Genomic DNA, 55,566 nt, shown 5'->3' on the forward strand with positions numbered 1-55,566 from the left:
GGAACGCCTGAAGGAAGCGCTGGAAAACACCGGCGAGACCGACGCGCTCATCGTCATGGGCGGCGCGATCAAGAGCGTCAACGTGGTGGTCGCCTGCTTCGAGTTCGAGTTCATGGGCGGCTCCATGGGCAGCGTGGTGGGCGAGCGCTTCGTGCGCGGCGTGGAAGCCGCCATCGAGCAGAAGGTGCCGTTCATCTGCTTCACGGCCACCGGCGGCGCGCGCATGCAGGAAGGCCTCTTGTCGCTGATGCAGATGGCCAAGACCAATGCGGCCCTGACCCGGCTGGCCAAGAAGGGCCTGCCCTACATCAGCGTGCTGACGGACCCGACCATGGGCGGCGTTTCGGCCGGCTTCGCCTTCGTGGGCGACATCGTGGTGGCCGAGCCCAAGGCGCTGATCGGCTTCGCCGGCCCCCGCGTGATCGAATCGACCGTGCGCGTGAAGCTGCCTGAAGGCTTCCAGCGCGCCGAATTCCTGCAGACCAAGGGTGCCGTGGATTTCATCTGCGACCGCCGCGAACTGCGCGACACGCTGGCCAGGAGCCTGGCGATGCTGCAGCGCCTGCCGGCCGACGCAGTCGCCTGAGAATGCCCGGAGCCGGGCGACGGGCCGCACCCACGGCCCATTGACAGTTTGCTATAAAAACAATAGCTTCTCGCGCTTGATCTGCAAGCGCCAGCAGCTATTTTCATTGGCAGCGGAACCTGACGAACCCATCGGCACCGACGGTACCGTCAGCACCGTCAGCACCGTCAGCACCGACCCCCGTGCCGCTGCCCGCCTCAAGCCAGGCCAGGCCAGGCCAGGCCAGGCCAGGCCAGGCCAGGCCAGGCCAGGTCGGCCCGGCTCAGAGCAGCACCGCCATCTGCAGATGGCCCAGCACGATCATCACCACCTGCAGCAGCACCAGCGCCACCAGCGGCGACAGGTCCACGCCACCCAGCAGCGGCACGACGCGGCGCAGGGGCCGCAGCAGCGGCTCGCAAAGGCGGGCGATGACGTCGCTCAGCGGCGACTGCGTCTGCACCCAGGACAGCACGGCGTAGACGATCAACAGTCCCATCAGGCCGGACACCGCCACCCGCGCCATGCCGAACAGCGCGAACCATGGCACCCACGCCCAGCTGGCGCCCACACCCAGGCCGATCACCGCCCAGAGCAGCAGGTACTGCACCAGCTGCACCAGGAAGGCGCCCACCAGGCAGGCCACGTCCCAGCCGCCTACGGAGGGGATCACCCGGCGCAGCGGAATCACCAGCCAGTCGCTGAGGGCGAACACCAGCCGGCCGACCGGGTTGGTGAAGGGCACGCGCTGGCGCTGCATGTAGAGGCGCAGCAGGCAGGCCCCGGTGAGCAGCCCGCCCACAACGTCGAGTAACAGGGAAAAGATCTGGTAGAGCATGGATGGGGCCCGGAAGACGGGCGAAGGCAGAATGGGCGGGCAGCGTGCGGGCGCCCCCTTCGGGCAAAAGGCCGACGGACTGCCCGCGGCGGCCGTAGGATGATAGCGGCCTGCCCCCACGGAGCCCTGCTGCCATGTCCCATCCCCTCGCGCTGTCTTCGCTGCCGCTGTTCCCGCTCGGCACCGTGCTGTTTCCCGGCGGTGCGCTGTCGCTGCGCGTGTTCGAGGTGCGCTACCTCGACATGGTGCGCAAGTGCCAGCAGGCCGGAGCGCCTTTCGGCGTGGTGGCGCTGCGCAGCGGCGAGGAGGTGCGGCGCGCGGGCGCGCCCGAGGAACGCTTCCACGACGTGGGCACGCTCGCGGTGATCGAGCAGCTCGAATCCCCGCAGGCCGGCCTGATCCACCTGCAGTGCCGGGGCACCGAGCGCTTTCGCATCCTGCAGCGCAGCCAGCTGCCGCACGGGCTGTGGGTGGCCGACGTGGAGCAATGCGTGCCCGACCAGCCCGTCGCCGTGCCGCCCGATCTGGAACGCACCGCGACCGCGCTGGCCCAGGTGGTCACGCAACTGCGCCTGCGCGACCCCGACTTCGCCATGCCCACGCCCCAACCCGATCAGCTGGCCGACTGCGGCTGGGTGGCCAACCGCTGGTGCGAGCTGCTGCCCGTGCCGCCCGAACTCAAGCAGCAGCTGATGGCGCTGGACAACCCCCTGCTGCGGCTGGAACTGGTGGGCGACGTGCTGGAGCGCACCGGCATCGCCTCCTGAAAGCACCCTTCCGGCCGCCCCCACGGCCCGATACCCCGGCGACTGGATGCCTGCGTGCCGCAGGAAACTTAGAATCATGGGTTTTGGCCTTCCGCTCCGTACCGCCCCGGTGCGCGGCGCACCTTCGTTGCCCATGTCCGAACATTCCACGCCCACCGCCGCCCCAGACGACAACCAGCTCATCGCGGAGCGCCGCGAGAAACTCAAGGCCCTGCGCGACGCCCAGGCCCAGGGCAAGGGCGTGGCCTTCCCCAACGACTTCCAGCCGGCCCACCGCGCGGCCGACCTGCAGGCGCAGTACGCCGACGCCACCGCCGAGTCGCTGGAAGCGAACCCGGTCACCGTGAGCGTGGCCGGCCGCATGATGCTCAAGCGTGTGATGGGCAAGGCCAGCTTCGCCAGCCTGCAGGACGGCTCGCTCGGCACCACCGGCGGGCGCCTCCAGATCTACGTCACCCGCGACGCGCTGGGCGAAGAGCTCTACGCCGCCTTCAAGCACTGGGACCTGGGCGACATCCTGGGGGCCGAAGGCACGCTGATGAAGACCAAGACCGGCGAGCTGTCGGTCAAGGTGACCACGCTGCGCCTGCTCACCAAGAGCCTGCGCCCCATGCCCGACAAGTTCCACGGCATGGCCGACCTGGAGCAGAAGGTGCGCCAGCGCTACGTCGACCTGATGACCGACGACCAGGCCCGCCGCCGCTTCATCGCACGCAGCAAGGCCGTCTCGGGCATTCGCGAATTCATGGTCGAGCACGGCTTCCTGGAAGTCGAGACGCCCATGCTGCACCCCATTCCCGGCGGCGCCAACGCGCGGCCCTTCGTCACGCACCACAACGCGCTGGACCAGGAGATGTACCTGCGCATCGCGCCGGAGCTCTACCTCAAGCGCCTGCTGGTGGGCGGCTTCGAGCGGGTGTTCGAGATCAACCGCAACTTCCGCAACGAAGGGGTGTCGGTGCGCCACAACCCCGAGTTCACGATGATGGAGTTCTACGCGGCCTACTGGAACTACCGCGACCTGATGGACTTCACCGAGCAGCTGGTGCGCGACGCCGCCATGAAGGCCGTGGGCACGCTGGAGCTCAGCTACGGCGGCCGCGCGGTCGACCTGACCCAGCCCTTCAAGCGCCTGACCATCCGCGAAGCCATCTTCCAGCACACCGAAGCCGGCGCGCATGTGGACGATGCGGCCTGGCTGACCAGCGCGCTCAAGAAGCTGGGCTTGTCGGAGGAGAAGAACCGCCTCTCCACCCGCACGCTGGCCGGCCTGCAGGTGCTCTATTTCGAGGAACTGGTGGAAGACAAGCTCTGGGAGCCGACCTTCATCATGGAGCACCCGACCGAGATCAGCCCGCTGGCGCGCGCCAACGACCTGCGCCCCGAGGTGACGGAACGCTTCGAGCTCTACATCACCGGCCGCGAATTCGGCAACGGCTTCTCCGAGCTGAACGACGCCGAGGACCAGGCCGCCCGCTTCAACGCGCAGGTGTCGGCCAAGGACTCCGGTGACGACGAGGCGATGTACTTCGACCACGACTTCGTGCGGGCGCTGGAATACGGCATGCCGCCCGCCGGCGGCTGCGGCATCGGCATCGACCGCTTGATGATGCTGCTGACCGACAGCGCCAGCATCCGCGACGTGATCCTCTTCCCGGCGCTGCGCCGCGAGCACTGATCGGATGCCATCGGTGACCGGCCCCACGCCACCCGCTTCGGCCGCCCCCGGGGGGCCAGCGGACGACGCCCACGCGTTCTCGGTGCTGGTGGTGGAGGACCAGCCCTCGATGCGGGCGGCGCTGGTGGCCGAGCTGCGCCGCGCCAAGGTGCACGTGGTGCACCAGGCCGACTCCGCCGACCAGGCGCTCAAGCAGTTCACCCGGCACCGGCCCGACCTGGTGCTGCTGGACGTGCTCCTGCCAGGGCATGACGGCTACTGGGTCGCGCAGCAGATGCGCGAAGCCGAGCCCGGCGGCTGGACGCCGATCATCTTTCTCTCCGGCCTGGACAACGAGGTGGACGTCTGGCGCGGCATCGAGTCGGGCGGCGACGACTACATCGTCAAGCCGGTCAAGCCCGTGGTGCTCGTCGCCAAGCTGCGGGCCATGCGCCGGCTGCTGGACATGCGCCGCCGCCTCGTCGCACTGACCGAGGAACTGCACGTCGCCAACCAGCAGCTCAATGCGATGGTGGAACTGGACGCGCTGACGGGCCTGGTCAACCGCCGGGGCTTCGACCGGGTGCTGCACAACGAGATCATCGCCGCGCGACGCGAAGGCACGCCGCTCACGCTGATGCTGTGCGACCTGGACCATTTCAAGCGCCTGAACGACAGCGCCGGCCATGTGCAGGGCGACCACTGCCTGAAGGAAGTGGGCCGCCTGCTGCGCGAGGTGTGCGTGCGTCCGCGCGACGTGGCGGCGCGCTACGGCGGCGAGGAATTCGCGCTGATCCTGCCCAACACGCCGCGCTCGGGCGCCATGACCTTCGCCCGGGCACTGGGGCGCCTGCTGCAGAGCCGGGCCCTGCCCCATCCGGATTCACCGCTGGGCGCGGTACTCACGCTGTCGGGCGGCATCACCACCTGCCTGCCCGATGAAAGCACCAGCGCCGAGGCGATGGTGATGCGCGCCGACCAGGCGCTCTACGCGGCCAAGGAACAGGGCCGCAACCGCTTCTTCAGCTTCGAGATGCAGATGGACACCGTCGAGCAGCGGCCGGGCGGGGTCGGGCTTTGACGGCATCGGCCCTGCACGCGCGCCTGCAGGATTCCCTGCCCTTCTGGGTGCGGGACTGGCTGGACATCATCCTGCCCGGACTGCAGATCATCGCCATCGTGCTGGTGGCCATGCTGCTGCAGCGCGCGCTGCGCCGCCTCCTCTCGCGGGCCGGTGCGCACTACCATTGGCCGCTGGAGATGATGGTGCCGATCAACGGGGTGCTGCGCTGGCTGATCATGGGCAGCGCCATCCTGCTGGTGCTGGAGCGGCTGGGCGTGTCGGCCACCGTGCTGTGGACGGCCTTCACCGGCTTCGCGGCGGTGGGCGCCGTCGCCTTCTTCGCCGCCTGGAGCGTGCTGTCCAACCTCTTTTGCGCGCTGCTGATCTTCACCGTGGGGCCGTTCCGCCTGGGCGACTACATCGAGGTGCTGGACACCGCCGAAAAGCCCGGCGCCAAGGGCCGGGTGGTGGACATCAACCTGCTCTACACCACGCTGGAAGACTTCGGCAGCGAATCCGAACACCCGGCGCTGCTGCAGATTCCCAACGCGCTGATGTTCCAGCGCGTGCTGCGGCGCTGGAAGGGCGGCCCGCCGCCCGCGCCCCACACGCCGGCCGGTCCGGCACTGCCAGTGGCGCAAGACCCGGACCACCGCACCGAGCCCGCCGAAGTCCGGCCGGCCGGGGAACACCGCCTCCCCTGAGGCGCCACCCGCCAGCCCACGCCCGCGCGGGCCGGCACTCAGCGTCCGGATCCGCCTGCCAGCGTGGCCGGATGTGCCCACCCCGCGCCGCGCCGGCCCACTCAACTCAACTCAACTCAACTTAACTCAACTCAACTCAGCTCCACACCGCTCTGCCTCGCCCCGGGCCTGGCTCAGCCGCCGTGCGGGCGGTGGTGCTCGCCCTGCGGTGACCGGTGCTCCGCCAGGGGCGAGTGCGCTGGCGCATGGGGCGGCGGCTGCGGGTGCTCCTGCGGCCGGTGGGGCTGGACCGGCGGCTGAGACGCCTGCACTTCCCGCGCGCGCGGCGCGGGCTGCGGCGGCGCGGTGTGCGCCGCCTGTGCCTGCGCTGGACCATGTCCGTCCGGGCGATGAGCTTCGGCCGCTCGCTGGCGGAAGGCCTCTTCCCCCTGGCGGGTGAGGTCCTGCTGCCGAGCCGCCTCGGCCCGCGCAAGATCGCTGGCGTGCCCGGCGCCGCTGCGCCCTGCAGCGGCTTCATGCCACGTGTCAGCGCGCGGTGGCGGAGACGGCTCGCGGGGCTGCGGGCCAGGCGCTTGTTGCACCAGCTCCGGCGCTCCTGCGCCCGGGCGGGCCTGCACTTCGCGGCCCGATGTCCCGGCCAGGGCCTGGCGCAGCGGTTGCGCTGGAGCGGGCGATGCCACGCCGGGCCGCCGCTCTCCCGCCATGTCGCGCTCATGCCCCACGCCGGCCGCCTGCCACGGCCCCGGTGCAGCCATCGCTGCCGCGCGGCTCGCCCCGGAAGCCACGGCGACCGGTGGCACCTCGTGCCCGCCCGCTCGGCTTCCGGCAGGCCCCACAAAACCTTGCGCTGGCGCCATCTGCGACTGTGACTGCGACTGTGGCTGTGGTTGCGATTGCGCCCATGCGGCCCGCTCCGGCCGGGGCGGTGCGCCATGCGACTCGACCGGGCCGTGCTGGATCGGCGACAAGGCAGTGGCGAGCGGCAGCGCGCGCGGCGGCGTAGGCGCCACGGGCTGCTGCGCACCCCGCTCAGGCGCCAAGGCCGACAGCGCCTGCGCCACGGCCGGCGCGGCGAGCGCGGTGGCAGGTCGCAGCGCCGGCAGCGGGCCGGCCGCGCCGGGTGCCGCAGCCACCGCCGCGTGATAGCTGCCGTTATTGCTGCTGCTGTTGTTGCCGTAGTGGTTGTTGATGGTCGTGTTGTTCACGGTCACGTCGTTGTGAACGTTCTCGATCACCGTGCGGGAGCGCGATAGGTAGGTCGCCCCCCGGTACACCACCACCGGCTGCACGGCGGGAGGAGGCGGCGGACTGTTCACCCACGCGGCTGGCCGGGGCGGCCCCCAGTGCACGTTCCAGGCATTCCAGCCCCAGGTGGCGACGGCGCCCACCACCACGCCGGAGCCGAACACCAGCCAGGGCGACGGCTGCGGCTGCGCCGACACCACCACCGGCGGCGGTGCCACCCAGCGGTAGCCGGGATAGACGGCCACCGGCGTGCCGTAGACCTGCTGGGGGTCGTAGTGCGGCACATAGACGGTGGCCGGCTCGGCGGGCTCGATGGCGATCACCGTGGGCGGCGGCGCGACGCGGGGCGGCCCGGCATACAAAGGCACGGCCGGCGCAACGCTTGCGGGTGCCGGCGCCGGTTGCGCCAGCGGCGCGGTGGCGGTGACCACCCGCAGCCGGGGCGAGGTGCGCAGCGTGCCCGCCTGGCTGGCCCGCCCCCGCATCACCTGGATGGCATTCATCACGTCGGGCGCGTCGTGGAAATACGCCTGCCCCAGGGCCGTCGTCCATGGCAGGTTCGCCGCCAGCTGCTCCAGCACGTTGGGAAAGGCCGTCAGCGCCTTCACGCTCGGGTCCCAGGGCTGTGCATCGGCCGCCCTGGCAAGGGCGTCGCCCCGCAGCCCAGGGTTGCGCCCCAGCCAGCCTTCGGCTGCCGTGATCTGGTCCGGGTAGGTGGATGCGGCCAGCACCTGGGCCACCAGCCGGTCCGGGTAGAGGGCGATCGGCGCCACCATCTGGTAGAGGCTGTCGGCAGGCGGCGGGATGTAGGCCACGGGCGTGGCGGCAGGCGTGGCTGCAGGTGTGGCGGCTGGCAGGGACGTGTTGGCCTGGGAGGCCGGGGCCGCTGGCGCGACTGCCGCCGTGGGGGTGTCGGGCCCGGGCCGCTGGCAGGCGCTCAGCAGGCTGCCGGCCACAAGGGCCAGCACGAGGGCTCTGTGCCGCAGCAGGTGCGCAGGAGGGCTGAGAGTGCCCAGCGGGGATTCGGCGGATACGGGGTCGCGCATGCGGAGGCTTTCGAAGGCCACCACGGTGTGGCTGCCCAAGCCTGCAACGCGGCACGGCCGGGCCGGCGTTGACCGGCGTTCCGGCCGGCCTGCCGGGCTTTGCGGGGTCGATCCGTACAGCCGGGCCGGCAGTTTTCCGCCCCTCTCCTCTGAGCGGGCCCTGTGACTACGCGGATACGGGCCGGGAAATACGATTGCAATCGCGCACGGGGGTGACCGTCGGTTACCACCGCGCAACGGAGCCGATACGCAGCAGGACCGGCATGCACCCGCGTGAAACGCAGCGGGGCGCCGCCCGCTCGATCACGCGAGCGTGGCCATGCCCCCGTTGCTCATGGCAGGCATTCCAGCGCCGCCATGTACGCCGGCTGCAGCATGAGTTCATCCCACGGCTGGGGCAGGGTCTCGGGCAACAGGGCGAGGCGGCGGGCTTCGCTGTCGGCACTGGGCTGCCAGCAGCCGTCCACCGCAGCGGCTTCCAGGCCGTCCAGCACCTCGTCCAGCACGCGGCTGCCGTTCAGGCTCTGGTTGCACAGCAGCACCAGGTCGCAACCGGCGTCGAGCGCGGCCAGGGTGGCCTCGGTGTAGCCGACCGGCTGGCCTTCGATGCGGCGGGCGCCTTCCATGCTCAGGTCGTCGCTGAAGATGGCGCCGTCGAAGCGCAGCTGGCTGCGCAGGATGTCCTGCAGCCAGCGCCGGGAGAAACCCGCCGGCAGCGTGTCGACCCGGGGATAGATCACATGGGCCGGCATGACGGCGGTGAGCGTGCTGGCCAGCCAGGGGTATGGCGCCGCGTCGTCGGCCAGCAGCGCCTTCAGGCTGCGCCGGTCCACCGGCACGTCGGTGTGCGAATCGGCCTTCACGAAGCCATGCCCCGGAAAGTGCTTGCCGCAGTGCGCCATGCCCGCCTGCAGCAGGCCGTGCATCAGGCTCTTGGCCAGCAAGGCGACGACCCGGGGGTCGCGGTGGAAGCTGCGGTCGCCGATGACGCCGCTCTCGCCGTGGTCCAGGTCCAGCACGGGGGCGAAGCTGAAATCGACGCCGCAGGCGCGCAGCTCACTGCCCAGCACATAGCCGGCGGCCGTGGCGGCGTTGGTCGCACGCAGGGCGCCCTCGCCGGGCCGGGCCTTGGCGCCCTGGCCGTCGTCGTCCCACATCTGGCCGAACGCGCGCATGGGCGGCAGGTGGGTGAAGCCGTCGGTGCGGAAGCGCTGCACGCGCCCGCCCTCGTGGTCCACGCAGATCAGCAGGTCGCTGCGCACGGCCTTGATGGCAGCGGTGAGTTCCAGCAGCTGCGCCCGGCTTTCCCAGTTGCGCGCGAAGAGGATGACGCCCCCCGCCAGCGGATGGGCGAGGCGGCGGCGGTCGTCGGCGTCGAGGGTGGTGCCGGCCACGTCGAGGATCAGGGGAGCATGCTCGATGGTCATGATTGCTACATTTTCAATAGCGGACTGTGCCGGTGGCACGGGCGCCGGGTGGGTATTTCGCTCAAACCGGCGGGTCGGAAGCCGGGGGATGGGAGTGGCCGGCGCCGCCGCCGTCGCTGCCGCCAGCTGTCTCCACCACGCAGAAGCTGGCGGCATAGTCGGTTTCATCGGTGACGGTGATGTGGCACTGCAGGCCGCGCGCCTCGAACCAGTCCTTGAGCGCGCCGTGCAGCACGATGTGCGGCTGGCCGCTGGGCCGGTTGGCGATCTCGCAGTGGCGCCAGGTCATCGGCATGCGCATGCCGAGGCCGATGGCCTTGCTGAAGGCTTCCTTGGCGGAAAAGCGGGTCGCCAGGTAGCGCAGGCCGCGCTCGGGCCAGCGCGCGCTGCGCCGGCGCCAGACGGCCAGCTCGGCTTCGGACAACACCTTCTCGGCGAAGCGGTCGCCGTGGCGGTCCAGGCTGGCGCGGATGCGGCGTACGTCACAGATGTCGGTGCCAATGCCGTAGATCATGGATTTTCAGTGCCTAATCGGCCTCTAGCGCTCGTAATCAAAGGGCTTGCAGCTATTAAATTAATAGCAAACCACAACCACGCCGCGCAGCGTTCAGCGGGCCGCCATGCCTTCGTCGATGCAGCGCTGGTAGGCCTGGACGGTGGCGGCATACCCCAGCTCCAGCGCGTCGGCGATCAGCGCATGGCCGATGGAAACCTCCAGCAACCCGGGCACGCCCTGCACGAACGCGGGCAGGTTGTCGCGGTTCAGGTCGTGGCCGGCGTTCACGCCCAGGCCCGCGGCCAGCGCGGCCTCGGCCGCTGCGGTGTAGCGCGCCAGCTGGGCGGCCAGCGCGGGCGTGCCCCAGGCGGCGGCGTAGGGTTCGGTGTAGAGCTCCACCCGGTCGGCACCCACGGCGCGGGCGGCAGCCATCTGCTCGGGCGCGGGGTCCATGAACAGGCTCACGCGCACGCCCAGGGCGCGGCATTCGGCGACCAGCGGGGCCAGGCGCTCGGCATCCTGCGGAAAGCTCCAGCCGTGGTCGCTGGTGAACTGGTCTTCGCTGTCGGGCACGAAGGTGGCCTGGTGCGGGCGCACCGTGCGGATGAACTCCATCAGGTTCTGCGACGGGTTGCCCTCGATGTTGAATTCGCGGCCCGGCCACTGCTGTATCAGCGCGGCCAGTTCGTGCACGTCGGCGGCGCGGATGTGGCGCTCATCGGGCCGTGGATGCACGGTGATGCCCTGCGCGCCCGCCTCCAGGCACAGCTGCGCCGCGCGGGTGACGCTGGGAATGCCCAGGTGCCGCGTGTTGCGCACCAGCGCCACCTTGTTGACGTTGACCGACAGCGCTGTACGCGACGCGTGATGCGGTGAAGAGGCTGGCAGGGAGGTCGGGTTCATAGCAGTTGCAGATCGATCATGAGCTGGCGCGTGCGCAGCAGCGGGCTGCCGCAATGGTATTGCAGCAGCGTGCGCAGCTGGGGCTTGAGGTCGGACGTCATCGGCGCATCCACCGACGAGGCGATGGCGCGCAGCGTGGTGGTGTAGCTTCCCGGGCCACCGGACTCCAGCGCGTGGTGCAGGGCCAGCCACTGGGCACCGGGCAGCGTGGCGCGGTCGGCCGGCTGTGCGGGGCGCAGGCCGGCCTCGGGCACCAGGGCGTAGCGGGCGGCGGGCTGCAGCGGCGCCAGCGTCATGGTTTCGGCATCGAGCGCGGGCAGCAGGCCGATTTCGCGCAGCAACAGCAGCTCGAAACTGCGCAGCACGGGTTCCAGCGCATCGCCGTGTTCGCCGCTGCCCAGCACGCGCACCACGCCGGCATAGGCATCGAAGAGCGGCGGATGGGCGTCTTCCCGCGCCAGCAGGCGCATGAGCAGCTCGTTCAGATACAGCCCCGACATCAGCGCATCGCCCGTCGGCATGACATGGCCGCCGACCCACTCCGCGCCCTTGAGCACGTGCACTTCGCCCTGCCCTTCCCCACCGCTGGCCGTGTAGCCCACGCGCAGCGGCTGCAGCGGCAGCAGCACGGGTCGAAAGTTGGAGGTGGGTTTCTTCGCCCCCTTCGCGACCAGCGCCACCCGGCCATGGTGGCGCGTGAACACGTCCAGAATCAGGCTGGACTCGCTCCAGTCGTAGCGGTGCAGCACATAGGCAGGCTCTTCGGAGATGCGTCGCGCGGGCATGGTTTGCTATGCAATCAATAGCTGCTTGCGCAGACGGATCAAGCGGAAAAGGCCGATTTCATGGGTATTGAGCCGTCAATGCGGCAGCAGGTTCACGCAACCGCCGGCAGCCAATGCACCACCACGATTCCGGAGGCCGCGGAGCAGGCCACGCCAGCAGACGCCGCAGAACCGGCTTTGCCGGGCCGCAGCGCCTCAGGGGGGTGTTCGTCATTCATACCCGAAGGAACGCACCCGGGCCTCGTCGTCGGCCCAGCCGGAGCGCACCTTCACCCACACCTCCAGGAACACCTTCGCGTCCATCAGGCGCTCCATCTCCTGGCGCGCCTCGGTGCTGATGCGCTTCAGGCGCTCGCCCTTCTCGCCGATCACCATGGCCTTGTGGCCGTCGCGCTCCACCACGATGGTGGCCGCCACGCGGATGAAGCGCTTGTGGGTCTTGCTGGGCTCCTCGTCCATCTTATCGATGACGACGGTGGATGTGTAGGGCAGCTCGTCGCCCGTGAAGCGGAAGAGCTTTTCGCGCACCGTCTCGCTGGCCAGGAAGCGCTCGCTGCGGTCGGTCAGCTCGTCCTCGCCATAGAACCAGGGCTGCTCGGGCAGATATTTCTCGCAGATGCCGAAGAGCCGCTCGATGTCGCCCTTGTTCTTGGCCGACATGGGCACGAACTCGGCGAACGGGTGGCGCTCCTGCATGCCCTTGAGCCAGGGGGCCAGTTCGGCGCGGCGGTGCACCTCGTCCAGCTTGTTGGCGATCAGCAGCGTGGGAATGCCGGGCTTGAACAGCGACAGCACCTTGGCGTCGGCCAGCGTGAAGCTGCCCGCCTCGACCACGAAGAGGATCAGGTCCACGTCGCCGATGGCGCCCATCACCGTCTTGTTGAGCGACTTGTTGAGCGCCGTGCTGTGCTTGGTCTGGAAGCCCGGCGTATCGACGAAGACGAACTGCGTGGCTTCGCGCGTGCGGATGCCGGTGATGCGGTGCCGCGTGGTCTGGGCCTTGCGCGAGGTGATGGAGATCTTCTGCCCCACCAGCGCGTTCATCAGCGTGGACTTGCCCACATTGGGCTTGCCGACGATGGCGATCAGCCCGCAGCGCTGGCCGGTCGCGTCCGCGGCCGGGCCTTTGCCCGCCGCAGCGTCCGCCTGGATCGGGCCCGCGCCGGGCTTGGCCGCGGCAAGCATGGCTTCGAGGTCATTCTGGCCGGAAGCGCCCGTCTCTTGAGCGCCACCAGCTACGTTTTTGGTAGCGTCTTCGGAATTCATGCTTTCTTTGCTTTCTGTAGGGCGGCGAGCAGCGCCGCGGCGGCCGCCTGTTCGCCTGCGCGGCGCGAGCCGCCGATGCCACGCTCGGTCAGGCCCAGGTCGGGGATCTCGCACTCGACATCGAAGGTCTGGCGGTGCGCCGCACCCACGGTGCCCACCACGCGATAGAGCGGCAGTTTCATTTTGCGGCCCTGCAGCCACTCCTGCAACGCGGTCTTCGGGTCCTTGGCAGCCGCCTGCATCTGCGGATTGACGTCGACGGCATCGAAGAGCCGGTGCACCAGCGCTTCGGCGCGGGCATAGCCGGCGTCCAGGTAGACCGCGCCGATCAGCGCTTCGAGCGCGTCGGCGAGGATCGAGGGGCGCAGCTTGCCGCCGGACTTGGCCTCGCCCTCGCCCAGGCGCAGCACCTCGGGCAGCTTCAGCCGCAATGCCAGGCCGTGCAGGGTGTCCTGCTTGACCAGGTTGGCGCGCACCCGGGAGAGGTCGCCTTCGGGCTGGTCGGCCAGTTGCCGATAGAGAAGGCTGGACACCGCCAGGTTGAGCACGGAATCACCCAGGAATTCGAGGCGCTCGTTGTGATCGGCCGAGAAGCTGCGGTGCGTGACGGCGCGCTGCAGCAGGGCGGCGTCGGCGAAGACGTGCTGCAGGCGGTCCTGCAGCGTGGAGAGACTGGGTGATGGCACTCGGGAGGGGTCGATTACTTGGTGGAGTCCTGGAAGCGATACACCAGGTAGGCCGGTCCGGCCAGCGGGATCTCGCGGGAATAGCTGTACGACACGACGATCCGGTCGTTGCGCTTGGTCACTTCCAGGTCGCTGCCCTTGATGGACGAGATGTCGTCGATGGCGGCGGCGCGGTCGAACGAGGCGCGCACGTCGCCCACGGTATTGCCCTCGCGCGCGGCTTTCTCCGCCGCCTTGCGGATGGCCTGGTGCTCCAGGAAGACTGGCACCGACTGCCCACCGATGGCGAAGGCCGCCACGATGACCACGCCGGTAATGATCAGCCCGATGAAGGACAGCCCGCGCTGGCGCGAGCGGGCAGCGCCAACGAGTGGACGGCGGTGGATGTGCGAAGTGGCCATGGCAGATTTCCCTCTTTCTTGTGTTGAACGGACCATTGCAGCGCTGGCGGGGCAGCAGCAGTTGCCGCCTCGGACGCACCGCCCTCAATGCCTGCTTCGCGCTGCCGGCACGGCCGGCGCCTGGAATCCAGGCGTCGGCACCGCCCGGTCACTGGAGCCCGGTCACTGGAACGAGCCGATGCGGCGCAGATTGCCGAAGTTCATCCAGACGAAGAAGGCCTTGCCGACGATGTTGGCGTCCGGCACGAACCCCCAGTAGCGCGAATCGAGCGAATTATCGCGGTTGTCGCCCATCATGAAATAGTGGCCCTCCGGCACCTTGCACACCACGCCTTCGACGCTGTAGCGGCAGTTGCTGCGGAACTTGAAGTCGCTCGCGCCCTGCACGAAGGCCGGCACGTCCGGGTTGTTCAGGATGCCATGGCGCTTTTCGCCGACCTGCTCTTCGAACTGCTTGAAGTACCGCATGGCATCTTCGTCGAAGAAGTCGGGCAATGCGGTGGTCGGCACCGGCGTGCCGTTCACCGTCAGGCGCTTGTTGAGATAGGCCACTTCGTCGCCCGGCACGCCGACCACACGCTTGATGTAGTCCATGCTGGGCTGGGGTGGGTAGCGGAACACCATCACATCGCCGCGCTGGGGCGCCTGGCCTTCGGTGATCTTCTTGTTGATGACCGGCAGGCGGATGCCGTAGGTGAACTTGTTGACCAGGATCAGGTCGCCCACCCGCAGCGTCGGAATCATCGAGCCGGAAGGGATCTTGAAGGGCTCGAACAGGAACGAGCGCAGCAGGAACACGATGGCGATGACCGGGAACAGCCCGGCCGTCCAGTCGAGCCACCAGGGCTGCATGAGGATGCGGCCCTTGGCCTCTTCCACATCGACGTCGACCTTGGCGATGCCCATGCGGTCCAGCTCGGTGCGGCGCTGCGCGGCGGCGTCCTCGATGGCCTGGGCGGCGCGGCGACGCCGTGGCAGGAAGTAGAACCGCTCGGCCAGCCAATAGGCGCCGGTGACGACCGTGGCAAGGAACAGCAGCAACGCGAAGTTGCCTTCGATGGCGCCCAGGTACCAGGCGCCCACGTAGCCGACGAAAGCCGCCAGCACCAGGGATGTGAGGATTTGCATCGGGTCAGTCCTCCACTTGCAGGATCGCGAGGAACGCCTCCTGGGGCACCTCGACGGAGCCGATCTGCTTCATGCGCTTCTTGCCGGCCTTCTGCTTTTCCAGCAGCTTGCGCTTGCGGCTCACGTCGCCGCCATAGCATTTGGCCAGCACGTTCTTGCGCAGCGCCTTGATGGTTTCGCGCGCGATGATGTTGGCGCCGATGGCGGCCTGGATGGCCACGTCGTACATCTGGCGGCTGATGATCTCGCGCATCTTGGCCACCACGGCGCGGCCGCGGTACTGCGACTGGGAGCGGTGGACGATGATCGACAGCGCATCGACCTTCTCGCCGTTGAGCAGGATGTCCACCTTCACCACGTCCGAGGCGCGGTATTCCTTGAACTCGTAGTCCATCGAGGCATAGCCGCGCGACACCGACTTGAGCTTGTCGAAGAAGTCCAGCACGATCTCGCCGAGCGGCATCTCATAGGTCAGCATGACCTGGCGGCCGTGGTAGGCCATATTCATCTGCACGCCGCGCTTCTGGTTGGCCAGCGTCATCACCGGGCCGACGTAGTCCTGCGGCATGTAGAGATGCACCGTCACGATGGGCTCGCGGATCTCTTCCAGCCGGCCCTGGTCGGGCATCTTGGAGGGGTTCTCCACCATGATGACTTCGCCATCGGCGCGCACCACCTGGTAGACCACGCTGGGCGCGGTGGTGATGAGGTCCTGGTCGAACTCGCGCTCCAGGCGCTCCTGCACGATCTCCATGTGCAGCAGGCCCAGGAAGCCGCAGCGAAAACCGAAGCCCAGCGCCTGGCTGACCTCGGGCTCGTAATGCAGCGAGGCGTCGTTGAGCTTGAGCTTTTCGAGCGCGTCGCGCAGGGAGTCGTATTCGCTCGCCTCGGTCGGGTACAGCCCGGCGAACACCTGCGGCTGGATCTCCTTGAAGCCCGGCAGCGCTTCGGCCGCAGGCCCGGCGTTGTTGGGCAGCTTCTTTTCCAGCGTGATGGTGTCGCCCACCTTGGCGGCCTGCAGTTCCTTGATGCCGGCAATGATGTAGCCCACCTGCCCCGCGTCGAGCGAGTTGCGCGGCTCGTTGGCGGGCGTGAACACCCCCAGGTTGTCGGCGTTGTAGACCGCACCGCTGGCCATCATCTTGAAGCGCTCGCCCTTGAGCAGCCGGCCGTCGACCACGCGCACCAGCATCACCACGCCCACGTACGGGTCGAACCAGCTGTCGATGATCATCGCGCGCAGCGGGCCGTCGGACTGGCCCCGCGGCGCAGGCACCTTGGCCACGATGGCCTCGAGGATCTCGTCGATGCCCATGCCGGTCTTGGCGGAACACGGAATGGCGTCGGTCGCATCGATGCCGATCACGTCCTCGACTTCGGCCTTGGCGTTGTCCGGGTCGGCGTTGGGCAGGTCCATCTTGTTGAGAACGGGGACCACCTCCACGCCCAGGTCCAGCGCGGTGTAGCAGTTGGCCACCGTCTGCGCTTCCACGCCCTGCGAGGCATCGACCACCAGCAGCGCCCCTTCGCAGGCCGACAGCGAACGCGAGACTTCATACGAGAAGTCCACATGGCCCGGCGTATCGATCAGGTTCAGGTTGTAGACCTGCCCGTCCTTGGCCTTGTACTGCAGTGCCGCCGTCTGGGCCTTGATGGTTATCCCACGCTCTTTCTCGATGTCCATCGAGTCGAGCACCTGGGCTTCCATCTGGCGCTCCTCCAGGCCACCGCAACGCTGGATCAGGCGGTCAGCGAGGGTCGACTTGCCATGGTCGATGTGCGCAATGATGGAAAAATTTCTGATGTGGTTCATCAACGAAAAGCGTCAAGTGATTGAATTGAAACGGCGCGCACAAGAAAAAAGGGCGCGTCAAATGGCGACGCGCCCTGAACCAACAATCATTGGCAACTGCGATAGTTGGATCTTCATTGTAGGCAAAAAGGACTTCAGGGAAAGCCCACCCCATCTCGTCAGGCACGCGTTGCCCGTGTGCAACGAGGAATTAATCAACAGCTTACTCACAGCACCCACAACAACTCGCTGAACAACATGTGGGCGATCTGTGGATCGCCTGTGCATGAAAACGGGCCTTCCCACATCGTGGGCGTCACAAACGATTTTATGACCCCAGGTAGGAAAGAAGGCCCCGCATTCTACCGAAAACGATACATAGGCCAACGCTGAAGTCAGTGGCGACTCGCCCCCGGCGCAGCACGCAAAAATGTAACGGCCCAAAATTCGGCCCCGAAGGCCGGTTAACCCGACCCGGCCCTGGGGACTTGCGCCCCGCCCCGGGAGGCCGGGGCGGCAGGCCAGCGAACTGGCCGCCGTTCAGCGTGCAGGCCGGATGAGCGCGTACTGGGCCCACTCACCCCGGCGGAACAGCACGTTCACGGGTTTCGTCTTGTCCGCCTTGGCCAGCACCGCATCGAACTCCTTCACGCTGCCGATCTCCGTATTGGCGATCGCCAGGATCACGTCGTTCTCGCGCAGGCCGGCACGGGCCGCCGCTTCGGCCACGGCCACCACGCGCACGCCGCCCTTGATCTTCAGCTCCTTCTTCTGCGCGTCGGTCAACTCGGCGACCGACAGGCCGACCTGCTGCGCGGCAGCGGACGGCTTGGCCTTGCCCGTATCGCGCTCGGCTGCCTTGGCGACCGGCTTGTCGTCGGGCTCGACCTCGGCAATGGTGATGGCCAGGTCCCGCGTGTTGCCGCGGCGGAACACCGTGATGGTGCTCTTCGTGCCGGGCTTGGTATTGCCGACCAGACGCGGCAGATCGGCCACCTTTTCCACGGCCTTGCCGTCGAAGCGCGTGATCACGTCGCCGGCTTCGACGCCCGCGGTATCTGCGGGAGAGCCTGCCTCCACCCCACGCACCAGCGCGCCCTGCGGCTTGCCCAGGCCGATGGACTCGGCCACGTCCTTGGCGACGGGCTCGATCTGCACACCGATGCGGCCGCGGCTGACCCGGCCGGTGGCGCGCAACTGCTCGCTCACCCGGATCGCCTCGTCCATCGGGATGGCGAACGAAATGCCCATGAAGCCGCCAGACCGCGAATAGATCTGGCTGTTGATGCCGACCACTTCACCGCGCATGTTGATCAGCGGACCGCCGGAGTTGCCGGGATTGATCGCGACGTCGGTCTGGATGAACGGCAGGTAGTCCCCCGTGTCGCGCTGCTTGGCGCTGACGATGCCGGCGGTGACGCTGTTGTCCAGGCCGAACGGCGAACCGATGGCCATGACCCACTCGCCCACCCGCAGGCGGTTCACATCGCCGACCTTGACGGCCGGCAGCCCGGTCGCGTCGATCTTGACCACGGCCACATCGGTGCGCTTGTCGGAGCCCACGATCTTGGCCTTGAACTCCCGCTTGTCCGTCAGCGTCACGATGACCTCGTCGGCGCCCTCCACCACATGGTGGTTGGTCATCACATAGCCGTCGGACGTGAGGATGAAGCCCGAACCCACGCCGCGTGGCTGCTCTTCCTGCTGGCGCGGGCGCTGGGGAGCCTGCTGCCGCGGCATGTTGGGCACGGGCACGCCGAAGCGGCGGAAGAATTCGAGCATCTCCTCATCCATGGTGCCGGGCGCGGGCCGCTCGGAGGCCTTCTCCAGCGTGCGGATGTTCACCACGGAGGGCCCGACCTGGTCCACCAGGTCGGTGAAGTCCGGCAGTCCACGCGCCGCAGCCACGGCCTGTGCATGGGCGGTCTGGGGCGGCAGCACGAGCAGGCCGCCAGCGAGGGCGATCACCCCGGCCAGCGTGCAGGCATGCAGGTTTTTCCAATCGATCCTGGACATCATCGGCTTCTCCATCTTGGTCTGTTGCGTCCTCTGCGGCGCGATTATGAAAACGATAGCGTGCTTCTCGGAAGCGGCAAGCCGCATTTGGTTCCGCGCGGCGCGAAATCGAGCCTCTGCTGGCACGCTTGCCGCGCTTGCCGAACCAGTCGGGCCTGCGCACGCAGCGCGCGCGGGACGAGAAAACGGCCTGGGGGACGCGCGTCCCGCAGGCCGGTGTGCCGAACCCATGCCAGCGGCCCCACCTCAGGTGCAGGCCGCCCTGGCGGTTTCAACGGCTCGGCGCCTCGAAATTGGCATTGCGCAGAAAGCCCGCCGGCATCTGCAGCGTGGTGGTGCTGCCGAACTGCTTGTGCGCCGCCAGCAATTCGTCCAGGCGAGGGTCGCGGATCATGATCTGCTTGCCGTTCAGGCTGCCCGTGCCGCTGCTGTCGGCGACGGCGATGCCGTTGGCCGCCGGCAACTGCACGGAGGGGCCCTGGGCCGCAGCCAGTTGGGCGCCAGCAGCCGGCCCTTGCAGGCCGGCGTAGGTGTTCCAGCCGATCGCGGCGACCGCCGCGAGCGAGGCAAAGCCCGCCACCATCTTCCACTGGAAGACGCCCGCGTTGGCGACCCGCGCTGCAGCCGTCTCCACTTCGGCGACCTGCGCCAGTTCGCCCGAGGCGAGCGCGGTCGGGGCCGGCTCCTGCGCTATCTGGGCGCGCACCCGGTCGAGCAGCGCGCTGCTGTAGGGCGACGCCAGCTCGGAGGAGCGCAGCACATCCCCCACCACATGGTAGGCATGCCAGTGGGCGCGCCCGACATCGGTGGCAGCGAAGGCCATGGCCTGCGCAAATTCATCGTCCTGCAACTGACCGTCCGCCAGGGCGGACAGCCGTTCCCGCATCACTACATCGTCATCATTCATGGTGTCACCTGCATTGCTAGCACTGCCCATCCGTTGCGGCCTTCGGGAAGGCGCCTACCACCGCTTGCCGGACTGGTTTTCCAGCAGCGGCTTGACCCGCGCCGAAATCGCCTCGCGCGCCCGGAAGATCCGCGAGCGAACGGTGCCGATCGGGCAGTTCATCGCCACCGCGATCTCGTCGTAGGTCAGCCCTTCGATCTCACGCAGCGTCACGGCCTGGCGGAGGTCTTCCGGCAGGGCTTCCATGGCTGCGTTCACGGCCTCGGCGATTTCGCGCGCGGCCAGAACGGTCTCGGGCGTTTCTTCGCTGGTTAGTTCGCTGCCGACGCGGGAAGTTTCATCATCTTCGTCGCCGCCGCGCAGCGCGCTTTCCGTGATGAGGGGATTGCGCTTCATTTCCATCAGCGCCTTCTTGGCGGTGTTGACGGCGATGCGGTAGAGCCAGGTGTAGAACTGCGCATCGCCCCGGAACTGGTGCAGCGCCCGGTAGGCGCGGATGAAGGTCTCCTGGGCGATGTCCTGCACCAGATCGACGTCGCGAACCATGCGCCCGATGAGGCGCTCGATGCGGCGCTGGTACTTGATGACGAGCAGTTCGTAGGCGCGCTGGTCGCCGGCCACGGTGCGCTCCACCAGTTGGAGGTCGCTGTCGTTACCGTTAGGCGGGGGCGAAGATGCTGTCATTTTGGAAGAAAAGGGCTGCGGCCGCCCTGTCAGTCGGAGGGAGTGCCGCTCTGGCTGCGGGCCGCAGCAGAACTGCCCGGTGGACGGGCGGGCGAATATACCGCACGCCGGAATGCCGACCACCGCTGGGGCGCTTGCCTTTTTTCCAGGGCAAGCCAGGTGCGCCGGCCCTCCGGAAACACCGACACCAGCAGGAAGCGTTGTAAGTCCAGATGCACAGTGGGCGGCTTCTGGCAGGCCACGGGCAAAGCCGTGCCGGCCGGAGTCCACCACCATTGCGCGCCATCCCACTCGAGGACGCCCCGCGGGCTGCGCAGCCAGGCCAGGGCGGCCAGTGCCGCCGTCACCGACCACAGCCCGAACCCGAGAAAGACAGGAGACAACCCATCCGCTGGCGAGCCGGACTTCCACCACGCCGCGATCACCACCGCAGACGCGGCGATGACCGTCGCCAGCGCGATGCCCGCCGTGCCACTGCGCGTGACAGGGCAACGCACAGCGGGAGGGTGGTGGTAGCGCGGAGCTGACACGGCGGCGGCGCCTGTCGGGACGGCGCTCACCCCCAGGCCCGCCAGGGGCTGCGAGGTCAGCGCCGGTGTCGCGGTCAGACGCGCTTGAACACCAGGGTGCCGTTGGTGCCGCCGAAGCCGAAGTTGTTCTTCACGACCACGTCGAGCTTCATGTCACGCGCTTCGTTGGCGCAGTAGTCCAGGTCGCACTCCGGGTCCTGCTCGTGCAGGTTGATCGTGGGCGGCGCCTTCTGGTCCCGCAGCGCGAGCACGCAGAACACGCTCTCGATGCCGCCGGCGCCCCCCAGCAGGTGGCCGGTCATCGACTTGGTGGAACTGACCACGGTCTTGTAGGCATGGTCGCCCAGCGCGGCCTTGATGGCATTGGTTTCGTTGAGGTCGCCCAGGGGCGTCGACGTGCCGTGCGCGTTCAGGTAGTCGACCTCGTCGGCGTTCACACCGGCGTTGCGCAGCGCTGCCTGCATGGCGCGGCGCGGGCCGTCCATGTTGGGCGCGGTCATGTGACCGGCGTCGGCGCTCATGCCGTAGCCGGAAACTTCGGCATAGATCTTGGCGCCTCGCGCCTTGGCATGTTCGTACTCTTCGAGCACCAGCACGCCGGCACCCTCGCCCAGCACGAAGCCGTCGCGGCCCTTGTCCCAGGGGCGCGATGCCGTCTTGGGATCGTCGTTGCGGGTCGAGAGCGCGCGCATGGCGGCGAAACCGCCCACGCCCAGGGGCGACACGGTCGCTTCGCTGCCGCCCGCCACGATCACGTCGGCATCGCCGTACTCGATCTTGCGCGCGGCTTCACCGATGCAGTGCAGCCCCGTGGTGCAGGCCGTCACGACGGAAAGATTGGGGCCCTTGAAACCGAACCGCATCGAGACGTGGCCCGCCACCATGTTGATGATGGATGCCGGCACGAAGAAGGGCGTGATGCGGCGCGGTCCGCGGCTGGCCAGTTCGCCATGGGTATTCTCGATCAGCGGCAGGCCGCCGATGCCGGAGCCGATGATGCAGCCGATGCGGGTGGCCAGTTCCTCGTCCAGCGCTTCGCCCGTGGGCAGACCGGCATCCAGGACGGCTTCCTGCGCTGCGGCGATGCCGTAGTGGATGAAGCTGTCCATCGTGCGCGCGTCTTTGGCGCTGATGTAGGAGTTCAGGTCGAACCCCTTGACCTCTCCCGCGATCTTGCAGGCGAAGTTCGACGCATCGAACTTGGTGATGAGGTCGATGCCGGACTGTCCGGCGAGGATGTTGGCCCAGGCTTCGGCCACCGTGTTGCCCACGGGGCTGACGCAACCCAGACCGGTCACTACAACGCGACGACGGCTCATGCGTTCATACTTTCTTGGGTTCGCAGCGCCCGCCGGGCGCCATCGCGCGGGAAATCAGGCTTTTTGGTTGTTGTTGGCGTAGTCGATGGCGTTCTGCACCGTCGTGATCTTCTCTGCGTCTTCATCAGGGATCTCGATGCCGAACTCATCTTCCAGCGCCATCACCAGTTCCACGGTGTCCAGCGAGTCTGCACCCAGATCGGCGACGAAAGCCTTTTCGTTGGTGACTTGGGACTCTTCAACGCCGAGTTGTTCGGCAATGATTTTTTTGACACGTGCTTCGATATCGCTCATGGTTTCCCTCAGGGGGTTGTGAATGAATCCGCGATTCTAGCCGCTTCGGGGATCAGTCCCTCCAGCAGCCCGCCGCACGGAAATACGGCTCCAACTTTCATCAATTACATATACATGCCGCCATTGACGTGCAATTCCTGCCCCGTCACATAGCCGGCACCTGCAGAAGCCAGGTAGGCCACGGCATTCGCGATGTCGGCCGGACGCCCCAGGTGCCCCAGAGCGATCTGCGAAAGCAGGGCTTTTTGCTGCTCTTCCGGCAATTTGGCGGTCATGTCGGTCTCGATGAAACCGGGCGCCACGCAGTTGACCGTGATGCCACGGCTGCCCAGTTCACGCGCCAGGGCGCGCGTCATGCCGGCCACACCGGCCTTCGACGCAGCATAGTTCGCCTGACCCGGGTTGCCGGAAGCGCCCACCACGCTGGTGATGCTGATGATGCGGCCAAAGCGCTGCTTCATCATCGGGCGGATGGCGGCGCGGCTGCATCGGAAGACGGCCTTGAGGTTGGTGTCCACCACCGCATCCCAGTCGTCGTCCTTCATCCGCATCGCCAGGGTGTCGCGGGTGATGCCGGCGTTGTTGACCAGCACGTGCAGGCCGCCATGCTCCTTGACGATGGAGTCGATGAGCGCATCGACGGCAGCGCCATCGGTGACGTTCAGGGCCACGCCCTTGCCGCCGTGCGGGCCCAGTGCCGCCTGGATGCGCGCAGCGCCGTCGTCGGTCGTGGCGGTGCCGATCACGCGCAGGCCCCGGCTTGCCAGTTCGGCCGCGATGGCCGCGCCGATGCCGCGGGTGGCGCCGGTCACCAGCGCGATGTGGGGGGTGGATGCTTGGGAATCGCTCATGCCAGAAGATCTCGGGTTTCGGCCAGCGTGGCCGGGTCATAGAGTGGAACGCCGACCAGTTCGGGGTCGATGCGCTTGGTCAAACCGGCCAGCACCTTGCCCGGGCCGCATTCGACGATGTGGGTCACGCCGCGGGCCTTGAGCGCCTGCACGCACTCCACCCAGCGCACCGGCCCGAAGGCCTGGCGGTAGAGCGCATCGCGGATCGCGTCGGCATCGGCCTGCACGGCGACGTCGATGTTGTTGACGACCGGGATCCGGGGCGCAGCCAGCGGCAGATCGGCCAGCGCGGCACGCAGCTTGTCCGCAGCCGGCTTCATCAGGCTGGAATGGAACGGGGCCGACACGGGCAGCGGCAGCGCGCGCTTGGCGCCCGCGGCCTTGAGCAGTTCGCAGGCCTTGTCGACGCCGGCCTTGGTGCCGGCGATGACGGTCTGCGCTGGGTCATTGAAATTCACCGCCTCGACCACTTCGCCCGACGCGGGATCGAAGGTGCCGGCCGCTTCGGCGCAGCCGGCGATCACCCGCGCGGCGTCCATGCCCAGGATGGCGGCCATCGCGCCCACGCCCACGGGCACGGCCTCCTGCATGGCGGCGGCACGCAGGCGCACCAGCGGCGCCGCCTGGGCGAGCGTCAGCACCTCGGCGGCGACCAGCGCCGAATATTCACCCAGCGAATGGCCCGCCAGGGCGACCGGCTCGGCCCCGCCCTCGGCCCGCCAGGCACGCCAGGCGGCGATGGCGGCGACCAGCATCACCGGCTGGGTGTTGGTGGTCAGGCCCAGGGCCTCCTTGGGGCCTTCGTGGATCAGCCGGGCGACGTCTTCGCCCAGGGCGTCGGAGGCCTCCTGGAGCGTCTGGCGGACAGCCGGGTGGTCGCCCCAGCCATCCAGCATGCCCACGGACTGCGAGCCCTGGCCGGGAAACACAAATGCAAAAGACTTCGACATGTTCACTCAGAATTCAATAGGGAAAAGCGGCTCGGGCGCCCGTTATTCGGGCACCATTTGCTACATCTTCAATAGCACAGCACCCCAGGTGAAGCCGCCGCCCACACCTTCGAGCAGCACGGTCTGGCCTGGCTGGACCTGCCCCGAGCGCACGCCATGGTCGAGCGCCAGCGGTATGGAGGCCGCCGACGTGTTGCCGTGCTGGTCCACCGTGACGATCACCTTGTCCATGGACAGCTTCAGCTTGCGGGCCGTGCTCTGCATGATGCGGATGTTGGCCTGGTGCGGGATCAGCCAGTCGATGTCGGCTTCGGTCAGGCCCGCCTTGTCCAGCGTGGCCCGCGCGGCCTTTTCCAGCACGCCCACGGCCAGCTTGAAGACCGCCTGGCCGTCCATCTTGAGCAGCGGATCGCCCAGGATCTGGCCGCCCGAGACGTTGCCCGGCACGCACAGAATGCCCACGTGGCTGCCGTCGGCATGCAGGTCGCTGGCCAGGATGCCCGGCTGCTCGGATGCCTGAAGCACCACCGCGCCGGCGCCGTCGCCGAACAGCACGCAGGTGGTGCGGTCGTTGAAGTCGAGGATGCGGCTGAAGACTTCCGCGCCGACCACCAGCGCGCGGCTCGCGGCACCGGACTGGATCATGGAGTCGGCCACCGCCAGCGCGTAGACGAAACCGCTGCACACCGCCTGCACGTCGAAAGCCGCGCAGCCGTTGGCACCCAGCTTGTTCTGCAGGATGCATGCGGTGGAGGGGAACACCATGTCCGGCGTGGACGTGGCGACGATGATCAGGTCGATGTCGCTGGCCTGCAGGCCGGCCGCATCGATGGCGCGGCGCGAAGCCTCGAGCGCCAGGTCGCTGCTGGAGACATCCGCCGCGGCGAAGTGGCGCGCCCGGATGCCGGTGCGTTCCACGATCCATTCGTCGGAGGTTTCGATGCCCCGCCCGGCCAGTTCCGCGACCAGATCGTCGTTGGACAGACGGCGTGGAGGCAGGCAGCTGCCGGTGCCTGTGATACGGGAGTAACGTCTCATCAAAGTGTGGCCGCGGCCGTCCCGGGCGCTGGCAGCGTGTCGGCAGGGGCCAGAAGTGGCGCTGCATGCGCCACCCGCGTCCGGACGCGGTCGAGCAGGTTGTTGCGGGCTGCATCATACGCCCGGTTCAAAGCCTGCTCGAAGGCCATGGCGTCGGCCGATCCATGGCTCTTGAACACCAGCCCGCGCAGTCCCAGAAGCGCCGCGCCGTTGTAACGGCGGTGATCCATGCGCTTCATGAGCGCAGATAACACCGGATAGGCAACGATGGCTGCAAGTTTCGTCAAGACGTTGCGCTTGAATTCCTGCTTGAGGCCGCCGACGATCATCGACGCCACGCCCTCGCTCGCCTTCAGCGCCACGTTGCCCACGAAACCGTCACACACGACGATGTCGACCACGCCCTTGAAGATGTCGTTGCCCTCGACGTTGCCGTAGAAGTTCAGATCGCCGGTTTTACCGGCTGTTCGCAGCAGTTCGCCTGCCCTCTTGATGACGTCGCTGCCCTTGATGACCTCTTCACCGATGTTGAGCAGGCCGACCGAGGGCTCGCCGCCTTCCTGGAGTGCCGAGACCAGCGCGGAGCCCATCACGGCGAACTGCAGCAGGTGTTCGGCCGAGCAATCCACGTTGGCGCCCAGGTCCAGCACCGTGGTGGCGCCGCCTTTGTCGTTCGGCATCTGGGTTGCGATGGCAGGCCGGTCGATGCCGTCCAGCGTCTTGAGCAGGTAGCGCGCGATGGCCATCAGCGCCCCGGTGTTGCCGGCCGACACGGCCGCCTGCGCGGCGCCGTCCTTGACCTGCTGGATGGCCACACGCATGGACGAATCCTTCTTGCGGCGCAGCGCGACCTCCACCGGGTCGTCCATGGCCACCACCTCCGTGGCCAGGACCACCGAGGCGCGCTCATGCACCAGGCCCTTGACGCCTTCGGCCGTGCCCACCAGCAGCAGGCGCGCATCGGAATGTTGTTCGAGGAAATGGCGGCACGCCGCGAGCGTGACGCTGGGGCCGTGATCGCCCCCCATGCAGTCAACAGCCAGTGTGATCATGGGCGACTTGTCTGGACCGCCATGCGGCCCTAGGGAATGAGTGAACGACGGAAAAAAGAAAGGCCCGCGCTACAAAGGTTGTAGCAACGGGCCTCAGCGGCCGGATCGGACGATCGGGCCGGATCAGGCTTCGGACTTGTTCTTCAGCACCTGGCGGCCACGGTAGAAACCGTTGGGGCTGATGTGGTGACGCAGGTGCGTTTCGCCGGTGGTGGCTTCGACGGCCGTACCTGGCGTGACCAGCGCGTTGTGCGAGCGGTGCATGCCGCGCTTGGAGGGAGATTTCTTGTTTTGCTGAACAGCCATGGTGGGCTCCTGAGTCTTGAATGAAGGGTTGGTAAAAACGCGACCCAGCCCATAAAAAGACACGAGGGGATTCGCGCGAAGCCCTCGATTATAGCTGAATCGACATTTATGCCGCCAGGGCGCCGTTCAGCCGCCGCCCTTGGTGTTGCGCAAAGCCGCCAATGCCGCGAACGGATTGGGCTTTTGCGCGCTGGCTTCCTCGAAGTCTTCGTCGCTGGAAGCCATGCTGACGGGCGTGGGGCAGACGTCGTGGCGGGGCACCACCGGCAGGGCCATCAGCAGCTCGTCCTCGATAAGCTCGCGCAGGGCGAACTCGCGGCTCATGGCCAGCAGGTCTTCCTCGCTCTCGTCGTCCAGGGCTTCCGCGGTGGCCTCGTCGGCCACGAAGCGGAACTCGCGATCCACGTCCAGCGGAACATCCACCGGCGTCAGGCAGCGCTGGCAGGTCATGGGAACGGTGGCGTGCGCTTTCAGGTGCAGCCAGACCTGCCCTTCGATCCCGTGCGTGGAGCGCATGTCGCCCTGCGCGTCCCAGCTCACCAGCAGATCAGGGTGCAGGCCTTGCGCCTCGCTGGCAAGACGCTCGTATTTCAATAGCGAATCCTGGCGCGACAGATGGCCGCCCGCCTGGGCGAAGGCCTTCACATCCAGCCGGTCAGGAGAGTATTCCTTGGTCATGCATGCAGTGTAAGAGAATCGCCGCATGCCCGAATCCAGCCCTGTTTCCGCCTCCGCGACACCCCGTCCGCTCATCCTCGGCTCCACCTCGCGCTACCGCCGCGAACTGCTGGGCCGCCTCGCCCTCCCCTTCGACGTGGCAGCACCCGACGTGGACGAAACGCCGCAGCCCGGCGAGGCGCCCCGCGCCCTGGCGCTGCGCCTGGCGCGCGCCAAGGCGCATGCGGTGGCCGCCCAGCACCCGCAGGGCATCGTGATCGGCTCAGACCAGGTGGCCGACCTGGCGGGCCAGCCCCTGGGCAAGCCGGGCACGCACGAGCGCGCCACCGCCCAGCTGCGCCAGATGCGGGGCCAGACCGTCGTCTTCCAGACCGCCGTGGCAGTGGTCTGCCAGGCCACGGGCTTCGATCAGGTCGAGCTGGCAGCCGTCGAGGTGCGGTTCCGCGACCTGGGCGACGACGAGATCGAGCGCTACCTGCGAGCCGAGCAGCCCTACGACTGCGCCGGCAGCGCCAAGAGCGAAGGCCTGGGCATCGCGCTGCTCGACGCCATCCACAGTGACGACCCCACCGCGCTGATCGGCCTGCCGCTGATCCGCACCTGCCGCATGCTGCGCGCGGCCGGACTGGTGCTGCCATGAGCGCCGGCCCCCAAGCCGCCCCGCGCGGCACGCTCTATCTGGTGCCGGCGCCGCTCGATTTCGGCTGCGATGCCCAGGCCGACCTGGCTGACGCCCTGCCGGATGGCACGTTGCGCACCGCCGCCGGCCTCACCCGCTGGATCTGCGAGAACGCCAAGAGCACCCGCGCCTATTTGAAACGCGTGGATGCGGTGCACCCGCTGGCGGCCCCGCTGCAGGCGCAGCAGATCACCGAGCTGCCCCGCGAAGTCCACAAGAAGGGCGACCACGGCGGCGCAGGCCATGTGCCGTTCGACGCCCGCCCGCTGCTGGCCGAGGCGCTGGCCGGGCACGACATCGGCCTGGTCAGCGAAGCCGGCATGCCTGCCGTGGCGGACCCGGGCAGCTCCGTGGTGCGCGCGGCGCACGACCTGGGCCTGCGCGTGGTGCCGCTGGTCGGGCCGGTGTCGCTGCTGCTCGCGCTGGCCGCCAGCGGACTCAACGGCCAGGGCTTCGCGTTCACGGGCTACCTGCCGCAGGACGGGGGCGAGCGCGCCCAGCGCATCCGCGAGCTGGAATCGCTGGCGCTCAAGCAGGGCCAGACACAGCTCTTCATCGAGACGCCCTACCGCAACGCCGCGCTCTGGCAGGCGCTGCTGCAGACGCTGCAGCCGAACACGCGGCTGGCCATCGCCAGCGGGCTGACGCTGCAGACGGCGCGCACCGACAGCCGGCTGGTGCGGCAGTGGCGCCAGCAGAACGAAGCGCCGGACAACCGCACGCCGGCGGTGTTCCTGATCGGCCGCTGAGACGGCAACCCCTTCCATCGGCAAGCTTTTGCTATATTTATAATAGCAAACAACCCTTCATTCATCAGCGCAAACTGCACTTTTGATGATGAACTCCTGCAGGAGGGGCCATGAAAAAAGCGTGGTGGCCTTCGCAGGCCCCACGCTCATCGGATGGGAACGGGCGCCGGCGCCCGGACGGATGGATGGATGGATGGATCTTCAGCGGATCGCAGGCGCTGTCTTCAGCGCATGCACCGCGGTCTCTCCCAACGCGGCGCCAAACTTCTTCACCAGCCGCTCGGCCACGTTGTCGCGACGCGTGTAGTCGATCACCTCTTCGGCCTTGACGACTTCGCGGGCCACATAGTCCAGGTTGCCCAGCTTGTCGGCCAGGCCCAGGTCCACCGCCTGCTGCCCCGTCCAGAACAGGCCGCTGAAGGTTTCGTCGTTGATCTTCAGGCGGTCGCCACGGCCGGCCTTGACCACGGCGATGAACTGCTGGTGGATCTGGTCGAGCATCTGCTGCGCGAAGGCGCGCTGCTTTTCCGTCTGGGGGCTGAAGGGATCGAGAAAGCCCTTGTTTTCGCCCGCCGTGATCAGGCGTCGCTCCACGCCCAGCTTTTCCATGGTGCCGGTGAAGCCAAAGCCGTCCATCAGCACGCCGATGCTGCCGACGATGCTGGCCTTGTCGACGAAGATCTCGTCCGCCGCCGAGGCGATGTAGTAGGCGGCCGAGGCGCAGGTTTCTTCCACGACGGCGTAGACCGGCTTGTTGTACTTGGCCTTCAGCCGCACGATCTCGTCGTTGATGATGCCGGCCTGCACCGGGCTGCCGCCGGGTGAGTTGATCAGCAGCACCACTGCCTGCGAGCCGGAGTCCTCGAACGCGCTGCGCATGGCGGCGACGACGAATTCCGCGCTGGCTTCGGCACCCGCGGCGATCTCGCCCTTGATGTCGACCACCGCCGTGTGGGGCGTGGACTTGCTGACCGTGGCCGCGTCGCGCTGCAGCAGTAGCCAGGCGATGGCAACGGCGAACACCAGCCAGGCCAGGCGCGTGAAGATGCGCCAGCGGCGCGCGGAGCGCTGCTCGGCCAGCGTGGCGAAGACCAGCTTTTCCAGCACGTCACGCTCCCAGCCGGGGCGTTCCGCCGCCGCTTTTCTTGCTTCTTTTTCAGGAGCAGGCTGCGCCCACAGGTCGGGCGCTGGAGGTGGATTGCCCCCGTAACCCGAGGGGTCGTTGCGGGTGGGATCGGTCATGAATCAGGACTCTGCGGGTTGGAGGTGAGGGGAAGTATGCCAGCGCACCTGGGAGGCACTCTCTGACAGTGTGATTTTGACCAGTCCGCCCCGGCACGGGCCACCTGCACAGGCACCGGTATCCGGCCGATAGGCGGCACCGTGGGTTGCGCACAACAGCCACTGGCCCGTGTCGTCGAAAAAGCGGCCTTCCTGGTAGTCCATCTCCATGGGCACATGGGTGCAGCGGTTCAGGTAGGCATGCACGCCGCCGCCGAAGCGCACGGCGAACGCGCGGCAGGCCTGGCCGTGGTAGCGCACATCGAAGCCGACGGCGCGGCCGCCTTCCACCAGGTCCTCGGAGGCGCACAGGGGCATGGACGCCGAGGCGGGTGCGTCCGGCCGGCCCGGGGGCGGCGGCGGATCAGGCGGCTGCGACGGTCCGATGACATTGCGGCTGGGGGCCATGGCGGTCAGCCGTGCTGCAGCAGGCCGTCGTGCAGCTCGCGCACGGAATTCGCCACGAACAGCGGGCGCAGGGCGGCGAAGCCCTCCGCCGAATGCGCCCCGTAGGTCACGCCCACGCTCGCGCAGCCGGCCGACAGCGCCATCTGCAGGTCGTGCGTGGTGTCGCCGATCATCAGCGTGCGCTCGGGCGGCACGTCGAATTCGGCCATCAGCTCCTGCAGCATCAGCGGGTGCGGCTTGCCGGCGGTTTCATCCGCCGTGCGGGAGCCGTCGAACACGCCGCGCAGCTGCACGGTGTGCAGCGCCTCGTCCAGGCCGCGGCGGTTCTTGCCCGTCGCCACGGCCAGCAGGTGGCCGCGGGCACGCAATTCGTCCAGCAGCGGCAGCACGCCGGGGAACAGGCTCAGGTCGTCCTGATGCTTGAAGTAGTGAAAGCGGTAGCGGTTGCCCAGCTCGGTGTACTTCTCGGCCGGCACGTCGGGCGCGGCATGGGCCAGCGCCTGCATCAGGCTCATGCCGATCACCCAGGCGGCCTGCTGGTCGGTGGGCACGGTGCCGCCCACGTCGCGCACCGCTTCCTGGATGCAGCGCACGATGATGGCGGTGGAGTCGTAGAGGGTGCCATCCCAATCGAAGGCGATCAGGTCGAAGCGGCGGGGGCGGGAGGCGGGCATCAGGGGGTTCCGGGAAGGTAGTCGGCCAGGTCGGCGGGCAGTTCGGCATGCAGCTCCACGCGCTCTGCGGTGGAGGGGTGATTGAACTGTAGCCGCCACGCATGCAGAAACATGCGCTTCAGGCCGAGCTTGTGCAGCCGCCGGTTGAGGTCGAAGTCGCCGTACTTGTCGTCGCCCACGATGCCGTGGCCCTGGCTGGCCAGGTGCACCCGGATCTGGTGGGTGCGGCCGGTCTTGATGGTCACTTCCAGCAGGCTCATGGCGGGCAGGCCCTGCCCCGGGCGCGGCGGCAGCACCGAGCGCACCTTGACCAGCGTGATCGACCGCATGCCGTCCGGGTCGTCCGCGGTGGTGGTGCGCACGCGGCGTTCGCCGTCGGCCTGCAGATACTTGTGCAGCGGCGTGTCGATCACCTTCTTGTTGGCGGGCCAGGTGCCGGCCACCAGCGCCAGGTAGGTCTTGCCGGTTTCGCGCTCGCGGAACTGGTCCTGCAGCGCCACCAGCGCGGAGCGCCGCTTGGCCACCAGCAGGATGCCGGAGGTTTCCCGGTCCAGCCGGTGCACCAGCTCCAGGAATTTCGCCTGGGGACGCGCCTGGCGCAGCTGCTCGATGACGCCGAAGCTCACGCCGCTGCCGCCATGCACCGCCGTGCCGGCAGGCTTGTCGATGGCGATGACGAAGTCGTCCTCCAGCAGCACCGGGAATTCCCGCGCGGGCGCCGGCCGCTCGGCCTTTTCCGCCACCTTGTCGGACACACGCACGGGCGGCAGGCGCACCTGGTCGCCGGCCTGCACGCGCGTGTCGGCGCTCACGCGGCCCTTGTTGATGCGCACCTCGCCGCTGCGGATGATGCGGTAGACATGCGTCTTGGGCACGCCCTTCAGATGGCGTATCAGGAAGTTGTCGAGCCGCTGGCCTTCGGATTCCGCATCGACTTCCACCATGCGGGCGGCGGGCGGCTGGGCTGCCGGCGGAAGGTCCGTGGCCGGTTTGCCCCCTATAATGTGTTTCACCTGCGCTACGTTGTGTAAGTGGTTGATTTGTCTGGAGTTTAGTCCACCCAGCCCGACAAGCCGCGCAGGAAGGTCGATTGCCCACGGGCGTCGTGTGCGCGGATTGCAGGCCGGATGCCTGTGCAGCCCACACGCCGCGCGGCAGGCTGACGAATTGAAACACTGAATACGGAATCCCCATGCCGGCAGCCGCCCCCACCCGGGCAGCGCACGCCGGCGGATCGAAGCGACAACTATGTGGGCATTGCTGGCCTGGATCGTGACCCTGTGGCAGAGGCGCCAGCCTCTGGCATGGGCGCGCCATACGCCCGTAGCGCCCGTCCGGCAAGCGCTGTCCGCTATACCTTTTGTAGCGATCACCTGCGCAGCCCGGCTCGCCCCCATCCACGCGCCACCACCCCGCCTGCGAAGCTAGCCGCTTGGCAGTGGCGGGGCATCCGGCCATTCCTCTTTTCGTTTCGATGCGTCAGTCCAGGCAATCACGGCTCCTCTAGAGCCTGTCATTGGTTTGGAAATCCGCGGCCCGCGCGGCCTGCAGTGAAGTCAACAGACGACTGCTGCCGGGCGCGCCGCAACGACAACGAAAAGGAATCGCATCATGAAGCGGATGCTCATCAACGCCACGCAGCCCGAAGAACGCCGTCTCGCCATCGTCGACGGCCAGAAGCTGCTGGACTATGAGATCGAGGTCGAGGGGCGCGAACAGCGCAAGGGCAACATCTACAAGGCCGTGGTGACGCGCGTGGAGCCGTCGCTGGAAGCCTGCTTCGTCGATTACGGCGAAGACCGCCACGGTTTCCTGCCCTTCAAGGAAATCTCCCGCCAGTACTTCGCCGAAGGCGTCTCCCCCAGCCAGGCGCGCATCAACGACGTGATCCGCGAAGGCCAGGAACTGCTGGTGCAGGTCGAGAAGGAAGAGCGCGGCAACAAGGGCGCGGCCCTGACCACCTTCGTGTCGCTGGCCGGCCGCTACGTGGTGCTGATGCCCAACAACCCGCGCGGCGGCGGCGTGTCGCGCCGCATCGAGGGCGAGGACCGCGCCGAGCTCAAGGAGGCGATGGACCAGCTCGAGTACCCCAAGGGCATGTCGATCATCGCACGCACCGCCGGCATCGGCCGCTCGGCGCCCGAACTGCAGTGGGACCTGAACTACCTGCTCAAGCTCTGGACCGCCATCGACGGCGCCGCCAAGGGCGGCAAGGGCGCCTTCCTGATCTACCAGGAATCGTCGCTCGTCATCCGCGCCATCCGCGACTACTTCAACAACGACATCGGTGACATCCTCATCGACACCGACGACATCTACGAGCAGGCGCACCAGTTCATGGCGCACGTCATGCCCGAGCATGCCGGCCGCGTGAAGCGCTACCGCGACGACGCGGCCCTGTTCAGCCGCTTCCAGATCGAGCACCAGATCGAATCCGCCTATGCCCGCACCGTGACCCTGCCGTCGGGCGGCGCCATCGTGATCGACCACACCGAAGCACTGGTGTCGGTGGACGTGAACTCGGCGCGCGCCATCAAGGGCGGCGACATCGAGGAAACCGCCACCCGCACCAACCTGGAAGCGGCCGACGAAGTGGCCCGCCAGATGCGCCTGCGCGACTTGGGCGGCCTGATCGTGATCGACTTCATCGACATGGAAGAGTCGAAGAACCGCCGCGAGGTCGAGAACCGCCTGCGCGATGCGCTGCGCCAGGACCGTGCCCGCGTGCAGTTCGGCACGATCAGCAAGTTCGGCCTGATGGAGATGAGCCGCCAGCGCCTGAAGCCCGCGCTCTCCGAAGGCTCCTCCATCCCCTGCCCGCGTTGCGGCGGCTCCGGCCACATCCGCGATACGGAAAGCTCGGCCCTGCAGATCCTGCGGATCATTCAGGAAGAGTCCATGAAGGACAACACGGCCGCCGTGCACTGCCAGGTGCCGGTGGACGTGGCCTCGTTCCTGCTGAACGAAAAGCGCACCGAGATCGCCAAGATCGAACTCAAGCAGCGCGTGGCCGTGCTGATGGTGCCCAACAAGACGCTGGAGACGCCCAACTACAAGCTCGAGCGCCTGAAGCACGACGATCCGCGCCTGGACCACATCGAAGCCAGCTACAAGCTGGCCGAGGAAGTCGAAGACCCGACCTCCGTCACGCGCCGCTCGCAGGAGCCCACCAACAAGCAGACGCCGGTCATCAAGGGCGTGCTGCCCGATGCGCCCGCCCCGGTCGCCGAGCCACGCCCCGAAGGCGCGGCACGCCCGCCCCGCGCCGGTGCGTCGCAGCCCCATCCGGCCCAGGCGGCACGCCCGGCCGCGGCGCCCGCTGCCGCAGCACCCGTGCACGCCGTGCCGGTGCCGCAGGAGCAAGGCTTCTTCGCCTGGCTCAAGAGCCTGTTCGGCTTCGGCACGCCGCCCGCACCCGTGGCAGCGCCGACCGTGACACCCGCGCCCGTCCCCGCTGGCGGCGGCGCCGGCCCACGCGGTGAAGGCCGCCGCGACGGTCGCGGTGAAGGCCGTGGCGAAGGACGCGGTCGCCGTGGCGAGCGCAACGGCCCGCGTGATGCAGCTGCCGGCCAGGGCGCCACAAACGGCCTGGGCGAAGGCCGCGGTGGCCGCCGTGGTGAACGGGGCGACCGGGCAGACCGGGGCGAAGGCCGTGACGGCCGCCCGGTGGAAGGACGTGAAGGCCGCGAAGGACGTGAGGGCCGCGAAAGCCGTCCGCCACGCGACATCGGCGAAGGCCGGGTCGGCCGTGAGGGCCGTGAAGGTCGGGAAGGCCGTGAGGGCCGGGGCGATCGCCCCGAGGGCGAAGCACGCCGCGAAGGCCGGGGTGGCCGCGACCGGGGTGAGCCACGGGGCAACCCGGCGGCTCTGCCCGTGGAAGGGCTGCCGCAAGACGCCGTGAACGCCGTGCCGCTGGACGAAGCCGCAGGCGAGGCACGCGGCGAGCGCGCCCCCCGCAACGGTGAAGGCCGTGAACGGGGCGAGCGCGGTGAACGCGGTGGCCGGGGCGAACGCGCTCCGCGCAACGGCGAAGGTCGTGAACGCGGCGAACGCGGTAGCCGGGGCGAGCGTGGCGGCGAAGGCCGCGACCGCGCTCCGCAGTCTGCCGAACAGGGCGCCCCTGTGGCCGACTTCGTGGAAACCTCGCCCATGTCGGCCCTGCCCGACCTGGACCTGAGCAGCCCTGTGACGCTGGTCGATGCCAACGGCCTGCCGATGCCGGCGGCCGGTGGCGAAGAGCAGCGCCGCGAGCGCCGTTCCCGCGACCGTTACGGCCGCGACCGCCGCGACCGCGCCGACCGCGCACCGCGCGACGCCCAGCCGGGTGACGACGCCGGCATGTCGGCAGCACCTGCAGCGGAGGGCGACTCCGCCTTCGCGCCGCAGGCTCCGGCAGCGGAAGCCGCCACGCAGGACGCGCCACGCCGCAGCTACTTCAATGCAGCCGTTGCCGAAGTGCCCTCTGCCGCGCCCACCCAACCCGCGGCTGCCGCTGCCCCCGTCGACATGCCCGCAGCGCAGGCACCCGTGACGGTGGCGGCGATGGCACCAGCCGTCACCGCGGCGGCACCGGCACCGGCACCCGCAGTGGCTGCGGCACCGGCCGTGGCGGCGGCGCCTGCTGCACCGGTGGCTGTGGCTGCGGCTCCCGTGACGCCAGCCCCGGTGGCGCGTCCGGCAGCCCCCGTGGCCGCACCGGCACCCACGCCCGCCCCGGCACCGGCACCCACCGGCACCGCCATGCCCCGTGTGGACAGCTTCGCGCTGCCCGTTGAGGCGCTGATCGAAGTCGCCCAGGGCTCCGGCCTGGAATGGGTGAATTCCGATGCCGAGAAGATCGCCGCAGCGCAGGCCGCCATTGCCGCAGAACCCCGCCCGGTGCATGTGCCGCGCGTGCGCCCGCCGGTGGTGGTGCTGGACGAAGGCCCGCTGGTGCTGGTCGAAACCCGCCGCGACCTGAACGACCTGAAACTGCCGTTCGAGCAGCAACAGCCGCCCACGGCTTGACCGCCGCCGGGTGATGCGCTGCGGTGCCTGGGGCGCCGCAGCGCATCACCCGCGCAGGGCCCGTGAAGCCCGCCCCTTCACCTGCGGCCCGTCATGGGCCGCAGCCCGTTTCAGGCGACCTTTTCCGCCCCCTGTCCGCCTCTGAGCCCCAACTTCCGCAACACGCCATGCTGTTCCTGCTGTCACCCGCCAAGTCGCTGGACTACGAAAGCCCGCTGCCCGCCGACCTGCCGCACACCCTGCCCGCCTTCGTGCCCGACGCGACCCGGCTCATCGAGGTGCTGCGCCGCCAGTCGCCCCAGCAGATCGCATCGCTCATGCACATCAGCGACGCGCTGGCGGCGCTGAACGTGGGCCGCTATGCCGAATGGAAGCCCCGATTCACGGCCGCCAATTCCCGCCAGGCGGTGCTGGCCTTCAACGGCGACGTCTACGAAGGCCTGCAGGCCCGCACGTTGAGCGCCGACGACCTGGCCTGGGCCCAGCAGCATCTGGGCATCCTCAGCGGCCTCTACGGCCTGCTGCGGCCGCTGGACCGCATGCAGCCCTATCGGCTCGAGATGGGCACGCGCCTGACCACCGAGGCAGGCGCCAACCTCTACCAGTTCTGGGGCTCGCGCATTGCGGAGCACCTGAACACCCGCCTGCAGGCCGACGCCACGCCCGTGGTGGTCAACCTGGCATCGCAGGAATATTTCAAGTCGGTCGACCTGAAGGCGCTCAAAGCACGCGTGATCGACTGCGTGTTCGAAGACTTCAAGGGCGGCGGCTACAAGATCATCAGCTTCCATGCCAAGCGGGCTCGCGGCCTGATGGCGCGCTACGCCATCGAGCACCGGGTGGCAACCCCGCGCCAGCTCGAGGGTTTTGATGCCGAGGGCTATGCTTTCCATGCGGCTTCCTCCGCGACCGACCGCCTCGTGTTCCGCCGCAAGGCCGGCGACTGAGCGAGGCACCCCGCTCCCATCCACCGCGCCCCAGCACGCACGTCCCACCGCCATGCCGAAACGTTCGAGCCTCCAGACCCAGCCCGCCACCCACCAACCCATCACGCCGGAGCTGCGCGCGTGGCTCATCGAGCAGGCGCAGGCGGGCTTCAGCGGGCCGGTGGTGTTCCAGTCGATGCTGGACGCCGGCTGGGACGCTTCCGTGGCCGCCTACGCCATGGGACAGGTGCTGGGCGATGCGCTCAAGCCCGGCGCCGCAGCGCCACGGCCGGCGGCCGCCCCGTCGACAGCCGCCGCCGTGGCCGACCGAGCCGCCACCGCCGGCAGCGCAGCCGAACCCGCACTGCCCGGACCCGACCTGGCCCGGTCCCCCGCCCGCATCGACGTGGGCGACCGCCAGGTGGACGTACTGATGCGCATGGCCGAGCCGCGCATCGTGCTGTTCGGCAACCTGCTCTCGCCCGAAGAGTGCGATGCGCTGATCGCCGCCGCCGAGCCGCGCATGGCGCGGTCGCTCACCGTGGCGACCCGCACCGGCGGCGAGGAAGTGAACGACGACCGCACCAGCGACGGCATGTTCTTCCAGCGGGGAGAAAACGACGTGGTCACCCGGCTGGAGGCGCGCATCGCCCGCCTGCTGAACTGGCCCGTCGAAAACGGCGAGGGCCTGCAGGTGCTTCACTACCGGCCCGGGGCCGAGTACAAGCCCCACTACGACTATTTCGACCCGGCCGAGCCCGGCACGCCGACGATCCTGCGGCGCGGCGGACAGCGGCTGGCCACGCTGGTCATCTACCTGAACGACCCCGAACGGGGCGGCGGCACCACCTTCCCCGACGTGCACCTGGAAGTGTCTCCACGCCGGGGCAACGCCGTGTTCTTCAGCTATGCCCGGCCACAGCCCGACACGCGCACGCTGCACGGTGGTGCGCCCGTGGAAGCGGGCGAGAAGTGGATCGCCACCAAATGGCTGCGCGAGCGCGAATTCCACTGAAAATCCAGCCGAATCTGGCTCCAGCGCTTGATACACGGGCACATCTAGCTATTAAATTGATAGCAATTTACACACTTTCAGCGAACAGCTCCATGACCGTGGCCCAGGCCCTGCACCAGGCCCAGGCGGCGGGGCTGCCGCGCATCGACGCGCAGCTGCTGCTGCTGCACGTGCTGGACCGCACGCCGCAGGGCCGCGCCTGGCTGCTGGCGCACGACACCGACGCCCTGCCCGCCGATGCGGGCGAGCGCTATGCCGCGCTGTGCGAGCGGCGCCGCACGGGCGAGCCGGTCGCCTACCTCACGGGCCGCAAGGAGTTCTATGGCCTCGCCCTGGACGTGGATGCCCGCGTGCTCGACCCGCGCCCCGATACCGAAACGCTGGTGGACTGGGCGCTGGAGGTCATCGCCCCCCTGCCCGCCCCTCGCGTGGTGGACCTGGGCACCGGCAGCGGCGCCATCGCTCTGGCGCTCAAGCACCAGCGCCCCACCGCCGACGTGACGGCGGTGGACGCCAGTGCCGCCGCGCTGGAGGTGGCCGGCGCCAACGCCCGGCGGCTGGCACTGGACGTCCGCTTGCACCGAGGCCACTGGCTGCATGGCATCGACGGCCCCTTCGACCTGATCGTCAGCAACCCGCCCTACATCGCCGCCGACGATGTGCATCTGGCAGCCCTGACGCATGAACCGCTGGAGGCCCTGGCCAGTGGCGTGGACGGGCTGGACGACCTGCGCGCCATCGCCGCCCAGGCGCCCGGGCGGCTGGCTGCCGGCGGCTGGCTGCTGCTGGAGCATGGCTGGGACCAGGCGAGCGCCGTGCAGGCGCTGCTGCAAGCGGCCGGCCTCACCGAGGTGCAAAGCCGCACCGACCTGGCCGGCGTCGCCCGCTGCACGGGTGGACGCCAGCCTGGCTGACCCGTCGCCCCGTCGACCGTCCGATCGACCGATCGACCGCTCCCGTCCGAGCCTTTGTCCCTGCGGGCCCCGGCCCGCCGCGCACATGGCCGGGCAGACGGTGAAATAATCACGCATCGCCGCCGCGTACCCGCGGCAGCCCCCTTCCTCCAGGAGAACCCCCATGAGCGACGCCCAGCAACGCATCGACACCCTCGTCAAATCCAACAACATCCTGCTGTTCATGAAGGGCAGCGCCAGCTTTCCGATGTGCGGCTTCTCCGGCCGCGCCATCCAGATCCTGAAGGCGTGCGGCGTGGACACCAAGAACGTGGCCACCGTGAACGTGCTGGACGATCCGGAGATCCGCCAGGGCATCAAGGAATACAGCAACTGGCCGACGATTCCCCAGCTGTATGTCAACGGCGAATTCATCGGCGGCTCGGACATCATGATGGAGATGTACGAATCGGGCGAACTCAAGCAGGTGCTGGACGCACCGCGCTGAGCAGGCCCTGGCGGCCGGGCGCCTTGCCGTGCCTGCCCCGAAGGTTCCGCCGCCCCCGGGGCGGCTTTTTTGTGCCCGTTCGGCAGAGCGCGCACTGCAAACGGGTGTCGGTTGACCGGGTTTATCCACCGTTGAGGGTGGGCATGTTGTGTGCTTGAATGGCTGCGTGACCTCTTCAACCGGGAGCGCGACATGACCCTTTCGACCGACCTCGTCCCCCAGCCGCAGCCCCTGAGCCTGCCGGTGGCCCAGATGCGCAACGTGTTCCAGCCGTCCGAAGTCGAACGCCGGCTTCGCCGCCTGCACGATGCGGGCGGCCAGCGCGATCACGATCCGCTGCGCTCGGTCTACGAACGCATGCTCGAGCGCGGTCCCGAGCGCTTCCAGGTCAAGCCCGCCGGCGTGCCCGACATGGCGGGGCTCTACGAGCAACTGCCCAACTTCAGCGAGGTGCTGGACGATGTGAAGCGCCACGTGGCCCTGGCGCAGGACAGCTGCGACGGCCTGGAGGTGACGCCCATGCTGCTGCTGGGCGTGCCCGGCATCGGCAAGACGCATTTCGCACGCCAGCTGGCGCAGCTGCTGGGCACGGGCATGAGCCTGGTGCCGATGAGTTCCATGACGGCCGGCTGGCTGCTGTCGGGCTCGTCGTCGCAATGGAAAGGCGCACGCCCGGGCAAGGTGTTCGATGCGCTGGTGGAAGGCGAGTACGCCAACCCGGTGATCGTCATCGACGAGATCGACAAGGCGGCCTGCGACGCGCAGTACGACCCCCTGGGCGCGCTCTACAGCCTGCTCGAACACGACACGGCGCAGAACTTCACCGATGAATTCGCCGAGGTCGCCATCGATGCCAGCCAGGTGATCTGGATCACCACGGCCAACGACGAGCGCGGCATCCCCGACCCGATCCTGAACCGGATGAACGTGTTCGAGGTGCCGGCGCCCACGCCGGAGCAGGCCCGCTCCATCGCGCGGCAGCTGTACCAGGAAATCCGCTCGTCGCACGACTGGGGCCGCCTGCTGGAGCCGGAACCCGAGAGCGACGTGCTGGACGCGCTGGCCCACATGCCGCCGCGGGAGGTGCGCCGCGCCTGGATGACGGCCTTCGGCAATGCCCGGCTGGCGCGGCGCGGCGCCGTCGAGGTGGCCGACCTGCCGGTGGGCGTGGCACGCAAGGGGCGTATCGGCTTCATGCAGTAGCCGCCGCGACCGGGGCGCGGGTGGCGGCGAGGGGGATGGACATCGCCGCGCGGTGGCTGGCGCACCGGCCGACCGCTGCGCCGAGGGGTGGCAAAACGGGGATGGGCGGGTGATGCCCGACGCCTCCCCGCTAAACTCCGACGCACTGCGCGGCCCCTGCCGGGCCGCTCGCCGTCCCCGCCCCCCCATGACTGTCTCTCAAAGCCTTCTCGTCATCGGTCTTCTGATCGTTGCCAGCGCCTTTTTTTCCCTCGCCGAAATCTCGCTGGCCGCATCGCGTCGCCTGCGGCTGCGCCAGATGGCCGACGAGGGCGACGGCCGGGCAGACCGGGTGATGCGCATCCAGGAGCAGCCGGGCGACTATTTCACGGTGGTGCAGGTCGGGCAGAACGCCGTCGCCATTCTGGGCGGCATCGTGGGGGAAGGCGCCTTGAGCCCGCATTTCACCAGCCTGATGGAACTCTGGATGGCGCCGCAGAAGGCACAGACCTTCGGCTTCCTGGCGTCGTTCATCAGCATCACGTCCCTGTTCATTCTGTTCGCCGACCTGTTCCCCAAGCGCCTGGGGATGGCGAATCCGGAACACCTGGCGCTGCGCGTGGCCCGGCCGATGACCGTGCTGATGGCGCTGCTGCGGCCGCTGGTGTGGCTCTACAGCCGCAGCGCCGACCTGCTCTTTCGCCTGCTGGGCCTGTCGTCGCTGCGCGACGACCGGGTCACGGCGGACGACATCCTGGCCATGATGGAAGCCGGTGCGCGCGCGGGGGTGCTCGCGGCCCGCGAGCAGCAGGTGATCGAGAACGTCATCGAGCTGGACACCCGCACGGTCGGCAGCGCGATGTCGCAGCGCGATCGCATCGCCTACTTCCTGCGCGATGACCCGGATACGGTGATCCGCGCGCGCATCGCCGAGGAGCCGTTTTCCACCTACCCGGTGTGCGAGGGCGACCTCGACCATGTGGTGGGCTATGTGGATGCGAAGGATCTGTTCCAGCGGGTGCTCAACAACCAGCCCATTTCACTGGCCGACGAAGGCCTGGTGCGCAAGGTGCTGGTGGTGCCCGACCGCCTGTCGCTGGGCGAAGTGCTGGAGCAGTTCCGCCAGGTGCATGAAGACTTTGCCGTGATCGTGAATGAATACAGCATGGTGGTCGGCGTGGTCACGCTGAACGATGTGATGAGCACGGTGATGGGCGACCTCATCAGCCCGACGGACGAGGAGCAGATCGTGCGGCGCGACGAGAACTCCTGGCTGATCGATGGCGTGACCCCCGTGGGCGACGTGCTGCGGGCGCTGGGCCTCGACAGCCTGCCGCATGCGGACGAGTACGAAACCCTGGCCGGTTTCATGATGGTCATGCTGCGCCGCGTGCCGCGCCGCACCGACAGCGTCAACTGGGGTGGCTACAAGTTCGAGGTGCTGGACGTCGACAGCTACCGCATCGACCAAGTGATGGTGTCGCGGCTGGGCAAGAACGACGCCGGGAGCCCGGCCACCGCGTGAGGGCCGCGCCCGGCGGACCGGGCGCCCTGCAGGGCGCCACAGCCCCGCCGGCGCAGAGACCAGCGCCCGGCCCTCAGGCCGCGTCAGCCGCTGGCGGGCGCTCCTGGAAGAAGTAATTGCGCTGGGCCGAGAAGACGGCGTTGGGATAGGCCGGTTTGCCGCGGCTGCCGTTGTAGCGGCCGAGCGTCATATAGAGATCGCCCCGCTCGCGGTCCAGGTAGTGGCGCAGGATCACGCAGCCGAACCGCAGGTTGGTCTGCATCTGGAACAGCTTGCCTGCGTCGCCATCGCCGATGACGCGGGTCCAGAACGGCATCACCTGCATGTAGCCGCGCGCGCCCACGCTGGAGACGGCGAACTTGCGGAAGGCGCTCTCGACCTGGATGAGGCCCAGCACCAGCGAGACATCCAGCCCCGCACGGCGAGACTCATACCAGACGGTCTGCAGGAAGTCACGGCGAACTTCCCAGTCGGGCTTGTGGCGGCGCAGGCGTTCGCTCATCGTGCCCAGCCAGCGCAGGTAGCCCAGACGCGCCTCGGTGGACGCAAAGAGAGGCTCCGGAGGCCCCTGGTTGGCCACGGCGGAACTGAGTGCCGTGCGCACGGAATCCATCAGCGGTTCTTCCAGCTGACCTCCTGCATGGGCGGCCTCGGGCGCCGCCAGCCAGGCTGCGGGCCCGGCCGACAGCGAAACCAGGCAGGCGCGGCGAGACACGGCACCCGCCGGCGCGGCAGCGCGGTCCACGCCAGCGTTCAGGCCCAGAAAGCTTTTCATAACGTGATTCGGCTCCGGACATGCGCCAGCACATCGGCCGGCGCCACCTTGGTGGCTGCGGTGTCCCGGCGGTGCTGGTATTCGAGCTGCCCTTCCTTCAGGCCCCGGTCGGAGATCACCACCCGGTGCGGCACGCCGATCAGCTCCCAGTCGGCGAACATCGCCCCCGGACGCTCGCCACGGTCGTCCAGCAGCGTGTCGATGCCGGCGGCCTGCAGATCGGCATAGAGCTTCTCCGCTGCGGCCTTGACTTCAGCGCTGCGGTCCATGCCGATGGGGCAGACCACCACGGTGAAGGGCGCCAGGGCATCGGGCCAGATGATGCCGCGTTCGTCGTGGTTCTGCTCGATGGCGGCGGCCGGCAGGCGGGTGATGCCGATGCCGTAGCAGCCCATCTCGAAGAAGGCGGGCTTGCCGTCCTCACCCAGGAAGGTGGCGTTCATCGCCCGGCTGTACTTGGTGCCGAGGTAGAAGATGTGCCCCACTTCGATGCCGCGCTCGATGGCCAGCTCGCCCTTGCCGTCCGGCGACAGGTCGCCAGCCACCACGTTGCGCAGGTCGGCCACCACATCGGGCTCGGGCAGATCGCGGCCCCAGTTCACGCCGGTGATGTGGAAGTCGGGCTGGTTGGCACCGCAGACCCAGTCAGCCATCAGCGCAACCTCGCGGTCCACCACCAGCTTGACGGGCTGCTTCAGGTCGAGCGGCCCCAGGTAGCCGGGCTTGCAGCCGAAGTGCGCCTCGATCTCGCCCAGCGTGGCGAAGCGGAAGCCTGCGTCGAGGCCGGGCACCTTGGAGACCTTGATCTCGTTCATGTCGTGATCGCCGCGCAGCAGCAACAGCCAGACCTGGCTACCGACGACCTCGCCCTCGGGATTGGTTTTGTCGGTCGCCAGCACCAGCGACTTGACCGTGGACGCGAGTGGCAGCCCCAGCATTTCGGCCACGCTCTGGCAGGTGCTCTTGCCGGGGGTGGGCGTCAGCGTGCGTTCCTGCGCGGGTGCCGGGCGCGGGCCGGCCGGCGCAAGTGCCTCGGCCTTTTCCATGTTGGCGGCGTAGTCGCTCGTCGGGCAGTAGACGATGGCGTCCTCTCCCGTTGCCGCGATGACCTGGAATTCCTCGCTCAGGTCCCCACCGATGGCGCCGCTGTCGGCCGCCACCGCGCGGTAGGTCAGGCCGAAACGGTCGAAGATGCGGCGGTAGGCCTGCGCCATCACCTGGTAGCTGGCCTGCGCGCCCGTCATGTCGCGGTCGAAGCTGTAGGCGTCCTTCATGACGAACTCGCGCCCGCGCATCAGGCCGAAACGCGGCCGCCGCTCGTCACGGAACTTGGTCTGGATCTGATAGAGGTTCTTGGGCAGCTGCTTGTAGCTGCGCAATTCCTGGCGGGCGATGTCCGTCACCACTTCTTCACTGGTGGGCTGCATGACGAAGTCGCGGCCATGGCGGTCCTTCACGCGCATCATCTCGGGGCCCATCGATGCGAAGCGGCCCGTTTCCTGCCACAGCTCGGCAGGCTGCACCACGGGCATGGCGCATTCCATGGCGCCGGCGCGGTTCATCTCTTCGCGCACGATGGCCTCCACCTTGCGCACCACCCGCAGCCCCATCGGCATGTAGTTGTAGATGCCCGCGCCCAGCTTCTTGATCAAACCCGCCCGCATCATGAGCTTGTGGCTGGCCACTTCTGCGTCCGCAGGAGCCTCTTTGAGGGTGGAAATGAAGAATTGGGAAGCTTTCATCGGATCGTTTTCAGGCGACTGCAACCGGCACGCTTGCCGCACACGGGGCGCCGTGCATAATGGTCACAGTTTAAAAATTTGGGGTTAGATTATGCTTGACCGGGACGGTTTTCGGCCCAACGTCGGCATCATCCTGCTCAACCAGAAAAACCAGGTATTTTGGGGCAAACGCATTCGCACCCACAGCTGGCAGTTCCCGCAAGGCGGCATCGACCGCGGCGAAACGCCCGAACAGGCCATGTTCCGGGAACTGCACGAAGAGGTGGGACTGCAGCCGATGCACGTTCGCGTGGTTGCCCGCACCCGGGACTGGTTGCGCTACGAGGTGCCTGACCGGTATATAAGGCGCGACGCCAGGGGCCACTATAAGGGCCAGAAGCAGATCTGGTACCTGCTGCAGCTGGTTGGCCACGACTGGGACCTGAATCTGCGGGCCACCAACCATCCGGAGTTCGACGCCTGGCGTTGGAACGACTACTGGGTGCCGCTGGACGTGGTGGTTGAATTCAAACGCGGCGTCTATGAAATGGCGCTCACCGAGCTCGCGCGCTTCCTGCCCAGACATGAGCAACGCAACCGCTACCTGCGCAGCGGCATGCGCTCGCGCGAAGGCGGGGAGTCCAACGCGGGCGGCGCACCATTCCACCGCGCAGGCTCGCTGCTGCTGAGCCCGGGAGTGGAGCTGCCGCCTGGCGCCAGCTTCGATCCAAACCCGCAGTGCGAAGAGCCCAGCGTGCTGGCCCCGCCGCCGGCGACGGGGCCCAGCGCGCCGACCGTCTGACCCCTGGCAAGGGGGCTCTTGCGGCTGCAGTGCAGTGCCCACGGCCGGCAGGCCGCGCCGGCTTGCGGAGTGCATGCGCTGCGCCGTGATCAGCCCCCGGCTGCGGTGGCCGCCACGGACGGGGCCGGGCGGCGCGTGGCACCGGTCAGCACCAGGTTGTCGCGGTGCACCATTTCCGCCTCGGCCGTGTAGCCGAGCAGGCGCTCGAATTCCGACGACGGCTTGCGGCAGAGCAGGCGCGCCTCGGCGCTGGCGTAGTTGGCCAGGCCCCGCGCGAGCTCCGCGCCCGCGGCATCCCGCACGGCGATCACGTCACCGCGGGAAAAATCCCCCTCCACCGCCACCATGCCGATGGGCAAGAGGCTCTTGCCCTCGTCGCGCACCTTGGCGGCAGCGCCGGCATCGACGGTGACCGAGCCACGCAGCTGCAGGTGATCGGCCATCCACTGCTTGCGTGCCTGCTGCTTGGCCGTCTGCGCCACCAGCAGCGTTCCGATCGGCTCGCCCTGCACCAGACGCATCAGCACATCGGGCTCGCGGCCCCAGGCGATCACGGTCGAGGCACCGGAGCCGGCGGCGCGCTTGGCGGCGATGATCTTGGTGAACATGCCACCTCGGCCGATGCTGGAGCCGGCCCCGCCGGCCATGGCTTCCAGCGCCGGATCGCCCGCCCTCGCCTCGTGCACGAACTGCGCCGAGGGATCGCGCCGGGGATCGGCGGTGTACAGCCCCTTCTGGTCGGTCAGGATGACCAGGGCGTCGGCCTCGACGAGATTGGCGACCAGCGCGCCCAGGGTGTCGTTGTCACCGAACTTGATCTCATCGGTGACCACGGTGTCGTTTTCGTTGATGACCGGCACCACCCCCAGCCGCAGCAGCGCCAACAGCGTGGAGCGGGCATTCAGATAGCGCTCGCGGTGGGCCAGGTCGGCGTGGGTCAGCAGTACCTGCGCGCTGCCCAGGCCCTGTTCGCGCAGCTTGGTCTCGTACATCTGGGCCAGGCCCATCTGGCCCACGGCGGCAGCGGCCTGCAGCTCGTGGATCTCGCTGGGGCGTGACGACCATCCCAGCCGCTTCATGCCCTCCGCGATGGCGCCGCTGGACACCATGATCACCTCGCGTCGCTGGCCTCCGTCGCCGCGCACCAGCGCCGCCAGTTGCCGGCTCCATTCGCCGATCGCCTGCTCGTCGAGCCCGCGGCCCTCATTCGTCACCAGGCTGGAGCCGACCTTGACCACGATGCGACGTGCGTCGCGCAATAGACTGGACACCATTTTTTGAGGTCTTATAAGCTTGTAGCGCCGACCGATTCAGCGCATTCAGCTATATTTTTAATAGCAGAGAGAGATAACAGTCCGCTCACTCTGGCGCGTCGCCGGCAAAGCGCGGATCGACCTCGACCGGAGCCGCCAGTGCCTGCTGCTCGGCGCGCACATGCTGATAGATCGCATGGATCAGGCTCTCGCAGCCCTCACGGGTCAGGGCGGAGATCTCGAACACCGGCCCCTTCCACTTGAACCGCTTCACGAAGTCCTTCACCAGCGCCGCGCGGTCCTGCGCGGGCACCATGTCGAGCTTGTTCAGCACCAGCCAGCGCGGCTTGGAATGCAGCGCGGCATCGTACTTCCTGAGTTCCTCGACGATGGCCTTGGCCTGGGCCACCGGGTCCACCGCATCGTCGAACGGCGCCATGTCGACCACGTGCAGCAGCAGGCGGGTGCGCTGCAGGTGACGCAGGAACTGGTGGCCCAGCCCCGCCCCTTCCGACGCGCCCTCGATGAGCCCGGGGATGTCCGCGATCACGAAGCTCTGCTCGGCCGCCACGCGCACCACACCCAGGTTGGGGTGCAGCGTGGTGAAGGGGTAGTCCGCGATCTTGGGACGCGCGTTCGACACTGCGGCGATGAAGGTCGACTTGCCCGCATTCGGCATGCCGAGCAGACCCACATCCGCCAGCACCTTCAATTCGAGCTTGAGGTTCTTGCGCTCCCCGGGCCAGCCGGGCGTCTTCTGCCGGGGCGCACGGTTGATGGCGCTCTTGAAGCGCATGTTGCCGAAACCGCCGTCGCCGCCCTTGGCGATGGTGATGACATCGCCGGGATTGAGCAGCTCATACAGCACCTCGCCGGTCTCGGCGTCGGAGATGATGGTGCCCACCGGCATCTTGAGCGTGATGTCGTCGCCCGCAGCGCCGAACATGTCGGAACCCATGCCGTGCTCGCCCCGCTTGGCTTCGTGCCGACGCGAATAGCGGAAGTCCACCAGGGTGTTCAGGTTGGGATCCGCCACCGCGAAAACGTGGCCACCACGGCCGCCGTCGCCCCCATTGGGGCCTCCGAACTCCTTGTACTTCTCGTGGCGGAACGAGACACAGCCATTGCCGCCATCTCCGGCGGCAATGTCGATAAAGGCTTCGTCGACGAACTTCATGGTATCCAGTTTACAAAAGGTCGACCCGGGGCTGCCCGAACGACACAGGGGCCCCGTCGTACGGGGCACCCAGGAGGGCCCGCGCGAGGCGCCCTGGAAATAACAAAGCCCCGACGTGCGGGGCTTTGGTGAGTGCCGAGGTTCTCGCCTCAGCAGCCTCAGGCTGCAGTCACGTTGACCGTCTGCTTGGACATGGCACCCTTGGTGCCGAAGGACACGTGGCCGTCCACCAGGGCGAACAGCGTGTGGTCCTTGCCCACGCCGACATTGTTGCCGGGGTGGAAACGCGTACCGCGTTGGCGCACGATGATGGAACCGGCGCTGATCAACTCACCGCCGAACGCCTTCACACCGAGCATCTTGGGCTTGGAATCGCGCCCGTTTCGCGTAGAGCCGCCGCCTTTTTTCTGTGCCATGAGATCGACTCCTGTTAACCGGCGATCGCGCCGATTTGCAGTTCGGTGAACTGCTGGCGATGGCCTTGGCGTTTCTGATAGTGCTTACGACGGCGCATCTTGAAGATGTGGACCTTGTCGTGCTTGCCGTGGGCCACGACCGTAGCCGTAACCGTTGCGCCGGACACCAGGGGCGTGCCAACCTTCAGTTCAACGCCGTTGCCGACAGCCAGAACCTGGTCGATCACGATCTCCTGGCCTACGTCCGCAGCAATCTGTTCTACTTTAATTTTTTCGCCAGCAGCAACGCGATATTGCTTGCCGCCGGTTTTTATGACCGCGTACATGTAAACCTCTTCGATGTGAGTCCTGCAAACGAATTTCTGCAGAGCCGGCGACTCTACCATGCCGGGGCAAAACGCGCAACCTGTAGAGACTGCAGCCGCCTGCCCGGACGCTGTGTGTTTTTCCGGCGTGGCGGCCCTCGACTCACCGCCTGAACATGGGGTGGCGCTTCCTATAATCGCGTTTTACCCCGAAATCTCCTTTACTTTGGCTGCCACCTCATCCAGTACCGCATCCTCCCTTGCGCTGATCTCCCAAGACATGCTGCAGGTGGACGAGGTGATCGCTCAACGGCTCGACTCCTCGGTCCCGCTGGTCGGCCAGGTGGCGAGATACATCATCTCCGCAGGAGGCAAGCGGCTGCGTCCGGCGCTGCTGCTGCTGGCATGCGGCGCTCTGGGCTACCAGGGCGCGCAGCGATTCAACATCGCCGCGGTGATCGAATTCATTCACACCGCCACGCTGCTGCACGACGACGTCGTGGACGAGTCCACGCTGCGCCGCGGACGGCCGACCGCCAACGAGAGCTTTGGCAACCCGGCCAGCGTGCTGGTCGGCGACTTCCTGCATTCCCGTGCCTTCCAGATGATGGTGGATGCCGACGACATGCGGATCATGCAGATCCTGTCGGAGGCCACCAACGTCATCGCCGAGGGCGAAGTGCAGCAGTTGATGAACACGCACGACGCGTCTCTCAGCGAAGCAGGCTACCTGCAGGTGATCCGCTCGAAGACGGCCAAGCTGTTCGAGGCCAGCACCCGGCTGGCAGCCGTGCTGGCCGGAAGCCCCGCCGACATCGAAGACGCCTGCGCAGCCTACGGCCAGGCGCTCGGCACGGCCTTCCAGGTCATCGACGACGTGCTGGACTACGACGGTGACGCCAGCGAAATGGGCAAGAACCTGGGTGACGACCTGCGCGAAGGCAAGGTCACCCTGCCCCTCATCATCGCCATGCAGCGCGGCTCGCAAGCACAGCGCCAGCTGATCCGCCAGGCCATTGAAGCCGGTGCCACCGATGAGTTGGCGTCGGTGATCGCCATCGTGAAGGAAACCGGCGCGCTGGATGCCACCCGGCAGGCTGCGGCCGCGCAGGCGCAGCTGGCGCTCGACGCCGCAGCGCAACTGCCTGAGAACGCCCACACCTTCGCGTTGCGCGAACTGGCGTCCCAGTTGCTCGATCGACGCGTGTAATCATCTACACTCTCGGTCGCTGTCGGGGTGTAGCTTAGCCTGGTAGAGCGCTACGTTCGGGACGTAGAGGCCGGAGGTTCGAATCCTCTCACCCCGACCAGTCGGTCAACGGCACTGCACGCCTGCCGTTGCATTCTCGCCCCTGCGCGGAAGCTCTCGACGTTGCCCCCATGGTGACGGGTGATAGGATGGTTTCCTTTCCATCCCAAAAGAATCCTCTGGTTACATGGCTGCTGTCGATTCTGTCAACAAAGACGCTTCCACCATGGCTTTGCCCGGGCTGGGCCGCGCACTCATCTCGGCGGGCCAGCTCAGTCAGAAGGTCGCCGAGGATCTTTTCAAGAAGTCCCAAGTCAGCCGCAACAGCTTCATCGCTGAGCTGACGGGCTCGGGCGCCGTATCGCCCCTCGATCTTGCGCACACCGTGTCGTCCGTGTTCGGCGCGCCCCTGCTGGACATCGACGCGATCGACCCGCTGCGCCTTCCCCGCGACCTGCTCGACGCGAAGATCTGCCAGGCCTATCGCGTCATCGTCCTCAGCAAGCGCAACAACCGGCTCATCGTCGCCACGGCGGACCCGACCGATCAGGAGGCCGCCGAGAAGATCAAATTCACCACGCAGATGGGCGTGGACTGGATCATCGCGGAATACGACAAGCTCGTCCGGCTGATCGAAGCTGCTAGCAAGTCCGCGTCGGAATCGGCGGAAGGCATGAGCTCCGGCGGCGAATTCGAGTTCGACGACCTGCCGACCGAAGAGGCGCCCGAGCCTGCGGATGCCGGCGCCAACGAAGTCGAAGACGCGCCGATCGTCAAGTTCCTGCACAAGATGCTCCTGGACGCGTTCAACATGCGCGCCTCGGATTTGCATTTCGAGCCCTACGAACACCAGTACCGGGTCCGCTTCCGCATCGATGGCGAACTGCGGGAAATCGCCTCTCCGCCGGTGGCCATCAAGGAAAAGCTCGCCTCCCGCATCAAGGTGATCTCGCGCCTCGACATTTCCGAGAAGCGGGTGCCGCAGGACGGCCGCATGAAGCTGAAGGTCGGGCCCGACCGGGTCATCGATTTCCGCGTCAGCACGCTGCCCACGCTGTTCGGCGAGAAGATCGTGATCCGTATCCTCGACCCCAGCAGTGCCAAGCTGGGGATCGATGCGCTGGGATATGAGCCCGAAGAGAAGGCGCGCCTGCTGCAGGCCATCGGCAGACCCTACGGAATGATTCTGGTGACGGGACCGACGGGCTCGGGCAAGACGGTGTCGCTCTACACCTGCCTGAACCTGTTGAACAAGCCCGGAGTCAACATCGCCACGGCCGAGGACCCGTCCGAAATCAACCTGCCGGGCGTGAACCAGGTCAACGTGAACGAAAAGGCCGGGCTGACCTTCGCCACCGCGTTGAAGTCTTTCCTGCGGCAGGATCCCGACATCATCATGGTGGGCGAAATCCGCGATCTGGAAACGGCCGACATCGCCATCAAGGCGGCGCAGACGGGCCACTTGGTGCTGTCCACCCTGCACACCAACGATGCGCCCACCACGCTGACCCGGATGCGCAACATGGGCATCGCGCCGTTCAACATTGCCAGCAGCGTGATCCTCATCACGGCGCAGCGCCTCGCGCGCCGGCTGTGTCCGCAATGCAAGGCGCCAGCGGACATCCCCCACGAGGCGTTGCTGGACGCGGGTTACAGCGAAGACGAGATCGACGGCTCCTGGGTCACCTACAAGCCCGTCGGCTGCTCGGCCTGCAACAACGGCTACAAGGGCCGACTGGGCATCTACCAGGTCATGCCCGTGTCGGAAGAAACCCAGCGCATCATCCTGCGCGACGGCAGCGCGCTGGAGATCGCGGAGCAGGCCAAGCGCGAAGGCGTGCGTTCGCTGCGCGCCTCGGGGCTTTACAAGGCCCGCATGGGGCTGACCTCGCTCGAGGAAGTCCTGGCCGTGACCAACGAATAACCCACAACGAGATTGCGCAATATGGTGACCGCCGCATCGAGGGATATCAAGGACTTCGTCTTCGAGTGGGAAGGCAAGGACCGCTCCGGCAAGATCGTGCGGGGCGAAATCCGTGCTTCCGGCGAAAACCAGGTGCAGGCCACCCTGCGGCGCCAGGGCGTGCTGCCCACCAAGATCAAGAAGCGCCGGATGCGCTCGGGCAAGAAGATCAAGCCCAAGGACATTGCGCTCTTCACCCGCCAGATGGCGACGATGATGAAGGCCGGCGTGCCGCTGCTGCAATCGTTCGACATCGTGGGACGCGGCAACACCAATGCGAGCGTGACCAAGCTGCTCAACGACATCCGCTCCGACGTGGAGACCGGAACGTCGCTGAACATGGCGTTCCGCAAATACCCGATGTACTTCGACAGCCTCTACTGCAACCTGGTGGAGGCTGGGGAAGCGGCCGGTATTCTGGAGGCGCTGTTGGACCGCCTGGCGATGTACATGGAAAAGACCGAGGCGATCAAGTCGAAGATCCGCTCCGCCTTGATGTACCCGATCTCGGTGATCATCGTCGCCTTCGTGGTGGTGACCATCATCATGATCTTCGTGATCCCGGCCTTCAAGGACGTGTTCAGCTCCTTCGGCGCCGACCTGCCGGCGCCCACGCTGTTCGTGATGGGCATCAGCGAGGTCTTCGTCAAGTGGTGGTGGCTGATCTTCGGCGTGATCGGCGGCGGCTTCTTCTTCTTCATGCAGGCCTGGCGCCGCAACGAAAAGATGCAGAAGGTCATGGACCGGCTGCTGCTGCGCATTCCCGTTTTCGGCGCGCTGATCGACAAGTCCTGCGTGGCCCGCTGGACCCGCACGCTGTCCACCATGTTCGCGGCCGGCGTGCCGCTGGTGGAAGCGCTCGACTCGGTCGGCGGCGCTTCCGGCAATTCGGTGTATGCGGACGCCACCGAGAAGATCCAGCAGGAAGTCTCCACCGGCACCAGCCTCACCGCCGCCATGGGCAACGCCAACGTGTTCCCCTCCATGGTGCTGCAGATGTGCGCCATCGGCGAAGAGTCGGGCTCCATCGACCACATGCTGGGCAAGGCGGCCGACTTCTACGAGGCCGAGGTCGATGAGATGGTGGCAGGCCTGTCGAGCCTCATGGAGCCGATCATCATCGTCTTCCTCGGCACGCTCATCGGCGGCATCGTGGTGTCGATGTATCTGCCGATCTTCAAGCTGGGCCAGGTCGTCTGATGTTCGAGAGCGTCTGGGCGGTGGCCGGCCTTGCCGGCGTGTTGGGCCTGCTCTTCGGCAGCTTCCTGAATGTGGTGATCCACCGGCTGCCGCAGATGATGGAGCGTCAGTGGGCGGCAGAGGCGGCCCAGTATGCGCAGGACGCGCAGGTGCCGCCAGAGATGGCACCACAGACGGACTCACAGGTGGCCGGATCGGCCGGCAAGGCAGTGCCAGCCGCGCCCGCCGAACGCTTCGATCTCTCCACGCCGCGGTCGCGTTGCCCCTCCTGCGGTCACCTGATCCGCTGGTACGAAAACATTCCCGTCCTCAGCTATCTGTTCCTCGGAGGTCGGTGCGCGGGCTGCCGCACGCGCATCAGCCCGCGCTACCCTGCCGTCGAATTGCTGACCGGCGGGCTGTTCCTCTTTTGCGGCTATCGCTGGGGCCTGACGCCGACCGCCGCCGCCTGGTGCGGCTTCTCGGCGGCGCTGGTGGCGCTGGCTTTCATCGACTGGGACACCACCCTGCTGCCGGACGACATCACCCTGCCGCTGCTGTGGGCCGGCCTGCTCGCTGCCGCACTGCGCTGGACCGACGTCCCATTGCAGTCTTCCGTGATCGGGGCTGCCGCCGGCTACCTGTCGCTGTGGTGCGTGTACTGGGCCTTCAAGTTGGCCACGGGCAAGGAAGGCATGGGCTACGGTGACTTCAAGCTCTTCGCAGCGCTGGGTGCCTGGTTCGGCTGGGAGGCGCTGGTGCCGATCATCCTGATGGCGTCCGTCATCGGCGCGCTGGTCGGCATCGGCATGAAGTTCGCCAGCAGTCTGCGCGAAGGCCTGTACGTGCCCTTCGGGCCGTTTCTCGCGGGCGCCGGCCTGACCGCGATGATCGCGGGTCCGGCGCGGGTCATGCAGGCGATCTTCGGCTCGCTGGGCCTGTGACGCAGGCCTCGCCACGCCGCAGACCGCTGCGCGTCGGGCTGACAGGTGGCATCGGCAGCGGCAAGAGCACGCTGGGCCAGATGCTGCAGCGCTGCGGAGCTGCGCTGGTGGACGCCGACGCCTGCGCGCGGGCGGTGACTGCCGCCGGAGGCTCGGCCATCCCAGCCATCCGGCAGGCCTTTGGCGAGGAATTCATCGACCCGGCGGGGGCGCTCGACCGGGCGCGCATGCGCGAGAAAGCCTTCAGCGACGTCGGCGCCAAAGCGCGGCTGGAGGGCATTGTCCATCCGCTGGTGGCGGACAGCATCGCCCAGGCCACGCTCGAAGCCACCGGGGCGGGGCATCACCTGATCGTGCTCGACATCCCGCTGCTGGTGGAGTCGAAGCGCTGGGCACCCGGACTCGATGCGGTGGTGGTGGTCGATTGCAGCGAGCCCACGCAGATCGCCCGCGTCCAGGCGCGTAACGGCTTGGACGTGCCGGCCATCGAAGCCATCATCGCGGCCCAGGCCTCCCGTGCCCAGCGCCGCGCCGCCGCCGACATCGTGGTCTTCAACGACGGTATCCCCCTGGCGGAACTGCATGCACGCGCCGAGCGGATCGCCGCACGGTTCGGGCTATGATGCATCGGGCCGTGCCGGCACCCGACGAGGTGCTTCAGGACGAGCGGTAGCCTCCTCCCCGCGAGCACCCCCCAGGAACCCAGCAGCGTGATCCTCTACGAATACCCCTTTAACGAACGACTGCGCACCTACCTCCGGCTGGAGCAGCTGTTTCGCCGCTTGGGCGAGTTGATCCCCCGCGCCCATCCGCTGGACCACCACTACGCCCTGGTGACCATGTTCGAGATCATGGACGTCGCCGCCCGCGCCGACCTGAAGTCGGACGTGCTCAAGGATCTGGAAAAGCACAAGCAGCAGCTCGACAGCTACCGCGGCAACCCCTCGATCTCCGAGGACGTGCTGGACAGCGTCATCGCCCAGCTCGACCGGTGCTTCACCGGCCTCAACGCCCAGCACGGCAAGGCCGGCCATGCACTCGCCGAGAACGACTGGCTGATGAGCATCCGCAGCCGCGTCGGCATCCCCGGCGGTACCTGCGGCTTCGACCTCCCCGCCTACTACGCCTGGCAACACCACGCACCCGACCAGCGCCAGCAAGACCTGGAAGGCTGGGCCTCGCACCTCGCCCCGCTGGCCGAATCGGTGTTCGTGCTGCTCAAGATGCTGCGCGATTCAGGCGTGCCGCAGAAGGTGGCGGCGGACCACGGCCAGTTCCAGCAGACCCTGCCGCAGGGCCGCACCTTCCAGCTGCTCCGCCTGCGCATCGACCCGGGCCTGCAGCTCATTCCCGAGATCAGCGGCAACCGGCTGATCGTCTCCGTGCGCCTGATGCGGCAGGACGAGGCGGGCCGCCTGCAGTCCAGCACCGAAGACGCGGCTTTCGAGCTCACGCTGTGCGCCTGAGGGCGCGCCCTTTTTGCAACGATGTCCGATACGAAGAAGAAAAAAGCCGCTGCCACCGCGACCCCTGCAGGCAGC

Annotated in this window: 56 protein-coding genes and 1 tRNA gene (2 of these 57 running past the window's edge); 24 read left to right on the forward strand and 33 right to left on the reverse strand. The window is 67.9% G+C overall.

Translation table 11 applies throughout. From position 1 onward, the window contains the following. Positions 1–586: the 3' portion of an acetyl-CoA carboxylase, carboxyltransferase subunit beta gene (gene accD, locus ASF94_RS15735; RefSeq protein WP_056668431.1), read on the forward strand. 287 nt of this gene lie to the left of the window's left edge; only the last 586 of its 873 coding nucleotides appear in the window; its start codon lies beyond the left edge, outside the window; the stop codon is at positions 584–586. Between the two features lie 262 nt (positions 587–848). On the opposite strand, the gene ASF94_RS15740 is transcribed toward accD, so the two are convergent. Then, on the reverse strand, positions 849–1,403 hold the full coding sequence (locus ASF94_RS15740; RefSeq protein ID WP_056668434.1) for a YggT family protein: 555 nt from the start codon (positions 1,401–1,403) through the stop codon (positions 849–851). Between the two features lie 134 nt (positions 1,404–1,537). On the opposite strand from ASF94_RS15740, the gene ASF94_RS15745 reads away from it, so the two are divergent. The 4 genes from ASF94_RS15745 (at position 1,538) to ASF94_RS15760 (ending at position 5,594) form a co-directional block, all read left to right on the forward strand. Beyond that, positions 1,538–2,170 (forward strand): LON peptidase substrate-binding domain-containing protein, encoded by a 633-nt coding sequence (locus ASF94_RS15745; protein ID WP_056668437.1) that lies wholly within the window; start codon positions 1,538–1,540, stop codon positions 2,168–2,170. A gap of 133 nt (positions 2,171–2,303) precedes the next feature. Further along, the gene (gene lysS, locus ASF94_RS15750; protein WP_056668440.1) at positions 2,304–3,848 is read left to right on the forward strand and encodes a lysine--tRNA ligase; all 1,545 of its coding nucleotides are present in this window, start codon (positions 2,304–2,306) and stop codon (positions 3,846–3,848) included. Positions 3,849–3,852: 4 nt separating this feature from the next. Then, the gene (locus ASF94_RS15755; RefSeq protein WP_056668443.1) at positions 3,853–4,908 is read left to right on the forward strand and encodes a diguanylate cyclase domain-containing protein; all 1,056 of its coding nucleotides are present in this window, start codon (positions 3,853–3,855) and stop codon (positions 4,906–4,908) included. Then, entirely contained in the window at positions 4,905–5,594 is a 690-nt protein-coding gene (locus ASF94_RS15760) for a mechanosensitive ion channel family protein (RefSeq protein WP_056668446.1), read from the forward strand. Before ASF94_RS15755 ends, ASF94_RS15760 begins: the two co-directional genes overlap by 4 nt. A 173-nt stretch (positions 5,595–5,767) precedes the next feature. On the opposite strand, the gene ASF94_RS21825 is transcribed toward ASF94_RS15760, so the two are convergent. The 10 genes from ASF94_RS21825 to lepA all read right to left on the reverse strand — a co-directional run bounded on the left by ASF94_RS21825 (position 5,768) and on the right by lepA (position 16,790). Continuing rightward, entirely contained in the window at positions 5,768–7,885 is a 2,118-nt protein-coding gene (locus tag ASF94_RS21825; RefSeq protein WP_235505394.1) for a DUF3300 domain-containing protein, read from the reverse strand. 332 nt (positions 7,886–8,217) lie between these two features. Then, positions 8,218–9,312, reverse strand: a complete 1,095-nt coding sequence (gene nagZ / locus ASF94_RS15770) for a beta-N-acetylhexosaminidase (protein ID WP_056668451.1) — start codon at positions 9,310–9,312, stop codon at positions 8,218–8,220. Positions 9,313–9,373: 61 nt separating this feature from the next. Next, complete coding sequence (gene acpS, locus ASF94_RS15775) at positions 9,374–9,826, reverse strand: holo-ACP synthase (protein ID WP_056668455.1); 453 nt, start codon at positions 9,824–9,826, stop codon at positions 9,374–9,376. A 93-nt stretch (positions 9,827–9,919) separates the two neighbouring features. Continuing rightward, positions 9,920–10,711 carry a pyridoxine 5'-phosphate synthase gene (locus tag ASF94_RS15780; protein ID WP_056668457.1) on the reverse strand — a complete coding sequence of 264 codons (792 nt, stop codon included), beginning with the start codon at positions 10,709–10,711 and terminating at the stop codon, positions 9,920–9,922. After that, complete coding sequence (gene recO / locus ASF94_RS15785) at positions 10,708–11,496, reverse strand: DNA repair protein RecO (protein ID WP_056668460.1); 789 nt, start codon at positions 11,494–11,496, stop codon at positions 10,708–10,710. Before recO ends, ASF94_RS15780 begins: the two co-directional genes overlap by 4 nt. Before the next feature lie 210 nt (positions 11,497–11,706). Beyond that, the gene (era, locus tag ASF94_RS15790) at positions 11,707–12,681 is read right to left on the reverse strand and encodes a GTPase Era (RefSeq protein ID WP_235505395.1); all 975 of its coding nucleotides are present in this window, start codon (positions 12,679–12,681) and stop codon (positions 11,707–11,709) included. 77 nt (positions 12,682–12,758) lie between these two features. Beyond that, on the reverse strand, positions 12,759–13,448 hold the full coding sequence (gene rnc / locus ASF94_RS15795) for a ribonuclease III (protein ID WP_056668465.1): 690 nt from the start codon (positions 13,446–13,448) through the stop codon (positions 12,759–12,761). A 14-nt stretch (positions 13,449–13,462) separates the two neighbouring features. After that, positions 13,463–13,849, reverse strand: coding sequence for a DUF4845 domain-containing protein (locus ASF94_RS15800; RefSeq protein ID WP_056668470.1), 387 nt, complete (start codon positions 13,847–13,849; stop codon positions 13,463–13,465). A 162-nt stretch (positions 13,850–14,011) separates the two neighbouring features. Beyond that, positions 14,012–14,977 carry a signal peptidase I gene (gene lepB / locus ASF94_RS15805; protein ID WP_056668473.1) on the reverse strand — a complete coding sequence of 322 codons (966 nt, stop codon included), beginning with the start codon at positions 14,975–14,977 and terminating at the stop codon, positions 14,012–14,014. A gap of 4 nt (positions 14,978–14,981) precedes the next feature. Further along, a complete protein-coding gene (gene lepA / locus ASF94_RS15810) occupies positions 14,982–16,790 on the reverse strand; it encodes a translation elongation factor 4 (protein WP_056668475.1) in 1,809 nt (602 codons plus the stop codon). On the opposite strand from lepA, the gene ASF94_RS21380 reads away from it, so the two are divergent. Further along, positions 16,780–17,022, forward strand: a complete 243-nt coding sequence (locus tag ASF94_RS21380) for a hypothetical protein (protein WP_156382561.1) — start codon at positions 16,780–16,782, stop codon at positions 17,020–17,022. The two genes, lepA and ASF94_RS21380, sit on opposite strands and share 11 nt — an antisense overlap. Before the next feature lie 287 nt (positions 17,023–17,309). Here ASF94_RS21380 and ASF94_RS15815 read toward each other — a convergent pair whose 3' ends face one another. The 12 genes from ASF94_RS15815 to ASF94_RS15865 form a co-directional block, all read right to left on the reverse strand. Then, on the reverse strand, positions 17,310–18,788 hold the full coding sequence (locus ASF94_RS15815; protein ID WP_056668829.1) for a Do family serine endopeptidase: 1,479 nt from the start codon (positions 18,786–18,788) through the stop codon (positions 17,310–17,312). A 268-nt stretch (positions 18,789–19,056) separates the two neighbouring features. Next, positions 19,057–19,692, reverse strand: a complete 636-nt coding sequence (locus ASF94_RS15820) for a sigma-E factor negative regulatory protein (RefSeq protein ID WP_056668831.1) — start codon at positions 19,690–19,692, stop codon at positions 19,057–19,059. A gap of 54 nt (positions 19,693–19,746) precedes the next feature. Next, the gene (gene rpoE, locus ASF94_RS15825) at positions 19,747–20,376 is read right to left on the reverse strand and encodes an RNA polymerase sigma factor RpoE (RefSeq protein WP_056668478.1); all 630 of its coding nucleotides are present in this window, start codon (positions 20,374–20,376) and stop codon (positions 19,747–19,749) included. 29 nt (positions 20,377–20,405) lie between these two features. Further along, on the reverse strand, positions 20,406–20,873 hold the full coding sequence (locus tag ASF94_RS21385) for a hypothetical protein (RefSeq protein ID WP_235505399.1): 468 nt from the start codon (positions 20,871–20,873) through the stop codon (positions 20,406–20,408). A 107-nt stretch (positions 20,874–20,980) separates the two neighbouring features. Beyond that, positions 20,981–22,225 (reverse strand): beta-ketoacyl-ACP synthase II, encoded by a 1,245-nt coding sequence (gene fabF / locus ASF94_RS15830; RefSeq protein ID WP_056668482.1) that lies wholly within the window; start codon positions 22,223–22,225, stop codon positions 20,981–20,983. Positions 22,226–22,279: 54 nt separating this feature from the next. Then, a complete protein-coding gene (acpP, locus tag ASF94_RS15835; protein WP_056668487.1) occupies positions 22,280–22,519 on the reverse strand; it encodes an acyl carrier protein in 240 nt (79 codons plus the stop codon). A gap of 104 nt (positions 22,520–22,623) precedes the next feature. Next, positions 22,624–23,370 (reverse strand): 3-oxoacyl-ACP reductase FabG, encoded by a 747-nt coding sequence (gene fabG / locus ASF94_RS15840; RefSeq protein ID WP_056668490.1) that lies wholly within the window; start codon positions 23,368–23,370, stop codon positions 22,624–22,626. Then, positions 23,367–24,320, reverse strand: coding sequence for an ACP S-malonyltransferase (gene fabD, locus ASF94_RS15845; RefSeq protein WP_056668493.1), 954 nt, complete (start codon positions 24,318–24,320; stop codon positions 23,367–23,369). Before fabD ends, fabG begins: the two co-directional genes overlap by 4 nt. 60 nt (positions 24,321–24,380) lie before the next feature. Next, complete coding sequence (locus ASF94_RS15850; RefSeq protein ID WP_056668496.1) at positions 24,381–25,358, reverse strand: beta-ketoacyl-ACP synthase III; 978 nt, start codon at positions 25,356–25,358, stop codon at positions 24,381–24,383. Then, the gene (plsX, locus tag ASF94_RS15855; protein WP_056668499.1) at positions 25,358–26,410 is read right to left on the reverse strand and encodes a phosphate acyltransferase PlsX; all 1,053 of its coding nucleotides are present in this window, start codon (positions 26,408–26,410) and stop codon (positions 25,358–25,360) included. The genes ASF94_RS15850 and plsX overlap by 1 nt, the downstream gene beginning before the upstream one ends. A gap of 123 nt (positions 26,411–26,533) precedes the next feature. Next, positions 26,534–26,716: a 50S ribosomal protein L32 gene (gene rpmF / locus ASF94_RS15860; RefSeq protein ID WP_056668502.1), complete on the reverse strand. Its 183-nt coding sequence runs from the start codon at positions 26,714–26,716 to the stop codon at positions 26,534–26,536. A 126-nt stretch (positions 26,717–26,842) separates the two neighbouring features. Beyond that, positions 26,843–27,394, reverse strand: a complete 552-nt coding sequence (locus ASF94_RS15865) for a DUF177 domain-containing protein (RefSeq protein WP_056668506.1) — start codon at positions 27,392–27,394, stop codon at positions 26,843–26,845. Positions 27,395–27,419: 25 nt separating this feature from the next. Here ASF94_RS15865 and ASF94_RS15870 point away from each other — a divergent pair, with 25 nt between their 5' ends. Further along, positions 27,420–28,034 carry a Maf family nucleotide pyrophosphatase gene (locus ASF94_RS15870; protein WP_056668509.1) on the forward strand — a complete coding sequence of 205 codons (615 nt, stop codon included), beginning with the start codon at positions 27,420–27,422 and terminating at the stop codon, positions 28,032–28,034. Beyond that, the gene (locus tag ASF94_RS15875; RefSeq protein ID WP_056668512.1) at positions 28,031–28,822 is read left to right on the forward strand and encodes an SAM-dependent methyltransferase; all 792 of its coding nucleotides are present in this window, start codon (positions 28,031–28,033) and stop codon (positions 28,820–28,822) included. The genes ASF94_RS15870 and ASF94_RS15875 overlap by 4 nt, the downstream gene beginning before the upstream one ends. 201 nt (positions 28,823–29,023) lie before the next feature. Here the strand turns inward: ASF94_RS15875 and ASF94_RS15880 are convergent, their stop codons facing one another. The 4 genes from ASF94_RS15880 to ASF94_RS15895 all read right to left on the reverse strand — a co-directional run bounded on the left by ASF94_RS15880 (position 29,024) and on the right by ASF94_RS15895 (position 32,198). After that, on the reverse strand, positions 29,024–30,064 hold the full coding sequence (locus ASF94_RS15880; protein WP_056668515.1) for a S49 family peptidase: 1,041 nt from the start codon (positions 30,062–30,064) through the stop codon (positions 29,024–29,026). Between the two features lie 3 nt (positions 30,065–30,067). Then, positions 30,068–30,421, reverse strand: coding sequence for a Rieske 2Fe-2S domain-containing protein (locus tag ASF94_RS15885; RefSeq protein WP_056668834.1), 354 nt, complete (start codon positions 30,419–30,421; stop codon positions 30,068–30,070). Between the two features lie 95 nt (positions 30,422–30,516). After that, positions 30,517–31,185 carry an HAD family hydrolase gene (locus ASF94_RS15890; RefSeq protein WP_056668517.1) on the reverse strand — a complete coding sequence of 223 codons (669 nt, stop codon included), beginning with the start codon at positions 31,183–31,185 and terminating at the stop codon, positions 30,517–30,519. Beyond that, complete coding sequence (locus tag ASF94_RS15895; protein WP_056668520.1) at positions 31,185–32,198, reverse strand: RluA family pseudouridine synthase; 1,014 nt, start codon at positions 32,196–32,198, stop codon at positions 31,185–31,187. Before ASF94_RS15895 ends, ASF94_RS15890 begins: the two co-directional genes overlap by 1 nt. Before the next feature lie 598 nt (positions 32,199–32,796). On the opposite strand from ASF94_RS15895, the gene ASF94_RS15900 reads away from it, so the two are divergent. The 7 genes from ASF94_RS15900 to ASF94_RS15930 all read left to right on the forward strand — a co-directional run bounded on the left by ASF94_RS15900 (position 32,797) and on the right by ASF94_RS15930 (position 42,241). Beyond that, positions 32,797–36,192 (forward strand): Rne/Rng family ribonuclease, encoded by a 3,396-nt coding sequence (locus tag ASF94_RS15900; RefSeq protein ID WP_056668523.1) that lies wholly within the window; start codon positions 32,797–32,799, stop codon positions 36,190–36,192. A gap of 167 nt (positions 36,193–36,359) precedes the next feature. Then, positions 36,360–37,139 carry a peroxide stress protein YaaA gene (gene yaaA / locus ASF94_RS15905; RefSeq protein ID WP_056668526.1) on the forward strand — a complete coding sequence of 260 codons (780 nt, stop codon included), beginning with the start codon at positions 36,360–36,362 and terminating at the stop codon, positions 37,137–37,139. Positions 37,140–37,191: 52 nt separating this feature from the next. After that, positions 37,192–38,133 carry a 2OG-Fe(II) oxygenase gene (locus tag ASF94_RS15910; protein ID WP_056668529.1) on the forward strand — a complete coding sequence of 314 codons (942 nt, stop codon included), beginning with the start codon at positions 37,192–37,194 and terminating at the stop codon, positions 38,131–38,133. A gap of 92 nt (positions 38,134–38,225) precedes the next feature. Beyond that, positions 38,226–39,047, forward strand: a complete 822-nt coding sequence (gene prmC, locus ASF94_RS15915) for a peptide chain release factor N(5)-glutamine methyltransferase (RefSeq protein ID WP_056668533.1) — start codon at positions 38,226–38,228, stop codon at positions 39,045–39,047. Positions 39,048–39,210: 163 nt separating this feature from the next. After that, on the forward strand, positions 39,211–39,534 hold the full coding sequence (gene grxD, locus ASF94_RS15920; RefSeq protein ID WP_056668536.1) for a Grx4 family monothiol glutaredoxin: 324 nt from the start codon (positions 39,211–39,213) through the stop codon (positions 39,532–39,534). 192 nt (positions 39,535–39,726) lie between these two features. Next, entirely contained in the window at positions 39,727–40,737 is a 1,011-nt protein-coding gene (locus ASF94_RS15925) for an AAA family ATPase (protein WP_056668539.1), read from the forward strand. 187 nt (positions 40,738–40,924) lie between these two features. After that, positions 40,925–42,241, forward strand: coding sequence for a hemolysin family protein (locus ASF94_RS15930; protein ID WP_056668542.1), 1,317 nt, complete (start codon positions 40,925–40,927; stop codon positions 42,239–42,241). Positions 42,242–42,314: 73 nt separating this feature from the next. Here the strand turns inward: ASF94_RS15930 and ASF94_RS15935 are convergent, their stop codons facing one another. Together ASF94_RS15935 and ASF94_RS15940 are read right to left on the reverse strand one after the other, a co-directional pair. Next, complete coding sequence (locus ASF94_RS15935) at positions 42,315–43,016, reverse strand: lytic transglycosylase domain-containing protein (protein ID WP_056668544.1); 702 nt, start codon at positions 43,014–43,016, stop codon at positions 42,315–42,317. Next, positions 43,013–44,758: a proline--tRNA ligase gene (locus ASF94_RS15940; RefSeq protein WP_056668836.1), complete on the reverse strand. Its 1,746-nt coding sequence runs from the start codon at positions 44,756–44,758 to the stop codon at positions 43,013–43,015. The genes ASF94_RS15935 and ASF94_RS15940 overlap by 4 nt, the downstream gene beginning before the upstream one ends. Before the next feature lie 91 nt (positions 44,759–44,849). On the opposite strand from ASF94_RS15940, the gene ASF94_RS15945 reads away from it, so the two are divergent. After that, entirely contained in the window at positions 44,850–45,539 is a 690-nt protein-coding gene (locus ASF94_RS15945) for an RNA pyrophosphohydrolase (protein WP_056668547.1), read from the forward strand. Between the two features lie 89 nt (positions 45,540–45,628). On the opposite strand, the gene proB is transcribed toward ASF94_RS15945, so the two are convergent. The 4 genes from proB to rplU all read right to left on the reverse strand — a co-directional run bounded on the left by proB (position 45,629) and on the right by rplU (position 48,711). Then, positions 45,629–46,813, reverse strand: coding sequence for a glutamate 5-kinase (gene proB / locus ASF94_RS15950; protein WP_056668550.1), 1,185 nt, complete (start codon positions 46,811–46,813; stop codon positions 45,629–45,631). An 85-nt stretch (positions 46,814–46,898) separates the two neighbouring features. Beyond that, positions 46,899–47,969 carry an Obg family GTPase CgtA gene (cgtA, locus tag ASF94_RS15955; RefSeq protein ID WP_056668553.1) on the reverse strand — a complete coding sequence of 357 codons (1,071 nt, stop codon included), beginning with the start codon at positions 47,967–47,969 and terminating at the stop codon, positions 46,899–46,901. A 158-nt stretch (positions 47,970–48,127) separates the two neighbouring features. After that, on the reverse strand, positions 48,128–48,385 hold the full coding sequence (gene rpmA / locus ASF94_RS15960; protein WP_056668556.1) for a 50S ribosomal protein L27: 258 nt from the start codon (positions 48,383–48,385) through the stop codon (positions 48,128–48,130). 14 nt (positions 48,386–48,399) lie between these two features. Next, positions 48,400–48,711 (reverse strand): 50S ribosomal protein L21, encoded by a 312-nt coding sequence (rplU, locus tag ASF94_RS15965; protein ID WP_056668838.1) that lies wholly within the window; start codon positions 48,709–48,711, stop codon positions 48,400–48,402. Between the two features lie 205 nt (positions 48,712–48,916). Between rplU and ASF94_RS15970 the strand changes: the two genes are divergently transcribed. The 8 genes from ASF94_RS15970 to ASF94_RS16005 all read left to right on the forward strand — a co-directional run. After that, the gene (locus ASF94_RS15970; RefSeq protein ID WP_235505401.1) at positions 48,917–49,900 is read left to right on the forward strand and encodes a polyprenyl synthetase family protein; all 984 of its coding nucleotides are present in this window, start codon (positions 48,917–48,919) and stop codon (positions 49,898–49,900) included. Between the two features lie 23 nt (positions 49,901–49,923). After that, positions 49,924–50,000: transfer RNA gene (locus ASF94_RS15975), tRNA-Pro, on the forward strand. A gap of 126 nt (positions 50,001–50,126) precedes the next feature. After that, on the forward strand, positions 50,127–51,863 hold the full coding sequence (gene pilB, locus ASF94_RS15980) for a type IV-A pilus assembly ATPase PilB (RefSeq protein WP_056668562.1): 1,737 nt from the start codon (positions 50,127–50,129) through the stop codon (positions 51,861–51,863). Positions 51,864–51,884: 21 nt separating this feature from the next. After that, positions 51,885–53,102: a type II secretion system F family protein gene (locus tag ASF94_RS15985; RefSeq protein ID WP_056668565.1), complete on the forward strand. Its 1,218-nt coding sequence runs from the start codon at positions 51,885–51,887 to the stop codon at positions 53,100–53,102. Continuing rightward, positions 53,102–54,025, forward strand: coding sequence for an A24 family peptidase (locus ASF94_RS15990; RefSeq protein WP_056668568.1), 924 nt, complete (start codon positions 53,102–53,104; stop codon positions 54,023–54,025). Before ASF94_RS15985 ends, ASF94_RS15990 begins: the two co-directional genes overlap by 1 nt. Then, the gene (gene coaE, locus ASF94_RS15995) at positions 54,022–54,648 is read left to right on the forward strand and encodes a dephospho-CoA kinase (RefSeq protein ID WP_056668571.1); all 627 of its coding nucleotides are present in this window, start codon (positions 54,022–54,024) and stop codon (positions 54,646–54,648) included. Before ASF94_RS15990 ends, coaE begins: the two co-directional genes overlap by 4 nt. Positions 54,649–54,735: 87 nt before the next feature. Continuing rightward, on the forward strand, positions 54,736–55,491 hold the full coding sequence (gene zapD, locus ASF94_RS16000; protein ID WP_056668574.1) for a cell division protein ZapD: 756 nt from the start codon (positions 54,736–54,738) through the stop codon (positions 55,489–55,491). A gap of 21 nt (positions 55,492–55,512) precedes the next feature. Continuing rightward, positions 55,513–55,566, forward strand: partial view of a DNA gyrase inhibitor YacG gene (locus ASF94_RS16005; protein ID WP_056668577.1) — the 5' portion only. 192 nt of this gene lie beyond the right edge of the window; 54 of the gene's 246 nt are visible here — the first part of the coding sequence; it begins with the start codon at positions 55,513–55,515; the stop codon falls past the right edge of the window.

The sequence above is a fragment of the Acidovorax sp. Leaf160 genome, from assembly GCF_001424265.1.
GTDB lineage: Bacteria > Pseudomonadota > Gammaproteobacteria > Burkholderiales > Burkholderiaceae_C > Paracidovorax.

Coding starts and splice junctions, on each gene's coding strand:
- ASF94_RS15740 (WP_056668434.1), bottom strand. CDS start 1,403: ATGCTCTACCAGATCTTTTCCCTGTTACTCGACGTTGTGGGCGGGCTG.
- ASF94_RS15745 (WP_056668437.1), top strand. CDS start 1,538: ATGTCCCATCCCCTCGCGCTGTCTTCGCTGCCGCTGTTCCCGCTCGGC.
- lysS (WP_056668440.1), top strand. CDS start 2,304: ATGTCCGAACATTCCACGCCCACCGCCGCCCCAGACGACAACCAGCTC.
- ASF94_RS15755 (WP_056668443.1), top strand. CDS start 3,853: ATGCCATCGGTGACCGGCCCCACGCCACCCGCTTCGGCCGCCCCCGGG.
- ASF94_RS21825 (WP_235505394.1), bottom strand. CDS start 7,885: ATGCGCGACCCCGTATCCGCCGAATCCCCGCTGGGCACTCTCAGCCCT.
- nagZ (WP_056668451.1), bottom strand. CDS start 9,312: ATGACCATCGAGCATGCTCCCCTGATCCTCGACGTGGCCGGCACCACC.
- acpS (WP_056668455.1), bottom strand. CDS start 9,826: ATGATCTACGGCATTGGCACCGACATCTGTGACGTACGCCGCATCCGC.
- ASF94_RS15780 (WP_056668457.1), bottom strand. CDS start 10,711: ATGAACCCGACCTCCCTGCCAGCCTCTTCACCGCATCACGCGTCGCGT.
- recO (WP_056668460.1), bottom strand. CDS start 11,496: ATGCCCGCGCGACGCATCTCCGAAGAGCCTGCCTATGTGCTGCACCGC.
- era (WP_235505395.1), bottom strand. CDS start 12,681: ATGCTTGCCGCGGCCAAGCCCGGCGCGGGCCCGATCCAGGCGGACGCT.
- ASF94_RS15800 (WP_056668470.1), bottom strand. CDS start 13,849: ATGGCCACTTCGCACATCCACCGCCGTCCACTCGTTGGCGCTGCCCGC.
- lepB (WP_056668473.1), bottom strand. CDS start 14,977: ATGCAAATCCTCACATCCCTGGTGCTGGCGGCTTTCGTCGGCTACGTG.
- ASF94_RS21380 (WP_156382561.1), top strand. CDS start 16,780: ATGTGGTTCATCAACGAAAAGCGTCAAGTGATTGAATTGAAACGGCGC.
- lepA (WP_056668475.1), bottom strand. CDS start 16,790: ATGAACCACATCAGAAATTTTTCCATCATTGCGCACATCGACCATGGC.
- ASF94_RS15815 (WP_056668829.1), bottom strand. CDS start 18,788: ATGATGTCCAGGATCGATTGGAAAAACCTGCATGCCTGCACGCTGGCC.
- ASF94_RS15820 (WP_056668831.1), bottom strand. CDS start 19,692: ATGAATGATGACGATGTAGTGATGCGGGAACGGCTGTCCGCCCTGGCG.
- rpoE (WP_056668478.1), bottom strand. CDS start 20,376: ATGACAGCATCTTCGCCCCCGCCTAACGGTAACGACAGCGACCTCCAA.
- fabF (WP_056668482.1), bottom strand. CDS start 22,225: ATGAGCCGTCGTCGCGTTGTAGTGACCGGTCTGGGTTGCGTCAGCCCC.
- acpP (WP_056668487.1), bottom strand. CDS start 22,519: ATGAGCGATATCGAAGCACGTGTCAAAAAAATCATTGCCGAACAACTC.
- fabG (WP_056668490.1), bottom strand. CDS start 23,370: ATGAGCGATTCCCAAGCATCCACCCCCCACATCGCGCTGGTGACCGGC.
- fabD (WP_056668493.1), bottom strand. CDS start 24,320: ATGTCGAAGTCTTTTGCATTTGTGTTTCCCGGCCAGGGCTCGCAGTCC.
- ASF94_RS15850 (WP_056668496.1), bottom strand. CDS start 25,358: ATGAGACGTTACTCCCGTATCACAGGCACCGGCAGCTGCCTGCCTCCA.
- plsX (WP_056668499.1), bottom strand. CDS start 26,410: ATGATCACACTGGCTGTTGACTGCATGGGGGGCGATCACGGCCCCAGC.
- rpmF (WP_056668502.1), bottom strand. CDS start 26,716: ATGGCTGTTCAGCAAAACAAGAAATCTCCCTCCAAGCGCGGCATGCAC.
- ASF94_RS15865 (WP_056668506.1), bottom strand. CDS start 27,394: ATGACCAAGGAATACTCTCCTGACCGGCTGGATGTGAAGGCCTTCGCC.
- ASF94_RS15870 (WP_056668509.1), top strand. CDS start 27,420: ATGCCCGAATCCAGCCCTGTTTCCGCCTCCGCGACACCCCGTCCGCTC.
- ASF94_RS15875 (WP_056668512.1), top strand. CDS start 28,031: ATGAGCGCCGGCCCCCAAGCCGCCCCGCGCGGCACGCTCTATCTGGTG.
- ASF94_RS15880 (WP_056668515.1), bottom strand. CDS start 30,064: ATGACCGATCCCACCCGCAACGACCCCTCGGGTTACGGGGGCAATCCA.
- ASF94_RS15885 (WP_056668834.1), bottom strand. CDS start 30,421: ATGCCCCTGTGCGCCTCCGAGGACCTGGTGGAAGGCGGCCGCGCCGTC.
- ASF94_RS15890 (WP_056668517.1), bottom strand. CDS start 31,185: ATGCCCGCCTCCCGCCCCCGCCGCTTCGACCTGATCGCCTTCGATTGG.
- ASF94_RS15900 (WP_056668523.1), top strand. CDS start 32,797: ATGAAGCGGATGCTCATCAACGCCACGCAGCCCGAAGAACGCCGTCTC.
- yaaA (WP_056668526.1), top strand. CDS start 36,360: ATGCTGTTCCTGCTGTCACCCGCCAAGTCGCTGGACTACGAAAGCCCG.
- ASF94_RS15910 (WP_056668529.1), top strand. CDS start 37,192: ATGCCGAAACGTTCGAGCCTCCAGACCCAGCCCGCCACCCACCAACCC.
- prmC (WP_056668533.1), top strand. CDS start 38,226: ATGACCGTGGCCCAGGCCCTGCACCAGGCCCAGGCGGCGGGGCTGCCG.
- grxD (WP_056668536.1), top strand. CDS start 39,211: ATGAGCGACGCCCAGCAACGCATCGACACCCTCGTCAAATCCAACAAC.
- ASF94_RS15925 (WP_056668539.1), top strand. CDS start 39,727: ATGACCCTTTCGACCGACCTCGTCCCCCAGCCGCAGCCCCTGAGCCTG.
- ASF94_RS15930 (WP_056668542.1), top strand. CDS start 40,925: ATGACTGTCTCTCAAAGCCTTCTCGTCATCGGTCTTCTGATCGTTGCC.
- ASF94_RS15935 (WP_056668544.1), bottom strand. CDS start 43,016: ATGAAAAGCTTTCTGGGCCTGAACGCTGGCGTGGACCGCGCTGCCGCG.
- ASF94_RS15940 (WP_056668836.1), bottom strand. CDS start 44,758: ATGAAAGCTTCCCAATTCTTCATTTCCACCCTCAAAGAGGCTCCTGCG.
- ASF94_RS15945 (WP_056668547.1), top strand. CDS start 44,850: ATGCTTGACCGGGACGGTTTTCGGCCCAACGTCGGCATCATCCTGCTC.
- proB (WP_056668550.1), bottom strand. CDS start 46,813: ATGGTGTCCAGTCTATTGCGCGACGCACGTCGCATCGTGGTCAAGGTC.
- cgtA (WP_056668553.1), bottom strand. CDS start 47,969: ATGAAGTTCGTCGACGAAGCCTTTATCGACATTGCCGCCGGAGATGGC.
- rpmA (WP_056668556.1), bottom strand. CDS start 48,385: ATGGCACAGAAAAAAGGCGGCGGCTCTACGCGAAACGGGCGCGATTCC.
- rplU (WP_056668838.1), bottom strand. CDS start 48,711: ATGTACGCGGTCATAAAAACCGGCGGCAAGCAATATCGCGTTGCTGCT.
- pilB (WP_056668562.1), top strand. CDS start 50,127: ATGGCTGCTGTCGATTCTGTCAACAAAGACGCTTCCACCATGGCTTTG.
- ASF94_RS15985 (WP_056668565.1), top strand. CDS start 51,885: ATGGTGACCGCCGCATCGAGGGATATCAAGGACTTCGTCTTCGAGTGG.
- ASF94_RS15990 (WP_056668568.1), top strand. CDS start 53,102: ATGTTCGAGAGCGTCTGGGCGGTGGCCGGCCTTGCCGGCGTGTTGGGC.